49 protein-coding genes (2 of these 49 only partly in view) are annotated in these 57,307 nt (G+C 66.6%); 19 read left to right on the forward strand and 30 right to left on the reverse strand.

Annotated elements, in window-relative coordinates; all coding sequences use genetic code 11:
• Together xylB and M3I53_RS16945 are read left to right on the forward strand one after the other, a co-directional pair.
• On the forward strand, positions 1–664 hold the 3' end of the coding sequence (gene xylB / locus M3I53_RS16940) for a xylulokinase (protein WP_254317051.1). It extends 818 nt beyond the left edge of the window; 664 of the gene's 1,482 nt are visible here — the last part of the coding sequence; its start codon lies beyond the left edge, outside the window; the stop codon is at positions 662–664.
• A 43-nt stretch (positions 665–707) separates the two neighbouring features.
• Entirely contained in the window at positions 708–1,655 is a 948-nt protein-coding gene (locus M3I53_RS16945) for a sugar-binding transcriptional regulator (protein ID WP_254317052.1), read from the forward strand.
• Between the two features lie 108 nt (positions 1,656–1,763).
• Here M3I53_RS16945 and M3I53_RS16950 read toward each other — a convergent pair whose 3' ends face one another.
• From M3I53_RS16950 to M3I53_RS16975, 6 genes are all read right to left on the reverse strand, one after another.
• The gene (locus tag M3I53_RS16950; RefSeq protein ID WP_254317053.1) at positions 1,764–2,873 is read right to left on the reverse strand and encodes an ABC transporter ATP-binding protein; all 1,110 of its coding nucleotides are present in this window, start codon (positions 2,871–2,873) and stop codon (positions 1,764–1,766) included.
• A 59-nt stretch (positions 2,874–2,932) separates the two neighbouring features.
• A complete protein-coding gene (locus M3I53_RS16955) occupies positions 2,933–3,619 on the reverse strand; it encodes an HAD family phosphatase (RefSeq protein ID WP_254317054.1) in 687 nt (228 codons plus the stop codon).
• An 11-nt stretch (positions 3,620–3,630) separates the two neighbouring features.
• Complete coding sequence (locus M3I53_RS16960) at positions 3,631–4,440, reverse strand: carbohydrate ABC transporter permease (protein ID WP_370684262.1); 810 nt, start codon at positions 4,438–4,440, stop codon at positions 3,631–3,633.
• 56 nt (positions 4,441–4,496) lie between these two features.
• Positions 4,497–5,441 (reverse strand): carbohydrate ABC transporter permease, encoded by a 945-nt coding sequence (locus M3I53_RS16965; protein ID WP_375542542.1) that lies wholly within the window; start codon positions 5,439–5,441, stop codon positions 4,497–4,499.
• Positions 5,442–5,583: 142 nt separating this feature from the next.
• Positions 5,584–6,918 carry a sugar ABC transporter substrate-binding protein gene (locus M3I53_RS16970; RefSeq protein ID WP_254317056.1) on the reverse strand — a complete coding sequence of 445 codons (1,335 nt, stop codon included), beginning with the start codon at positions 6,916–6,918 and terminating at the stop codon, positions 5,584–5,586.
• 79 nt (positions 6,919–6,997) lie between these two features.
• Positions 6,998–7,801 carry an L-iditol 2-dehydrogenase gene (locus M3I53_RS16975; RefSeq protein ID WP_254317057.1) on the reverse strand — a complete coding sequence of 268 codons (804 nt, stop codon included), beginning with the start codon at positions 7,799–7,801 and terminating at the stop codon, positions 6,998–7,000.
• 328 nt (positions 7,802–8,129) lie between these two features.
• Between M3I53_RS16975 and M3I53_RS16980 the strand changes: the two genes are divergently transcribed.
• The 3 genes from M3I53_RS16980 to M3I53_RS16990 are packed head-to-tail and all read left to right on the forward strand — an operon-like array spanning position 8,130 to position 10,881.
• Positions 8,130–9,116 carry a metal ABC transporter solute-binding protein gene (locus M3I53_RS16980; protein ID WP_254317058.1) on the forward strand — a complete coding sequence of 329 codons (987 nt, stop codon included), beginning with the start codon at positions 8,130–8,132 and terminating at the stop codon, positions 9,114–9,116.
• Between the two features lie 24 nt (positions 9,117–9,140).
• On the forward strand, positions 9,141–10,106 hold the full coding sequence (locus M3I53_RS16985) for a metal ABC transporter ATP-binding protein (protein WP_254317059.1): 966 nt from the start codon (positions 9,141–9,143) through the stop codon (positions 10,104–10,106).
• Positions 10,099–10,881, forward strand: coding sequence for a metal ABC transporter permease (locus tag M3I53_RS16990; protein WP_254317060.1), 783 nt, complete (start codon positions 10,099–10,101; stop codon positions 10,879–10,881). Before M3I53_RS16985 ends, M3I53_RS16990 begins: the two co-directional genes overlap by 8 nt.
• A gap of 71 nt (positions 10,882–10,952) precedes the next feature.
• Here the strand turns inward: M3I53_RS16990 and M3I53_RS16995 are convergent, their stop codons facing one another.
• Together M3I53_RS16995 and M3I53_RS17000 are read right to left on the reverse strand one after the other, a co-directional pair.
• Positions 10,953–12,059 (reverse strand): S-(hydroxymethyl)glutathione dehydrogenase/class III alcohol dehydrogenase, encoded by a 1,107-nt coding sequence (locus M3I53_RS16995; RefSeq protein WP_254317061.1) that lies wholly within the window; start codon positions 12,057–12,059, stop codon positions 10,953–10,955.
• A gap of 40 nt (positions 12,060–12,099) precedes the next feature.
• Positions 12,100–13,578 carry a xylulokinase gene (locus M3I53_RS17000; RefSeq protein WP_254317062.1) on the reverse strand — a complete coding sequence of 493 codons (1,479 nt, stop codon included), beginning with the start codon at positions 13,576–13,578 and terminating at the stop codon, positions 12,100–12,102.
• Between the two features lie 598 nt (positions 13,579–14,176).
• Between M3I53_RS17000 and M3I53_RS17005 the strand changes: the two genes are divergently transcribed.
• Positions 14,177–15,631, forward strand: coding sequence for a nucleobase:cation symporter-2 family protein (locus M3I53_RS17005; protein WP_254317063.1), 1,455 nt, complete (start codon positions 14,177–14,179; stop codon positions 15,629–15,631).
• A 445-nt stretch (positions 15,632–16,076) separates the two neighbouring features.
• On the opposite strand, the gene M3I53_RS17010 is transcribed toward M3I53_RS17005, so the two are convergent.
• The 3 genes from M3I53_RS17010 to M3I53_RS17020 are packed head-to-tail and all read right to left on the reverse strand — an operon-like array spanning position 16,077 to position 22,170.
• Positions 16,077–17,621 carry an efflux transporter outer membrane subunit gene (locus M3I53_RS17010; RefSeq protein ID WP_254317064.1) on the reverse strand — a complete coding sequence of 515 codons (1,545 nt, stop codon included), beginning with the start codon at positions 17,619–17,621 and terminating at the stop codon, positions 16,077–16,079.
• Between the two features lies 1 nt (position 17,622).
• Positions 17,623–20,892, reverse strand: a complete 3,270-nt coding sequence (locus tag M3I53_RS17015) for an efflux RND transporter permease subunit (RefSeq protein WP_254317065.1) — start codon at positions 20,890–20,892, stop codon at positions 17,623–17,625.
• 15 nt (positions 20,893–20,907) lie between these two features.
• Positions 20,908–22,170, reverse strand: a complete 1,263-nt coding sequence (locus M3I53_RS17020; RefSeq protein WP_254317066.1) for an efflux RND transporter periplasmic adaptor subunit — start codon at positions 22,168–22,170, stop codon at positions 20,908–20,910.
• A gap of 434 nt (positions 22,171–22,604) precedes the next feature.
• On the opposite strand from M3I53_RS17020, the gene M3I53_RS17025 reads away from it, so the two are divergent.
• On the forward strand, positions 22,605–23,258 hold the full coding sequence (locus tag M3I53_RS17025; RefSeq protein WP_254317067.1) for a TetR family transcriptional regulator: 654 nt from the start codon (positions 22,605–22,607) through the stop codon (positions 23,256–23,258).
• A gap of 68 nt (positions 23,259–23,326) precedes the next feature.
• On the opposite strand, the gene M3I53_RS17030 is transcribed toward M3I53_RS17025, so the two are convergent.
• Positions 23,327–23,962, reverse strand: a complete 636-nt coding sequence (locus tag M3I53_RS17030; RefSeq protein ID WP_254317068.1) for a cysteine hydrolase family protein — start codon at positions 23,960–23,962, stop codon at positions 23,327–23,329.
• Between the two features lie 145 nt (positions 23,963–24,107).
• Here M3I53_RS17030 and M3I53_RS17035 point away from each other — a divergent pair, with 145 nt between their 5' ends.
• Entirely contained in the window at positions 24,108–25,094 is a 987-nt protein-coding gene (locus tag M3I53_RS17035; RefSeq protein WP_254317069.1) for a helix-turn-helix domain-containing protein, read from the forward strand.
• Positions 25,095–25,153: 59 nt separating this feature from the next.
• On the opposite strand, the gene M3I53_RS17040 is transcribed toward M3I53_RS17035, so the two are convergent.
• The 6 genes from M3I53_RS17040 to M3I53_RS17065 all read right to left on the reverse strand — a co-directional run bounded on the left by M3I53_RS17040 (position 25,154) and on the right by M3I53_RS17065 (position 31,008).
• Positions 25,154–25,903 carry a CoxG family protein gene (locus M3I53_RS17040; protein WP_254317070.1) on the reverse strand — a complete coding sequence of 250 codons (750 nt, stop codon included), beginning with the start codon at positions 25,901–25,903 and terminating at the stop codon, positions 25,154–25,156.
• Between the two features lie 21 nt (positions 25,904–25,924).
• Positions 25,925–26,290, reverse strand: a complete 366-nt coding sequence (locus tag M3I53_RS17045) for a DUF427 domain-containing protein (protein WP_069262841.1) — start codon at positions 26,288–26,290, stop codon at positions 25,925–25,927.
• A 322-nt stretch (positions 26,291–26,612) separates the two neighbouring features.
• The gene (locus M3I53_RS17050; RefSeq protein ID WP_254317071.1) at positions 26,613–27,119 is read right to left on the reverse strand and encodes a carboxypeptidase-like regulatory domain-containing protein; all 507 of its coding nucleotides are present in this window, start codon (positions 27,117–27,119) and stop codon (positions 26,613–26,615) included.
• Between the two features lie 196 nt (positions 27,120–27,315).
• On the reverse strand, positions 27,316–28,821 hold the full coding sequence (locus M3I53_RS17055) for a DegQ family serine endoprotease (RefSeq protein ID WP_254317072.1): 1,506 nt from the start codon (positions 28,819–28,821) through the stop codon (positions 27,316–27,318).
• Positions 28,822–28,957: 136 nt separating this feature from the next.
• Entirely contained in the window at positions 28,958–30,259 is a 1,302-nt protein-coding gene (locus M3I53_RS17060; protein ID WP_254317073.1) for an ATP-binding protein, read from the reverse strand.
• A gap of 86 nt (positions 30,260–30,345) precedes the next feature.
• A complete protein-coding gene (locus tag M3I53_RS17065) occupies positions 30,346–31,008 on the reverse strand; it encodes a response regulator (RefSeq protein ID WP_028205939.1) in 663 nt (220 codons plus the stop codon).
• A 419-nt stretch (positions 31,009–31,427) separates the two neighbouring features.
• On the opposite strand from M3I53_RS17065, the gene dacB reads away from it, so the two are divergent.
• From dacB to M3I53_RS17080, 3 genes are all read left to right on the forward strand, one after another.
• Positions 31,428–33,110: a D-alanyl-D-alanine carboxypeptidase/D-alanyl-D-alanine-endopeptidase gene (dacB, locus tag M3I53_RS17070; RefSeq protein WP_254317074.1), complete on the forward strand. Its 1,683-nt coding sequence runs from the start codon at positions 31,428–31,430 to the stop codon at positions 33,108–33,110.
• A gap of 342 nt (positions 33,111–33,452) precedes the next feature.
• Positions 33,453–34,427: a sterol desaturase family protein gene (locus tag M3I53_RS17075; RefSeq protein ID WP_254317075.1), complete on the forward strand. Its 975-nt coding sequence runs from the start codon at positions 33,453–33,455 to the stop codon at positions 34,425–34,427.
• A gap of 181 nt (positions 34,428–34,608) precedes the next feature.
• On the forward strand, positions 34,609–36,003 hold the full coding sequence (locus M3I53_RS17080) for an SGNH/GDSL hydrolase family protein (protein ID WP_254317076.1): 1,395 nt from the start codon (positions 34,609–34,611) through the stop codon (positions 36,001–36,003).
• 97 nt (positions 36,004–36,100) lie between these two features.
• On the opposite strand, the gene M3I53_RS17085 is transcribed toward M3I53_RS17080, so the two are convergent.
• From M3I53_RS17085 to M3I53_RS17115, 7 genes are all read right to left on the reverse strand, one after another.
• Positions 36,101–37,153, reverse strand: a complete 1,053-nt coding sequence (locus M3I53_RS17085) for an L-threonylcarbamoyladenylate synthase (protein ID WP_254317077.1) — start codon at positions 37,151–37,153, stop codon at positions 36,101–36,103.
• Positions 37,154–37,167: 14 nt separating this feature from the next.
• Positions 37,168–38,385, reverse strand: coding sequence for a 5-(carboxyamino)imidazole ribonucleotide synthase (locus M3I53_RS17090; RefSeq protein WP_254317078.1), 1,218 nt, complete (start codon positions 38,383–38,385; stop codon positions 37,168–37,170).
• A 56-nt stretch (positions 38,386–38,441) separates the two neighbouring features.
• Complete coding sequence (gene purE / locus M3I53_RS17095; protein ID WP_028205944.1) at positions 38,442–38,960, reverse strand: 5-(carboxyamino)imidazole ribonucleotide mutase; 519 nt, start codon at positions 38,958–38,960, stop codon at positions 38,442–38,444.
• Between the two features lie 26 nt (positions 38,961–38,986).
• The gene (locus tag M3I53_RS17100) at positions 38,987–39,877 is read right to left on the reverse strand and encodes a phosphoribosylaminoimidazolesuccinocarboxamide synthase (RefSeq protein WP_254317079.1); all 891 of its coding nucleotides are present in this window, start codon (positions 39,875–39,877) and stop codon (positions 38,987–38,989) included.
• Between the two features lie 225 nt (positions 39,878–40,102).
• Positions 40,103–41,167 (reverse strand): class II fructose-bisphosphate aldolase, encoded by a 1,065-nt coding sequence (fba, locus tag M3I53_RS17105; RefSeq protein ID WP_254317080.1) that lies wholly within the window; start codon positions 41,165–41,167, stop codon positions 40,103–40,105.
• 410 nt (positions 41,168–41,577) lie between these two features.
• Positions 41,578–43,014 (reverse strand): pyruvate kinase, encoded by a 1,437-nt coding sequence (gene pyk / locus M3I53_RS17110; protein ID WP_254317081.1) that lies wholly within the window; start codon positions 43,012–43,014, stop codon positions 41,578–41,580.
• Positions 43,015–43,443: 429 nt separating this feature from the next.
• A complete protein-coding gene (locus M3I53_RS17115) occupies positions 43,444–44,643 on the reverse strand; it encodes a phosphoglycerate kinase (RefSeq protein WP_254317082.1) in 1,200 nt (399 codons plus the stop codon).
• A gap of 497 nt (positions 44,644–45,140) precedes the next feature.
• On the opposite strand from M3I53_RS17115, the gene M3I53_RS17120 reads away from it, so the two are divergent.
• From M3I53_RS17120 to M3I53_RS17145, 6 genes are all read left to right on the forward strand, one after another.
• Complete coding sequence (locus tag M3I53_RS17120) at positions 45,141–46,064, forward strand: branched-chain amino acid transaminase (protein WP_133182812.1); 924 nt, start codon at positions 45,141–45,143, stop codon at positions 46,062–46,064.
• Positions 46,065–46,123: 59 nt separating this feature from the next.
• Positions 46,124–46,318 (forward strand): zinc-finger domain-containing protein, encoded by a 195-nt coding sequence (locus M3I53_RS17125; RefSeq protein ID WP_028205950.1) that lies wholly within the window; start codon positions 46,124–46,126, stop codon positions 46,316–46,318.
• Between the two features lie 208 nt (positions 46,319–46,526).
• Positions 46,527–47,552: a lipopolysaccharide heptosyltransferase II gene (waaF, locus tag M3I53_RS17130; protein ID WP_028205951.1), complete on the forward strand. Its 1,026-nt coding sequence runs from the start codon at positions 46,527–46,529 to the stop codon at positions 47,550–47,552.
• A gap of 303 nt (positions 47,553–47,855) precedes the next feature.
• Entirely contained in the window at positions 47,856–48,302 is a 447-nt protein-coding gene (locus M3I53_RS17135; RefSeq protein ID WP_254317083.1) for a nuclear transport factor 2 family protein, read from the forward strand.
• Between the two features lie 27 nt (positions 48,303–48,329).
• A complete protein-coding gene (locus tag M3I53_RS17140; protein ID WP_254317084.1) occupies positions 48,330–49,418 on the forward strand; it encodes a YheT family hydrolase in 1,089 nt (362 codons plus the stop codon).
• Positions 49,411–50,046 (forward strand): DUF2946 family protein, encoded by a 636-nt coding sequence (locus tag M3I53_RS17145; RefSeq protein ID WP_254317085.1) that lies wholly within the window; start codon positions 49,411–49,413, stop codon positions 50,044–50,046. Before M3I53_RS17140 ends, M3I53_RS17145 begins: the two co-directional genes overlap by 8 nt.
• An 8-nt stretch (positions 50,047–50,054) precedes the next feature.
• Here M3I53_RS17145 and M3I53_RS17150 read toward each other — a convergent pair whose 3' ends face one another.
• On the reverse strand, positions 50,055–51,869 hold the full coding sequence (locus M3I53_RS17150) for a M48 family metalloprotease (protein ID WP_254317086.1): 1,815 nt from the start codon (positions 51,867–51,869) through the stop codon (positions 50,055–50,057).
• A 179-nt stretch (positions 51,870–52,048) separates the two neighbouring features.
• Between M3I53_RS17150 and moaC the strand changes: the two genes are divergently transcribed.
• A complete protein-coding gene (gene moaC / locus M3I53_RS17155) occupies positions 52,049–52,528 on the forward strand; it encodes a cyclic pyranopterin monophosphate synthase MoaC (protein WP_254317087.1) in 480 nt (159 codons plus the stop codon).
• A gap of 4 nt (positions 52,529–52,532) precedes the next feature.
• The gene (locus M3I53_RS17160; RefSeq protein ID WP_254317088.1) at positions 52,533–52,883 is read left to right on the forward strand and encodes a nucleotide pyrophosphohydrolase; all 351 of its coding nucleotides are present in this window, start codon (positions 52,533–52,535) and stop codon (positions 52,881–52,883) included.
• Between the two features lie 53 nt (positions 52,884–52,936).
• Here the strand turns inward: M3I53_RS17160 and M3I53_RS17165 are convergent, their stop codons facing one another.
• From M3I53_RS17165 to sucD, 4 genes are all read right to left on the reverse strand, one after another.
• Positions 52,937–54,778 (reverse strand): Wzy polymerase domain-containing protein, encoded by a 1,842-nt coding sequence (locus tag M3I53_RS17165; protein WP_254317089.1) that lies wholly within the window; start codon positions 54,776–54,778, stop codon positions 52,937–52,939.
• Positions 54,779–54,921: 143 nt separating this feature from the next.
• Positions 54,922–55,536, reverse strand: coding sequence for a pilin (locus M3I53_RS17170; protein WP_302057709.1), 615 nt, complete (start codon positions 55,534–55,536; stop codon positions 54,922–54,924).
• Positions 55,537–55,663: 127 nt separating this feature from the next.
• A complete protein-coding gene (locus tag M3I53_RS17175; protein ID WP_254317090.1) occupies positions 55,664–56,386 on the reverse strand; it encodes a TerC family protein in 723 nt (240 codons plus the stop codon).
• 187 nt (positions 56,387–56,573) lie between these two features.
• Positions 56,574–57,307: the 3' portion of a succinate--CoA ligase subunit alpha gene (gene sucD / locus M3I53_RS17180; protein ID WP_069262862.1), read on the reverse strand. The gene runs 148 nt beyond the window's last position; the window shows 734 of its 882 coding nt (coding positions 149–882); the start codon falls outside the window, past its right edge — the gene reads right to left on this strand; it ends in the stop codon at positions 56,574–56,576.

Consider the following 57,307-nt stretch of genomic DNA (forward strand, 5'->3'; position numbering starts at 1 on the left):
GGCCTCCGCCGTGCACGCGTTCTGCCACGCGATTCCGGACCGCTGGCACCAGATGAGCGTCGTGCTTTCGGCGGCGAGTTGCCTGCGCTGGGTCTGCAAGCTCACGGGCACGAACGAGCCCACACTGCTCGCTGAAGTGGAGCAGATCAAAGCGCCAACCCTCGCCGAAGCCCCGCTCTTCCTGCCGTATCTCTCGGGCGAGCGCACGCCGCACAACGACCCGTATGCGCAGGGCGTGTTCTTCGGCATGACGCACGCGACCGACCGCGCGCTGCTCGGCTACGCCGTGCTCGAAGGCGTGACGCTCGCGCTCACCGACGGACTCGACGCGCTCGCGGCCGCCGGCACCGAAGTGGGCGCGCTGTCGATGCTGGGCGGCGGCGCGCGCAGCGGCTACTGGGCGCAGCTGGTTGCGGACGCATTCAACACGCCCACGCGCCAGCACGGCGGCGGCGAGACGGGCGCGGCGCTCGGCGCGGCGCGCCTTGGCTGGCTCGCGGCGGGCGGCAACGCGCGTGAGGTGCTGACCAAGCCGCCCGTGGTGGCCGAGTACACGCCGAATGCGGCGCGCCACGCGGCGCTGCGCGAGCGGCTCACTGCCTACCGCGCGCTGTACCGCCACGTGCGCCCGCTCTTCGAGCCCTCGCGCGAGCGCCTCGCGTAACGCGTGCAGTACACTTCGGCCCCGCATACCCCCGACTCCCATCGTGCCCAAGTCCACCGAAAAACTCGATCTCGCGACCCGCGCTGCCTGGCTCTACTACGTGGCCGGCAACACCCAGAACGAAATCGCCGAGAAGCTGCAGGTGTCGCGCCCGGTCGCGCAGCGCCTCGTCGCGTTCGCGGTCGAGAAGAACCTCATTCGTGTGCGCGTCGATCATCGTCTCGCCGACTGCCTCGCGCTCGCCGACGCGCTTTCGAAGCGCTACGGCCTTTCGGTCTGCGAAGTGGTGCCCGTGGACAATGACACGCCCGAGGAAGTCGACCGCAAGCTTGCCGTGGCGGGCGCACAGGTCATGGAGCGCTACCTGAGCGAAGAGCGGCCGATGGTGGTGGCCGTGAGCAGCGGACGCACTCTCAAGGCCGCCGTCGACCAGATCGCGCAGCTGGAGCGGCCCCAGCATCGGCTGGTTTCGATGGTGGGCGCGATCGCCCAGGACGGCTCGTCGAACCGCTACGACGTCGCGCTGCATATCTCCGAGAAGACGGGCGGCAAGCACTTTCTGCTGCCCGCGCCGCTCATCGCGGATAACGAGGCCGAGCGCGCGCAATGGTGCAATCACCGGCTCTATCGCATCGTCGAGTCGCTGTCGGCCGAAGCCGATGTCGCGTTCGTCGGCATCGGCAACATCGGCGAGCATTGCCCGCTGCACGAGGACGGCTTCATCACCTCCGACGAAGTGCGCGAACTGATGGGCCAGGGCGCCGTGGCCGAAATGCTCGGCCTGCCGATCGACGCCGCCGGCAAGCGCGTCGATTCGCCCACGGGCCGCCGCGTCACGAGCGTGTACCTCGATTCGCCGCCGCGCCGCCCCACCATCGGCTTCGCCGGCGGCGCGCGCAAGCGCGAAGCGGTGATCGCGGCGCTCCACGGCGGCTGGCTCTCCGGGCTCGTCACCGACGAGCTGTGCGCGCGCGCCGCAATCGAACGCTGACCAAAAAAACGCCCGCTCGAAGCGGGCTAACAAAGGCAACCTCAGGTACCTCGCCACACAGAACACCGCCTCACTCTGCGAGGCAGCGCGTCCGGCAAGCCAGTGAATTCACGCAGCCAGTTGCTGCGCGAAGCGACGCTCGAACGCCAGGCCGTTCGCGTCGAAGAGATGGCAATGGTCGGGCGTCGATCCCACCTTGAACGCCTCGCCGCGCTCGTGCCGCTCGAGCGGCGCAATGCGCGCGATCAGGCCATCGGGCGCGACCGCGCATTCGGCATAAAGGTAAGCGGCGTCGCCGAGCGACTCCACCGTCATCGCCTTCGCGCTCACGCCTTCCGCGCCCGTCATGATGTGCAGATGCTCGGGGCGGATGCCCACGGTCACCTTGTCTCCTTCGCGCGCGTTGCCCGGCTCGACGGCCACCTTCTGCGTATCGCCCGTTTCGTAGCGCACGACGATGCCGTCGCTGCCGATCTGCTGCACCGTGCCGTCGAGGAAATTCATCTTCGGCGAGCCGATGAAGCCCGCCACGAAGCGGTTCGCCGGCGCGTGGTACAGACGGTTCGGACTACCGACCTGTTCGACATTGCCCGCCGAGAGCACGACGATCTTGTCGGCGAGCGTCATCGCTTCGACCTGATCGTGCGTCACGTAGATCATCGTCGTCTTGAGTTCGTCGTGCAGGCGCGCAAATTCGAGGCGCATCTTCACGCGCAGCGCGGCGTCGAGGTTCGAGAGCGGTTCGTCGAACAGGAACACCTTCGGCTTGCGCGTGATCGCACGCCCGATCGCCACCCGCTGGCGCTGGCCGCCCGAGAGCTGCTTGGGCTTGCGGTCGAGCAGATGGTCGATGTGCAGGATCTTCGCGGCGTTCTTCACGGCCGCGTCGATTTCGGGCTTCTTCGCGCCCGCGAGCTTGAGGCCGAACGCCATGTTGTCGTACAGCGTCATGTGCGGATACAGCGCGTACGACTGGAACACCATCGCAATGCCGCGCTTGGCCGGCGGCACGTCGTTCATGCGCGTGCCGTCGATCATCAGGTCGCCGCCGCTGATGTCCTCCAGCCCCGCGATCATGCGCATGAGCGTGGTCTTGCCGCAGCCGCTCGGGCCCACGAACACGACGAACTCGCCGTCGCCGATGTCGAGGTTCACGTCGCGCAGCACTTCGTTGTCGTCGTAGCGCTTCAGTACGTCTCTCAGAATCACGCTTGCCATGATGTGTCTCCGTTTCTGCTTGAGTCTGCTTGAGTCTGCTTAAGTCTGCTTAAGCCGGTTCAGTCCGAACGCGTTCGCGCCTGGTTCATCCATTGCACAACCCGCGCGGGCAGCGTCGTCATGTCGTCGAAGATTTCGCCTGCACCCGCTTCGCGCAGCTCGTGCGCATGCGCGTCGCCGCCCACGTGGGTGCCCCCCACGAAGCCGAGCACCGTCATGCCAGCCGCGCGCGCCGCGCTCACGCCTGTCACGCTGTCCTCGACCACGAGGCACGCAGCGGGCGCGACGTCCATGCCCTGCGCCGCCGCGAGATAGACGTCGGGCGCGGGCTTCGGCCGGGCGACGATATCGGCGCAGTACACACGCGCGCCAAAGAAGCGATCGAGTCCGTTGCGCGCCAGCACCTCGCGCACCACAGCCGTGTAGCTGTTGCTCGCACAGGCCTTGGTGAGCGCCACGGCTTCCAGCGCCGCCACGACGCCCGGGAACAGCGGCGCCTCGCACGCTTCGGCCTCGGCCACGGTGCGGATCGCATCGACGTCGGCGGCGGTGAGGCTGCGCCCGAGCGCTTCGCCCGCGCCGCCCAGTACGCGCTCGATACGCTGGCCCAGCAGCGGCATGACGACGGGCGCCGCGTCGACGCCGGGCCAGCGCGCTTCGAGTTCGCGCACCAGCACGCGGGCCGCCACGGCTTCGCTGTCGATCAGCACGCCGTCGCAATCGCAGATCAGGACTTGAATGGACATCGCATTGGCCATTACTTGACAGCCCCGAAGGTAAGGCCGCGCACCAGTTGCTTCTGCGAAAGCCAGCCGACGATCAGCACCGGCGCGACTGCGAGCAGCGATGCCGCGGAGAGCTTCGCCCAGAACAGCCCCTCGGGGCTCGAGTACGACGCGATGAACACCGTCAGCGGCGCGGCGTTAGAGCTGGAGAGGTTGATGCTCCAGAACGCTTCGTTCCACGAAAGAATGATCAACAGCAACGCCGTGGACGCGAGCCCCGGCACGGCCATCGGCATGAGCAAATAGACGATTTCCTGCCAGGTGGCCGCGCCGTCCATGCGTCCGGCTTCGAGAATGTCTTTGGGAATCTCGTTGAAGTACGTGTACGCCATCCACACTGCGATCGGCAAGTTGATGAGCGTGTAGACGATCACCAGTCCGCTCACGGTGTCGAGCAGCCCCGAGTTCTTCCACAGCAGATAGATCGGCACGAGCACGCCCACCGAAGGCATCATCTTGGTGGAGAGCATCCACAGCAGAATTCCCTGGGTGCGCTTGTTCGGGAAGAACGCCATCGCATAGGCCGCGGGCACGGCAAGGATCAGGCAAACGATCGTCACGCCGGCCGAAATCATCACCGAATTCCACGCGAACGCGAAGTAGTTGCTGCGCGCGAACACCTCTCTGAAGCTGTCGAGCGTCGGCAGGAAGAATATCGTCGGGATATAGGCCTGCTGCTCGGTCTTGAACGCCGTGATCGTCATCCAGAAAATCGGGAAGAACAGCGCGATCGCGATCAGCCAGGCAAGCAGCCCCGGCAGCACGCGCCCGATGAACTGCATCGGCGACGAATGGTTGACCGCGTCGGGCGATTGCGCGGGCGTAGCGGTAATCTGGCTCATTTTTCGTACTCCCCTTTGAGGTTGCGCGCGAGCATGCGCACGAGGAAGAACGACACGATGTTCGCCAGCACGACGGCGAGAATGCCGCCAGCCGAAGCGATGCCCACGTCGAACTGCTGCAGGCCCATCGAGTAGATCAGGTAAGTGAGGTTGGTGGTCGCGTTGCCGGGACCGCCGCCCGTGGTCGTGTAGATCTCGGCGAAGATCGACAGCAGGAAGATGGTTTCCATCATCACGACAACGGCAATCGCGCGCCGCAGGTGCGGCAGCGTGATGTAGAAGAACAAGGCGATCGGGCCCGCGCCGTCGATCTTCGCGGCTTCCTTCTGCTCCTGGTCGAGCGACTGGATCGCCGTGAAGAGAATCAGGAATGCGAACGGCAGCCACTGCCACGCCACGATCATGATGACCGCGGTGAGCGGATAGACGGCGAACCAGTCGATCGGCGTCATGCCTATCGAGCGCATCGCGATGGCCACGAGGCCGTACACCGGATGCAGGATCATGTTCTTCCAGATCAGCGCGCTCACCGTCGGCATCACGAAGAACGGCGCGATCGCGAACAGGCGCGCGACGCCCTGACCGATGAACTTGCGGTCGAACAGCACCGCCATCAGCACGCCGCCGACCACGGTGATCACGAGCACCGCCACGATGAGCTCGATGGTGTGCACGATCGACGGCACGAACGAGGGATCGGTGGCGAGGAACTTGTAGTTGTCGAAGCCCGCGAATCCCTTGAGATCGGGGTTAAGCAGGTTGTATCGCGTGAACGAATACCAGATCGTCATCGCGAGCGGGATCGTCATCCACAGCAGCAGCACCGCCACGGACGGCGTCACGAGCCAGCGTGAGGCCGAGCGGCGCGATTCGACCTGCTGCGGTTTCTGTGGCGTGCGCGCTCGATTGAATATAGGCATGGGGAGATGGAGATGACGCATGAGGACCACCCTTCTCGGTTGCGCGCCTGCGGGACACGGCGCGGCATCGGCTGTCGCGAGGGTGCGCGCCGCGCCGGGCGGCCCGGCGCGCGCTCGCGCTACTACGCTGGCTGCCTGAACGGCGCAGCCTGACTGCTCGCAGTTACTTCTGATACCCGGCTTGCGCCACGGCACGGTTGGCAGCGGCGTTACCGGCGGTCAGCGCCTGATCGACGCTCATCTGTCCTGCCACGGCGCCCGCTACGCTCTGGCCCACGACCGTACCGAACGACTGGAACTCAGGAATCCCGACGAACTGGATACCCGTGTACGGCACCGGCTTCGCGGTCGGATGATTCGGATCGGCCGTCTGGATCGCCTTCAGCACGAACTCGGAGAACGGCGCGGCCTTCTTGTACTCGGGATTCTGATAGGTCGAAATCCGCGTACCCGACGGCACCGAAGCCCAGCCCTCGTCCTGCGCGACCATCTGGACGTATTCCTTCGACGTGGCCCATTCGATGAACTTCTTCGCGGCGTCCTGCGACTTCGACGACTTCGGCACGGCCAGCGCCCACGACCACAGCCAGTGCGCGCCATTGGGCGTGACTTCGGTCGGCGCGGCCGCGAAGCCGATCTTGTCGGCCACCTGCGACTGCTGCTTGTTGTAGAGAATGCCGGCCGCCACCGTCGCGTCGATCCACATCGCGCACTTGCCCGAGGACATCAGCGTGAGGTTTTCGTTGAAGCCGTTCGAGCTGGCTCCCGGGGGGCCGTCCTTCTTCAGCATGTCGACGTAGAAGTTCACCGCCTTCTTCCACTCGGGCGAGGTGAGCTGCGCCTGCCACTTCTCGTCGAACCAGCGGCCGCCGAAGGTGTTCGCGACCGTCGTCACGTACGCCATGTTCTCGCCCCAGCCGGCCTTGCCGCGCAGGCAGATGCCGTAGGTGCCGGCGGACTTGTCGGTGAGCTTGTCGGCGAAGTCCCTGATCTGGTCATAGGTCGGCTGCTCGGGCATCTTGAGGCCCTTCTTGTCGAACAGGTCCTTGCGGTAGTACGTCATCGAGCTTTCGACGTAGAACGGCAGCGCGTAAAGCGTGCCGTTGTACGAGAGGCCGTCGCGCGCGGTCTTCACCACGTCGTCGAGGTCGTAGCTCGCGGGCAGGTTCGTCATCGGCACGATCCAGCCGCGCTTGCCCCATTGCGGCGCCTCGTAGGTGCCGATCATCATCACGTCGAACTGGCCGCTGTTGGTCGTGATGTCGGTGGTCGCGCGCTGGCGCAGCACGTTTTCTTCGAGAATCACCCAGTTCAGCTTGATGCCCGGATTGGCCTTTTCGAAGGCCGGCGAGAGCTTCTTCAGCTCGATCATGTCCGGGTTGTTCAACATCGCGATCGTGACGGTCTGCGCGTGCGCGGCGCTCGCGGCGGCGACGAGTGCACCCACACTCACCGCTCGACTTATGCACTTCGCGGCGGTCTTCATTGCTGGCTTCATGACGTTGTCTCCTTGTTCGTTGCGTTATGTCTTGCTGCAGCCGGGCTGCTGTCGTGATGCGTTGGGCGAGGGTTGCGGTTCAGCTCATCCAGTTTCCGCCGTCGACGTTGAGGGTCTGCGCGGTGATGTAATCGGCGTCGGCGGACGCGAGAAAGAGCGCGGCGCCCGTGAGATCCTCGGGCAAGCCCATGCGCCCGAGCGGCACCGCCTCGCCGACGAGGCGCTTCTTCTCGCCGGGCGGACGATGCTCGTAGCGGGCGAAGAGCGCGTCGACCTGCTCCCACATGGGCGTGTCGACCACGCCCGGCGCGATGCCGTTCACATTGATGCGATGGGGCGCGAGCGCCAGCGCCGCCGACTGCGTGTAGCTCAGCACGGCGGCCTTGGTTGCGCAGTAGTGGGAGACGAGCGCTTCGCCGCGGCGGCCCGCCTGCGACGACATGTTGATGATCTTGCCGCCCTGGCCCTGCGCGACCATGCGGCGCGCCACGGCCTGCATGAGGAAGAACATGCCCTTCACGTTCACCGCGAAGAGGCGGTCGTACACGTCCCAGGATTCGTCGAGGAGCGGGCGCATGTCGAAGAGCGCCGCGTTGTTGAAGAGGATGTCGATGCGGCCGAAGCGTTCGACCGCGCTCTCCACGATGCGATCGATGTCCTCACGGCGCGTGACGTCGGCGGAGATCGCGAGCACGCGCTCGGGGAACGCGGCGGCCAGCGTTGGCGCGACGGACCCGGCGGGCTTCACGTCGACGAGCACGCAGCGCGCGCCTTCGTCCAGATAACGCTGCGCGACCGCCTCGCCAATGCCGCTCGCCGCGCCAGTCAGCACGGCTACCTTGTCCTGCAAACGTCCGCCCGCTGGGGTCGCGGTGTGTGCCACAGGTTGTCTCCAATTTCGTTCGTGCGGGGCGCGCCCGGCAGACACTCCAGAGGAGCAGCTGAGCGATCGCCCGACATGTGAGCATTTGCTCTGTCGTTGATCGAATGATCGGATACGAGTCGGAGACTGTCAAGGCGAACGAACGCGATTGGCCGAGATTTCGATGGTGCGACGCGCAAGCCTCGACTGGCTGCAGCCTGCCGGTCCGGCCCCCTGACCGGATGATGTGCTGACTCGCCAATCGAAGTGATACGTTATATCATCTCGCCTTCGCGACGCCGACGCGCCCGCGTCCGCTTTCAGGCTCCCTATAGACAAGGATAGAACCATGATCACGTTCAGCCGCGCCAACTGCGCGCCCCGGGTTGCCACCACAGGCGCGCGCGCTAGCATCACGCTTGCGCGCCTCGCGGGCGGGCTCGCTCTCGCGCTGGTCGGCGCGTTCGGCGGCGCGAGCGCAGCCGTGGCGGCGCAGGCTGGCAGCGCCGCGATTCCCGTTGTTGCGGCGGAAAACTTCTACGGCGACGTCGTCAAGCAGATCGGCGGCAATTACGTGGACGTGACGAGCATCCTGAGCAACCCCGACCAGGACCCGCACCTCTTCGAGGCCAGCCCGAAGACCGCCCGCGCGCTCCAGAATGCGCGCGTCGTGGTGTACAACGGCGCCGACTACGACCCGTGGATGACCAAGCTGCTCGGCGCCACCGGCAGCGCGGGCAAAAGCGGCGCGAACCGCACGACGATCGTCGCGGCGGACCTCGTCGGCAAGAAAGCGGGCGACAATCCGCACCTCTGGTACGACCCGAAGACCATGCCTGCCGTGGCGCGCGCCGTGAGCGCCGCGCTCGGCGCAGCGGACCCCGCGCACAAGAGCGTGTACGATGCCAACCTGGCAACGTTCCTCGCCTCGCTGCAGCCGGTCGACGCCAAGGTCGCGGCACTGCGCGCGCACTACCACGGGCAGCCCGTCACGGCCACGGAGCCGGTGTTCGGCTATATGTCGGATGCGATCGGCCTCGACATGCGCAACCTGCGCTTTCAGCTCGCGACGATGAACGACACCGAGGCGAGCGCCTCGGACATCGCCGCGTTCGAGCGCGACCTGCGTGAGCGCCGCGTGCGCGTGCTGATCTACAACAGCCAGGCGACCGAGGCGCTTACGCGGCGCATGCTGGCGCTGGCGAAGCAGTCGAAGGTGCCGTCCGTGAGCGTGACCGAGACGCAGCCGGCCGGCGTGAACTTCCAGCAATGGATGCTCGCGCAGCTCGACTCGCTCGACAAGGCGCTGGCAGCGGGAACAGCAGGGCAACACTAACCGTATTCAGCAAGGACAGACGTCATGACCGGGGCCGGCTCTTCGCCCACCGATATCGCTTCATCGCACAACGCACAGCACAACGGCGCGCACCGCGCGCGCACGCCCGTGCTCACGCTGGCGGGCGTGACGCTGACGCTCGGCGAACGCACGATCCTGCGCGACGCGAACTTCGCGATAAACCAGGGCGAATTCATCGGCGTGCTCGGGCCGAATGGCGCGGGCAAGACCACGCTCATGCGGGCGATTCTCGGCCTCGTGCCGGCCTCTCACGGCGCGATCCGCGTGCTGGGTGAGCCGGTCGCGCGCGGCAACGCGAAAATCGGCTATATGCCGCAAACGCGCACGGCGCTCGCGAGCCGGCGCGTGCGCGGCCGCGACTTCGTGGCGATGGCCGCCGACGGCCACCGCTGGGGCCTGCCGCGCGCCGACGCCGCCACGCGCGCCGAGGTTGCGCGCGTACTCGATCTCGTGGGTGCGACGGCACTGGCGGACCGCCCGCTTTCGGAGCTCTCGGGCGGCGAGCGCCAGCGCCTGCTGCTCGCGCAATGCCTGCTCGGCGACCCGAAGCTGCTGCTGCTCGACGAGCCGCTCATCAGCCTCGACCCGAACCACCAGCGCGGCGTGGTCGAACTCGTGCGCCGCGTGCAGCGCGAGCTCGGCATCGCGGTGCTGTTCTCCGCGCACGAGCTGAATCCGCTCCTGAACGCGCTCGACCGCGTGCTCTATCTCGGCAACGGCGTGGCCGCGCTCGGCAGCGTCGATGAAGTCATCACCGCGCCCGTGCTCTCACGCCTCTACGGCTCGCCGATCGAAGTGATGCGCATGAAGGGCCGCATCTTCGTGATGTCTGGCGACGTGGAAGTCGAAAAGCACGACCACGAGCATGAGCACGACCATGGCCACGACCACGGCGGCCATGGCCACGCGCATGGACACGCCCACGGCAACAACAACGACAACACGCACGGCCACACGCACGATGCTTGAATACGATTTCATGGTGAACGCCTTCGCGGCGTCGGGCATCGTCGCGGTGCTGGCCGGCGTGGTGGGCTATTTCCTCGTGATGCGCGGTCAGACCTTCGCGGGCCACGCGCTCTCGCACGTCGGTTTCACGGGCGCGACGGGCGCCGTGCTGCTCGGCGTCTCGCCGATGTGGGGCATGGTGGGCTTCACGCTCGCGGCCGGCGTTTCGATGGGCGCGCTCGGCGAAAAGCTCGCGGGCCGCGATGTCGCGATCGGCGTGATTCTTTCGCTCGCGCTCGGCTTCGGCCTCTTGTTTCTGCACTTCTTCACGTCGTATGCCACGCAGGTCACGGCGCTGCTGTTCGGCAACGTGCTGGGCGTGAATCGCGAGACGCTCGGCGTGCTGGCCGCCCTCGCCGTGGCGAGCCTCGCGGCGCTGGCCGCCATCATGCGGCCGCTGCTGTTCGCCTCGCTGCAGCCCGAACTCGCCGAAGCGAAGGGCGTGTCGCTGCGCGCGGTCTCGATGCTGTTCCTCGCCATCGCCGCGCTCGCGGTGGCCGCGTGCACGCAGATCGTCGGCGTGCTGCTCGTCTTTACGCTGATGGTCGGGCCGGCCGCCGCCGCGCAGAATCTCACCACGCGCCTGTCCACCGGCCTCGTGCTCGCCGCGCTGCTCGCGCTCATGCAGGCGTGGCTCGGCGTGACGCTCGCGTTCTACACCGACTGGCCCACCAGCTTCTGGATCACCGCGCTCGCCGCGCTCGTCTACGGCGCGAGTCTGATCGGGCGTCGCTAGAACGCTGTACGCGCCACGAAAAAGGCGTTGCTCCTCGCGGTGGCAACGCCTCTTTTGCTGTTACGGCTCGCTCAGTAAAGCACGACCGAGCGGATGGACTCGCCCTTTTTCATGAGGTCGAAGCCCTCGTTGATCTGGTCGAGCGCGAGCGTATGCGTGATCAGATCGTCGATGTTGATCTTGCCTTCCATGTACCAGTCGACGATCTTTGGCACGTCGGTGCGTCCGCGCGCGCCGCCGAACGCCGAGCCTTTCCATTGGCGGCCCGTGACGAGCTGAAACGGGCGTGTGCCGATCTCCTCGCCCGCCGCCGCCACGCCGATGATGAACGACTGGCCCCAGCCCTTGTGCGTGCATTCGAGTGCCTCGCGCATCACCTTCGTGTTGCCGATGCATTCGAACGAATAGTCGGCGCCGCCATCGGTCAGTTGTACGATGTAATCGACGATGTTCTCGACGTCGTTCGGATTGACGAAATGCGTCATGCCGAACTGCTTCGCGAGTTCGACACGCTTCGGGTTGATATCCACGCCGATGATCTTGTCGGCGCCCACCATCTTCGCGCCCTGGATCACGTTCAGGCCGATGCCGCCCAGGCCGAACACCGCCACGTTCGCGCCCGCCTCCATTTTCGCCGAGTACACCACGGCGCCCACGCCCGTCGTCACGCCGCAGCCGATATAGCAGACCTTGTCGAACGGCGCGTCCTCACGGATTTTCGCCACGGCAATTTCCGGCACGACGATGTAGTTCGAGAACGTCGACGTGCCCATGTAGTGATAGAGCGGCTTGCCGCTCAGCGAGAAGCGCGAGGTGGCGTCTGGCATGAGGCCCTTGCCTTGCGTCGCGCGAATGGCCTGACACAGGTTCGTTTTGCGCGAGAGACAGAATTTGCACTGGCGGCATTCGGGTGTGTAAAGCGGAATGACGTGATCGCCTTTCTTCACTGTGCCCACGCCCGGGCCGACATCGACCACGACGCCCGCGCCTTCATGGCCGAGGATCGCCGGAAAGATCCCTTCGGGGTCCGCGCCCGAGAGCGTGTAGTAATCGGTATGGCAAATGCCCGTCGCCTTCACCTCGATCAGCACCTCGCCGGCGCGCGGACCGTCCAGATCCACTTCCTCGATCGTCAGCGGGGTCCCGGCTTTCCATGCGACGGCGGCTTTCGTCTTCATCTTCGCTGCTCCTGTGTCTCGGTGATGTCGATACGCCTCATCACGATGCCGATGCAAACCAGGTTCGAACGCGGCCATACAGATCGATGAAGCGCGCATAGCGCTGTGCGAGCGCGGCGTCCTCGCGCGGCGATGCCACCTGCGTCGCGGCCGGCGCAAGCGCCGCGAGGTCGCTCATGCGCCAGTGCCCGCAGGCGATGCCGCCCAGCATCGCGGCGCCGCGCGCCGCTGCGTTCGGGCAGTCGATCGCGTAGAGGTCCGCGTCGAGCGCGTCGGCGAGCAACTGCCGCCAGCGCGCATCCACGGAGCCGCCGCCCGCGAGCTTGAGTGTCGGCACACTGCGCGCATCGCGCGTGCCTCCATCGGCGGCTTCACGGGTGCTGCGCACGGCATCGAGGCCGGCGCGCAACGCGAAGGCGACGCCCTCGAACGCCGCGCGCATGAGCGTGCCGCGCGAGTCGCCGAGCGTTGCGCCGAGCCAGCCGCCGCGCGCCGCCGGGTCGAGCCACGGCGAGCGCTCGCCGCTCAGGTAAGGCAGGAACGCGAGCGTCGCCGACGGCGGCACGGCGAACGCGTCCGCGTAGGCCGAAGCCCAGTCGTACGCCAGCCAGCCGCGCGCCGCTTCCAGCGCCACGCCCACGTTCTGCATGGCGGCCATGGTGTACCAGCCGCCCGTCGCCGAGCGATAGCGATGCAGCCCGCGCCGCGCGGGCGGCTCGCTGCGCGCGGTCACGACGATCTGGCCGCCCGTGCCGGTCGTGAGGAGCGCATCGCCTTCGCCGGCCAGGCCGCTGCCGAACGCGGCACAAGGCGTGTCGCCCGCGCCCGTCGCGAGCACGATGCCGGCGGGCAACCCGAGCGCCTGGGCGGCTTGCGCGCTCAGCGCGCCGCTCGCTTCATGCGACGCGGCCAGCGGCGCGAACCACCGCGGCGGCAGTCCCAGCCGCTCGATCAGCGCGAAGTCCCACGTGCCGTCGGGTGCGGCGAGCGCCGTCGCGCACGCGTCCGATGGATCGGCTTTGACTGCGCCACCCAGCGCCACGCGCAGCCAGTCTTTCGGCTGCAGCGCCCAGCGCGCGGCTTGGGCGAGTTGCGGCTCATGCTGCAGGATCCAGCGCAGCAGCGGACCCGCCATGCCGGGCGCCACGGGGTTGGGCTGCGGATGTTCGGGGTCGTCGGGCCACGCATCGAGCAGCGCGTGCGCGCGCGTGTCGGGCCAGAGCATCGCGGGGCGCAACGCGCGGCCCGCTGCGTCGGTGAGCACGACGCCATGCATCTGTCCGGAAAAGCCGATGCCGCGCACAGCGGCGCGCTCGCTCTCGGGCAGCCGCGCGCAGGCCGCGACGAGCGCGTCCCACCAGCGGTCCGCGGCGATCTCCGCCCAGCCGGGCTGCGGCGTTTCGAGCGCGTAGGCCACGCTCGCGGCGGCGCGCTCGACGCCGTCGCCATCGATGATGCCGAGCTTGAGTGAACCGGTGCCGAGGTCGATACCGAGAAAGCGCGTCTGCGATGGGCTCATGGGGAACGATGTGCGAGGTGGGTGAGGACGGGAAAAACGATCATACCGGCGAGAGGCGCGGCGCCGAATGCGCGTTAAGCGGGGGCTTCAACCCGTGCCGCGAACTCGCGCGCAACACAGCCGATTTCGACGCAAAAAACGCCCGTGCGCGGGTTAACCCGGCGCTCGTATGTGCGATGCAGATTGGCTCACATTCCGCATTCGAAATAGAGATCATAACGGCCCTGCCATATGTGACATGACCCGCTGGGCACCGCCGGTGTGGGCTCGACGCAGCCGCATACGCTTCGACGTGGCTCGGCGCCGGCACGCCCGCGCCGCCGCGCCGATCGCGCCCAGGCGCTCAACCGCCGCAAACAGGGCGCTTCCCGCCTTGCGCCGCCGCTCGCGCGGTCCGAACCGGCGTCCGGCGCTGCCGCGATGAAGCCGCCGCGCACGGCCCACGCGCGCCGATCCCACCCTTATCTCGCCGGGCAATCGATACGGGCGCATATCGTCGCCGGAAAGCACGGAATAGTCTCCAGTGGTCTTGTTGCATATTTTCTTACCGCATACCTTGGAGGCCATATCCTTAAACCAAGAGACGGAGACAGACGACATGCAAGCCAAGGGCATTGAGGACCAGGCCGCCCAGCGGTCTGGCCAGAAGCAGGTCCACCCCTGCGACGAGCGCCTGCCGTTTAGCCAGTTGCTGACACTCGGCATCCAGCACGTGCTCGTGATGTACGCAGGTGCGGTGGCCGTGCCGCTCATCGTCGGGGGCGCGATCGGGCTGCCGAAGGACCAGGTCGCCTTTCTCATCAGCGCCGACCTGTTCGCCTGCGGCATCGCCACGCTGATCCAGACGCTGGGCCTGTGGATCTTCGGCATCCGTCTGCCCGTGATCATGGGCTGCACGTTCGCCTCGGTGGGCCCGATGATCGCCATCGGCACCAATCCGTCGCTCGGCCTGCTCGACATCTTCGGCTCGACCATCGCGGCGGGCGCAATCGGCATCGTGATCGCGCCGATGATCGGCAAGCTGCTGCGCTTCTTCCCGCCTGTCGTGGTGGGCACCGTGATCGCAGTGATCGGCCTCTCGCTCATGGAAGTGGGCATCAACTGGGCCGCGGGCGGCGTGGGCAACCCCGACTACGGCAACCCCGTCTACCTCGGCCTCTCGTTGCTCGTGCTGATGCTGATCCTGCTCATCAACAAGTTCGGGCGCGGCTTCATCGCCAATATCTCGGTGCTGCTCGGCATTGTCGCGGGCTTCGCCATCGCGCTCGCGCTCGGTCGCGTGAACCTCGAAGGCATGGCTAGCGCCCCGTGGGTCGGCATCGTCATGCCGTTCCACTTCGGCATGCCGAAGTTCCATATCCTGCCGATCGCGACGATGGTGATCGTGATGTTCGTGACCTTCATCGAATCGACGGGCATGTTCCTCGCCGTGGGCGATATGGTCGCGCGCCCCGTCGATCAGGCCATGCTCGTGCGCGGCCTGCGCGTGGACGGTCTCGGCACGATGATCGGCGGCATCTTCAACTCGTTCCCGCACACGTCGTTCTCGCAGAACGTGGGCTTGATCGGCGTGACGGGCGTGAAGAGCCGCTATGTATGCGCGATGGGCGGCGTGATCCTCGTGCTGCTCGGCCTCTTCCCGAAGATGGCGCAGATGGTCGCCTCGGTGCCCGCCTTCGTACTGGGCGGCGCGGGCATCGTGATGTTCGGCATGGTGGCGGCGAACGGCATCAAGGTGCTCTCGCGCGTGGACTTCGTGAAGAACCAGCACAACCTCTTCATCGTGGCCGTGAGCGTGGGGTTCGGCCTCGTGCCGGTGGTGTCGCCGCACTTCTTCGCAAAGCTGCCGCCCGCGCTTTCGCCGCTGCTTCACAGCGGCATCCTGCTCGCTTCGGTTTCGGCGGTGGTGCTGAATCTGATCTTCAACGGCGCGAAGAGCGAAAAAGCCGCCGAGCGCGCCATCCGCCGCGCCGGTCACGATCTCGAAGGCCGTCCGAATGCGGATCAAGCGCCGGATGCGGGCCACGAAATGCCGCGCTCGGCCGCGCACTGAGTCGATCTCACTGGACGCATCGAACCGGGTTTGAACGTATTGAGTTGACGCGAGAGGTGCCCCGCTCGCAGGTGCCCATCCATACACAGGCGGGCGGGGTCTTTTGCTGGTTCGGCGCCATGGGAAACCATGGCGCTTTTTTTGACCCGCTTACCCAGCACAACCCCTGGCGGGCATGAAACGCAAAATTTCGGCAATGTTGATCAAGATCGCATAGTTTCAGCACATATCTCAATAAGTTCGCCCAACATGCTTCATAGTCGATATTCCGTCCGACACTCCGCCGGGACGACTTTGAACTGGATAAGAGGAAAACTTGATGACCGACCGCAACACTCGCCAACCGACGCAGGATGCGGATAGCCTTGAATAACGGAAGCAGCAAATAAAAAAACGCCACGGTCTCCCGTGGCGTTCTGGCTTCCGATTCCGAAACCGTAGCGCGTTATCCCGCCGTCGCCGCCGAAGCCGCCGCCGGCGCGCTGGCCGCACCGTAATCGGCCGGCGCATCGGGCTCGCGCGGCGTCTCGCCCGACTGCGCGATCCAGCCGCCGCCCAGCGCGCGATACAGATCGACGAGGTTGGTCAGGCGCGCGAGGCGCGCCGTGACGAGCGACTGCTGCGCCGAGTAGAGGCTGGTCTGCGCGGCGAGCACCGGCAGATAGCTGTCCACGCCGTTCTTGTAGCGCAGCTCCGAAAGCGTGAGCGAGCGCTGGTTCGCAAAGGTGCTGCGCTCGAGCGCGGCGATCTGCTCGTCGTAGGTGCCGCGCGCAGCCAGGCCGTCGGCCACTTCGCGGAACGCCGACTGGATCGACTTTTCGTAGTTGGCGATCTCGATGCGCTTCTCGACGTTCGCGAGTTGCAGGTTCGCGATGTTCGAGCCGCCTTCGAAGATCGGCAGCGTGATCTGCGGCACGAAACTCCACGCCGCCGTGCCGGCCTTGAAGAGCCCGCCGAGCGACAGGCTTTCGGTGCCGAACGCCGCCGTGAGCGAGATCTTCGGGAAGAACGCCGCACGCGCCGCGCCGATGTTGGCGTTTGCCGCAAGCAGCGTCTGCTCAGCCTGCATGATGTCCGGACGACGCGTGAGCAGATCCGAAGGCAAGCCTGCCGGAATGTCGTTGAGCAGCGCCTGGCCGTCGAGCGGCAGACCCTGCGGCATATCCGCCGGCAGCGGCTCGCCGATCAGCAGCACGAGCGCGTTTTCGGCCTGGGCGCGTGCCCGCAGTTGCGCCTGCATGTTGGCCTGCGCGTTCTCGACCACGGTTTGCGCCTGACGCAAATCGAGTTCGGTGCCGGTGCCCGTATCGAACTGCGCCTTCGCGATGTTGTACGAGTCCTGCGCCGTCTTGAGCGTTTCCTGCGTGACCTTGAGCAGGTCGTCGTCGGAGAGCATGGTCAGGTACTGATCCGCGACTTCCGAAACCAGCGTGATCTCGGCCGCCTTGCGCGCATACGCCGTCGAGAGGTACTGCGCCAACGCCTGGTCCTTCAGGCTGCGGATGCGCCCCCAAAAGTCCAGCTCCCACGACGCCTGCACGCCCACGTTGTAGACGCTGTAGGGGTTGCTCGGCGCGGTCTGGAACGCCTTTGGCACACGCGTGCGTGTGTCGGTGCCGGTGGCGTTGATCGCCGGGAACAGCTCGGCGCGCGTGATCTGATACTGCGCGCGCGCCGCCTCGACGTTGAGCACCGACACGCGCAGATCGCGGTTGTTCTTCAGCGCGATGTCGACGAGCTGCTGCAGGCGCGGATCGACGAAGAACTCGCGCCAGCCGATGTCGGTCGCCGCGGCGCCATTGGCGCTCGGGGCGGCCTGGCCGTTCTGACCGTTCTGGCCATTCGCGCCCGCAGCAACGGGCTGCGTGGCGTACACGCCGCCCTGCGGGAAGCTCTGCGACACCGGCGCTTCGGGCCGGTGGTACCACGGCTCCATCGTGCAACCCGCGAGAAGCGCGGCGGCCGCTGCAATTACGGATAATTTATGCATCTCAATGTCCTTCCTTGCCCGGGCCGTCGCCGTTGCTGCCGTCGTTGCCACCTTCGCCACCACGGTCGTTGCCACCCGTGCCACCACCATTCGCGCCATTGTCCTGGTCGTGGTCGTGCGCGTGGTGCTCTTCGTAGTGCTGGAGCGCGACGTCCGGGTCTTCCTTCTCGCCGGCGAACTTCGCGCGAATCACCACGAAGAACATCGGGATCATGAAGATCGCGAGGAACGTTGCCGTGATCATCCCGCCGATCACCCCCGTGCCGATCGCGTGTTGCGAAGCCGAACCGGCGCCGTTGCTGATCGCGAGCGGCAGCACGCCGAGAATGAACGCCATCGACGTCATCAGAATCGGCCGCAGACGCAGTCGAGAAGCTTCGAGCGCCGCCTCGATCGGTCCCATCTTTCCTTCGGCCTGCAGGTCGCGCGCGAACTCCACGATCAGAATCGCGTTCTTAGCCGACAGACCCACGGTGGTCAACAGACCCACCTGGAAGAACACGTCGTTCTCGAGGCCGCGCAAGGTCACCGCCAGCAGCGCGCCGAGCACGCCGAGCGGCACCACCATGATGACCGCGAACGGAATCGACCAGCTTTCATACAGCGCCGCGAGACACAGGAACACGACGAGGATCGAGATGCCGTACAGGATCGGCGCCTGCGAGCCCGACTGGCGCTCCTGATAAGAGAGCCCCGTCCATTCGTAGCCGATACCCGCGGGCAGCTTCGCCGCGATCTGCTCCATGGCCGTCATGGCCTGGCCGGTCGACTTGCCCTGCCCCGCCTGACCCTGGATTTCCAAAGCGGAAATGCCGTTGTAGCGTTCGAGCTTCGGCGAACCGAAGGTCCAGCGGCCTTTCGCGACCGAGCCGAACGGCGCCATCCCGCCCGCGCTGTTGCGCACATACCAGAGGTTCATGTCCTCCGGCGTCATGCGGAACGGTGCATCGGCCATCACGTACACCTTCTTGATACGGCCGTCCGTGTCGAGGAAGTTGTTCACGTACGCCGACGCCCACGCGATCGAGAAGGTCTGGTCGACCGCGGCCGCCGTCACACCGAGCGCCTCGGCCTTTTCCCGGTCGATGTCCACGGTGAACTGCGGCGTGTCGTTCAGGCCGTTCGGGCGCACGAGTGCGAGCGTCGGATCCTTCGCAGCCATGCCGAGCAGCATGTTGCGCGCTTCCATCAGCTTCTCGTGACCGAGACCTCCGCGGTCCTGCAATTCGAAGTCGAAGCCCGACGCGGTGCCGAGTTCAGGAATCGAAGGCGGATTGACCGGGAACACCATCGCGTCCTTGTAGCCCGCGTAGTGCATGAACATACGCCGCACCAGCGCCTGGACCTTCTGGTCCGCGTTCTGACGCTGCTTGTAGTCCTTCATCCGTACGAACACGAGACCCGAGTTCTGGCCACGGCCCGCGAAGCTGAAGCCGTTCACCGTGAACACCGACTCGACGATGCTGCCTTCGTCCTTGAGCAGCCAGTTCTGGATGTTGGCGAGCGTGCGTGCCGTCGTTTCCTGGGTCGAGCCCACGGGCGTCTGCACGATCACGAACATCGTGCCCTGGTCTTCATCGGGCAGGAACGACTTCGGCAGGCGCACGAACAGCAGGCCAACCGCGACGATCACCGCCAGATAGATGATGAGCCAGCGGCCCGAGCGCTTGATCACGTGGTGCACGCCGGAGTGGTACTTGTCGCGGCTCGTCTCGAACGTACGGTTGAACCACCCGAAGAAGCCCTTCTTCTCTTCGTGATGGCCCTTCGGAATCGGCTTGAGGATGGTCGCGCACAGCGCCGGCGTGAGAATCAGCGCGACGAGCACGGACAGCACCATCGCCGCCACGATCGTGAGCGAGAACTGCCGGTAGATGGCGCCGACCGAGCCGCCCGAGAACGCCACCGGCACGAACACCGCGGAAAGCACGAGCGCCACGCCAACGAGTGCGCCGGTAATCTGGCCCATCGCCTTGCGGGTGGCCTCCTTCGGCCCTAACCCCTCTTCCACCATCACCCGCTCGACGTTCTCCACGACCACGATCGCGTCGTCCACCAGCAGGCCAATGGCGAGCACGAGGCCGAACATCGACAGCGTGTTGATGGAGAAGCCCACCGCCGCCATCACCGCGAACGTGCCCAACAGCACCACCGGCACCGCGATCGTCGGAATCAACGTCGCGCGCAGATTCTGCAGGAACAGGTACATCACGAGGAACACCAGCACGATGCCTTCCAGCAACGTCTTGATCACTTCCTCGATCGACAGGCGCACGAACGGCGTCGTGTCATACGGGTACTTCACGACGAGACCGTGCGGGAAGTACTTCGAGAGGTCGTCGATCTTCTGGCGCACGAGCTTCGCGGTCTGCAGCGCGTTGGCGCCCGTCGCGAGCTGAATGCCCAGACCGGCCGTCGGCGCACCGTTGTACTTCGTGTCGAAGTTGTAGTTTTCGCCGCCCAGACCGATACGCGCCACGTCCTTCAAGCGCACCTGCGAGCCGTCCTGGTTCACCTTCAGCAGGATGTTGCCGAACTGCTCAGGCGTTTGCAGCAGCGTCGATTCGGTGATGGTCGCCTGGAACGCCTGCCCCGCCACCGCCGGCGTGCCGCCCAGCTGACCGCCCGCGATCTGCACGTTCTGCGCGGTGATCGCCGCCGTGACGTCGGTTGGCGTTAGCTGGAAGTTCGTGAGCTTGTTTGGATCGAGCCAGACGCGCATCGCGTACTGCGAGCCGAACAGCGTGACCGTACCCACGCCGTCGATACGGCTGATCGGGTCTTTCACGTTCGACGCCACGTAGTTCGCGAGGTCGTACTTGGTCATGCTGCCGTCTTCGGACACGAACGCGAGCACCAGCAGGAAGCTGCTGCTCGATTTCGTGACGCTGATACCGAGCTGCTGCACCACCTGCGGCAGGATCGGCGTGGCGAGCTGCAGCTTGTTCTGCACCTGCACCTGCGCGATGTCCGGGTTGGTTCCCGCCGCGAACGTCAGCGTAATCGTGGCCGTGCCCGAGTCATCGGAAGTCGACGAGATGTACAACAGGTGGTCGAGACCGCTCATCTGCTGCTCGATCACCTGCGTAACGGTGTTTTCCACCGTTTTGGCCGACGCGCCCGGATAGTTCGCGCTGATCTGGATGGAAGGCGGCGCGATGGTCGGATACTGCGCGACCGGCAGCGTGAACACCGACGCCACACCCGCCAGCATCAGGATGATGGCGATCACCCATGCAAAGATTGGGCGATCAATAAAGAACTTTGCCATGAAGCAGGCTCCCCGTTATTGCGCTGCGGAGGCGGCAGGTGCAGCCGAGGCAGCCTTCGGCCCCGATGCGGCGCTGGCGGCGTTCGCATAGCCGGAAGCCGTTGCCATGTCAGCCGAAGGCGCGCCCTGCGGCGGCGGCGGCGGCAGCTGCGCGGGAACCGGCTTGACCTGCGCACCCGGCTTGACCTTGTCGGTGCCCTGAACGATCACGCGGTCGCCGGCGTTCAGACCGCTCTGGACGACCCAGTCCTGACCCTGCGTGCCCGCCGTGGTGATCGGCGTCGGCACGACCTTGTTGTCCTGGTTGACGACGTACACCGAGGCCTGCCCCTTCTGGTCATGCTGCACGCCGACCTGCGGGACGAGGAACGCGTTGTTGTTGATGCCTTCTTCGATGCGCGCGCGCACGAACATGCCCGGCAGCAGCACGCGGTCGGCGTTCGGGAAAATCGCGCGAACCGTGACCGAGCCCGTGGTCTGGTCGACGGTGACGTCGGAGAACTGGAGCTTGCCCTTCTCGGAATAGGTGCGGCCGTCTTCGAGGACGAGCGAAACCTTCGCGGCGTTCGGGCCGTTGGTCTTCAGGCGACCTTCCTGGATCTCGCGGCGCAGCTTCAGCCCCTCGAGGCTCGACTGCGTCACGTCCACGTACATCGGATCGAGCTGCTGCACCGTCGACATCAGCGTGGCCGCGCTCGCCTGCACATAGGCGCCCGGCGTGACCTGCGAGATGCCGACCTGGCCCGAGACCGGCGAAACGACGTCGGTATAACCGAGATTGATCTGCGCGGTGTCGACTGCGGCCTTGCCGGCGGCGACGTCGGCTGCGGCCTGGCCCTGGGCGGAAACCGCGTTGTCGTAGTCCTGCTTGCTCACCGCGTTGGCCTGCACGAGCACCTTGTAGCGCGCAACCAGTGCGTTCTGCGTGACGAGGTTGGCCTGCGCCTTGGCGAGCGTGGCCTTGGCGTTGTTCAGCGCGGCGATATACGGCGCGGGGTCGATCTTGTAGAGCCGCTGGCCGGCCTTGACGAGCGCGCCTTCGGTGAATTCGCGGCGCAGCACGATGCCGTCCACCCGTGCGCGCACTTGCGCGACGAGATAGGCGCTGGTGCGGCCGGGAAGCTCGGAGACGACCGGCACGGCGGACGGCTGGACGGTGACGATACCCACTTCGGGGGTTTGCGGCGGCGGCGCCGACTGCTTTTGCCCGCAGGCTGCGAGCACGATGGCAGCCGTCGCGACACTGATTAGGCGGAATGGAACCCGTTCGACGCGCATGGAGCGACCTCTGTCTATAACTGACAATAAAAGCGTGCGGCGTCCTGCACGAGGAGGACGACCACGCACGCCAGCATCTGGCAAATACCTGACGGATAAGCCCGGTACTTCTTCTAGAAAGGCGCGTTCCGGTTCTGCATATCCGTCCGGGCGATACTGCCGCGCGCCGCCGCGAGAGGCGTCGCGCATTGGGGTTTCTACGACCACTTGGCCAAGGACGGATATTAACCGGACATCACCACTTGAGGCACCCAAGTGGTGGGGTGCTATTATAGATACATTCGCGAACGAATGTAAAAGGACGTTACGTAACGGTGGAGTAGTGCTTCAGGAGCGATCCGCGCGTTACCTCCATATTACATATCAATACATTACGGTTCGAACCCCGAATACCTTTCTTGACTAACCCCGCTCCAACGCACAGACATTACAAAATGGTCCGCCGAACGAAAGAGGAAGCGCTGGAGACGCGCAACCGGATCCTCGACGCCGCCGAACACGTCTTTTACGAAAAGGGCGTGTCGCGCACTTCGCTGGCCGACATCGCCCAGACCGCGGGCGTGACGCGCGGCGCGATTTACTGGCATTTCGAGAACAAGGGCGACCTGTTCACGGCCATGTTCGATCGCGTGGTGCTGCCGCTCGACGAGCTGAAGGTGGCGTCGACGGATCCCGGCGAGCCCGACCCGCTCGGGCGCATGCGCGACCTTTGCATTCTGTGTCTGCGCAATACGGCAACCGACGTGCGCCGCCGCCGCGTGTTCGAGATCCTGTTCCTGAAGTGCGAGTTCGTCGAGGAGATGGGCCCCGTGATGGCGCGCCATCAGACCGATATGCACGAGGGGCTGGCCAGTATCGAGCAGGGTTTGCGCAATGCGATGTCGAAAGGCCAGCTGCCCGCCGACCTCGACCCCAAGCGCGCTTCGCGCGTGCTTCATTCGTTCATCGGCGGCGCGCTGCGCGACATGGCGATCCTGCCGGACGTGTTCGACGTGGCGAGCAATGCCGAGCTGCACGTCGACGCGATGCTCGACGCGCTGCGCTTCAGCCCGTCGCTGCGCATGGGCGCGAGCGAGCGGGACACCTGACTGACGCGCGTGCGCATCCCGGATCGATCGAGGCGGCCCGCTGACGAGGCCGCCTTTTTCTTGACTGCTCAGGCCGGCACGCGGTTCGCGCGGGCCCGTTGATTCGACGCGTAGATGTTGTCGCGCGCGAGCGGCACGCATTTTTCGACGGCGGCAAGCCATGCATCCGTGCTCACGACCGCGGCAAAGCGCGTGTGCATCACCGCGCTGAACACGCGGTGAATCTCCTCGGCGCTAGCGGTTCCCGCCTCGTTCGCATACGGCACCGCACCGGTCGCATCGGCCAGAAACTCCACCGCAAGACCCGCGTGTGTCGCCTCGAACACCGTCGAGGCGTCGCAGTTGTGCGTCATATAGCCCACCACCGTGAGCGTGTCGATGCCGCGCCCGGCCAGCCACGCTTTGAGATCGGTGCCCGCGAAGGCGCTCGGCAGCGCTTTTTCGACGTAGTGATCGCGCTCGCGCGAGGCCACGACCGGATGCAGTTCGGCGCCCACGCTGCCGCGCGCGAACAGCGGCGAGTCCGCCGGGGCGAAGTTCTGCACCACCACGACGGGCACGCCGGCCGCGCGCGCGGCGTCGATCGCGCGGCCGATATTGGCGAGTGACGTCTCGATGGGTGGATATTCGATCGGCAGATCGCCGCTGACATATTCGTTCTGCACGTCGATGACGACGAGCGCCCGGCGCGGATTCGCGGACATGGCCATGCCTCCTGGGGTTGAAAGGAACCGACCGGTCCGAAGACGCGAAGTCGATGGCGGGATTGTGGCGCCGCGCGCGCCCACGCGACAGTGGCCCGGATGACAACTTTCGCTAGAATCGGGCCATTCCTCTTCGGGACTCGTCATGGCCACTGCTACCCATCAGGCTCCGTCACCGGCCCCGTTGCGCGTCGCCGTGATCGCCTTCGACCGCATCAGCCCGTTCCATCTCTCGGTGCCTTGCGTCGTTTTCGGCGAAGACCGCAGCGAAGGCGGCGTGCCGCCGTTCGAACTCACCGTCTGCGCGGCGGAGCCCGGCACGCTCACCACCACGGCAGGCTTCACGATCGGCGCGCCGCAGGGCCTCGAAGGGCTGCGCGGCGCGCACGTGATCGTCGTGCCGAGCTGGCGCGATACCCACGAGGCGCCGCCCACCGCGCTTTGCGACGCGTTGCGCGACGCGCACGCAAGCGGCGCGATCCTCGTCGGGCTATGTCTCGGCGCCTACGTGCTCGCGCACGCGGGCCTGCTCGACGGCCGCCCGGGCACCACGCACTGGGCCGCCGCCGACGACTTCGCGCAGCGCTTCCCGGCCGTGCGCTTCGATCCGGGTGTGCTCTACATCGACAACGGCGACCTTCTGACCTCGGCGGGCACCGCGGCGGGACTCGACTGCTGCCTGCATCTCATGCGGCGCCTGTGCGGCTCGGGCGCCGCGAACTACGTGGCGCGGCGGCTCGTCGTGCCGCCGCATCGCCAGGGCAACCAGGCCCAGTACGTGCAGCAGCCGCTCGCGGCGGCCGGGCGCGGCGAGCGGCTGCCGGGTCTGCTCGAGTGGATTCGCGCCCACCTCGACGCGCCCCACACGCTCGACTCGCTCGCGCAGCGCGCCCTGATGAGCCGGCGCACCTTCACGCGCCAGTTCCGTTCGACGACGGGAACGACGGTGAGCGCGTGGCTTCTCGGCGAGCGCCTCGCCCGCGCACAGCAGTTGCTCGAAAGCACCGAACAGCCGATCGACGCGATCGCCCAGCGCGCGGGCTTCGGCTCGGCCGCGTCGCTGCGTCAGCATTTCGTGGAGGCGTTCAGGATTTCGCCGTCGGCGTGGCGGCGGGAGTTTCGGGGGGCGTGAACGGTTCTTTGAGCGGTTCGGCGACCGGCGCACCTTCCGCGCGCCGCCCGTTGCCGAATTCAGGTCGCGGTAAACCAGCGGGCCGCATACAGCAGCAACGCGACGAAAAAGATCATCGCGGCCCACGCCCAATACGGCATGGCGTGCGGCGGCGGTTCGTGATTCAGCGTGCTTGCCGCGCGGCCCGAAAGCGTGCCGCCCGCATGGTGCTGCGGCAGGATATGCGCGCGCCGGGCCAGACCGGCGAGGTTGATCGGCCGCAGGAACACATGCTGCCGGCGCGGCTGCTCGCCCGCTACGCGGTTAGGCGCCTGGCCGTGCTTGACCGCAACCACGGCGCAAAACTCCGTGAAGAAGTCGTCGGCAAGCTCGTGCAGGGCGTTCTCGATCTGGCGCGGCGGCAACTCGGAAAGCGGTCCCGTGAGCGTGGCCCACACCGAGTAGTCGATTCGCGTGCTCACATCCGCGCCGACACCCGGCTCCCGCGCCGTGGCGCGCTCTTCGGGGCGCAGCGCCACATCGATCTGGCCGCGCAGCGAGCCGATGCCGTCCGCGCGGGCGCGAAAGCTCAGCACGCGTCGTGGCGTGAGCGGCACCTGCGCCGTGTCACTGGCAATATGGGCACGCACCTCGTAGCGCGCGCGCAGCGGCCCGAGCGGCACCGTGAGCGTGATCGCGTATTCGCCGGGGCCGAGCCGCCTGAACGACTCGCAATGCTCCATGCTCGCGCGCACGAGCGCTACGTCCTGCAGCGCCGCCCACACGGCGGCCGGTTCGAGCGGAATTCTCAACGCATCGTTCAGTTCCATGGCGCTCCCCACCGGGCCCTTTCAGGAGGTCTGGTCGATCCGGTCCACGCGAGTCGCGTAGAAAGCCAGATACCCCTTGATGCCGCTTGCGTCATCGAGCGGCGCTTCGTAGCTCCAGGCGGCGTCGTCGACGCGCCCGTCTTCGGTACGCAAATGGAAATACGTCGCCTCGCCCTTGAACGGGCAATGCGAGGTCTGTCCGGAGCGTTCGAGCCGCGCCATGTTCACGTCGGCGCGCGGAAAGTAGAAGACGTCGGGATAGCCGGTTTCGCAAAGGGTGACGGCGTGCAGCGTATCGGCGATGGTGATGCCGCCATGAATCACGCGCACGCGGTGACGGTTCGCGACGAGTTCGATGCGATGGTCCGCATCCGGTTCGACCGCCATGTTCGGCTCCCCTGTTGGTAGGCGGCGCCTGCGGCGCCCTGCCCTCGCCGGGCGGCTGGCCGCACCGGTTCGCGTGGCCCGCCGCCAGGAAGGCGCGTGCCGTGCAATGCCACGGGATGGCCGCTTGCCAGTAGCTTTTTGCCGCGCCGATCAACGCAATCGACGGCGACCGACGGCCACACGCGAACTCGCTCACGAACCGCCTGAGCGATCGCGGCCTCCCCTCGGCTTCATTATCGGCCAAACTCGTCCTGGCTGTGCGAATCTTATGCGCGGCGCGCGTGCGGGAGCGCCCCAACGCGGCCGGGCCCGGCCAGGCGGCTTACCAGATGAATGCCGCCCGCGCGCTGCCGTTCGAGCCCACCGTCACGGCGCTCGTCTTGTCGACCCCCGCATGCCTCACATGCACGCTATAGCGGCCCGGACGCACCCTGACGAGCATATAGGGCCCGCGGGACGTCGTATCGAGCACGCTCGCGCCGTGCGAGTCGGTGATCTGCACATGCACATCAGCGACGTACTCGCCGCTGCGCTGCGTAAAGCGCAATGCAAGCGGCCACTCCCGCTCCGCGCCGAGCAGCGCCTTGGATTCGTCGAGGCCCACGCCGCCGGAGACGAACGACACGTCGCCCTGCTGCTGGACCTGCGGCATGCCGCCGCCATTGGTGTTGCCGGCGCTCGTGGTGTCGGTGGTCGTGCCGCCGACCGTGCCCGAGGCATCGGCCTGCTGTGCCGCCGCGCCGCCCGCGTAGCCAAAAGCAAGCGTGGCCGCGAGAATCGCCGCGTAAGCGGTCGTATGGACGGGGCGCGAGTTGCGCAAGCTCTTCATCGATCGCTCCTTTCAGGTGGTCCGATGTAATGCATCCGCAAGGCGCGTGCCCGAGCCGCGCGCAGAAGGGTTTTGTGCTCCGAAAAAAAACGCTGCCGCCGAGGCCAAAGGCCACGGCGGCAGCGCGGGTACAACGTCATGAAACCTGCTCTCGCCGCGAATCCGGCGCACGGAGCCGGATTCGCGACAGCAGGGATCAGCCGAGATCGACGGGCACGAAAATCTGTGCGTCGTCTCGCTGGATCAGGAGTGCAATGCTGTTGCCAGCCTTCGAAACCATTTGCTTGAGCTGATCGGCGCTCGTCACGGGGCGACCGTTCACGGCGAGAATCACGTCGCCGGGCTGGACACCCGCGTTTTCGGCCGCGCCACCCGACTGCTCGACGAGCAGACCGTGGTCGAGCGAGCCGTTGTTCTTCTCTTCCGGCGTGAGCGGGCGCACCGCGACGCCGAGGCGCCCTTGCATCTGCGCCTGCGGTGCGTCGTTCGAAGCCACCTTCGCGTCACCGAGCGTGCCGATGGTTGCGCTGAGGTCCTTCGTGCTCTTGTCACGCCACACCTGAACATCGGCCTTCGTGCCCGGCTTCATGCCCGCGATGAGCGAAGGCAGAGCGGATGAATCGTCCACGGCCTGGCCGTTCACGGACAGGATCACGTCGCCGGGCTTCAGGCCTGCCTTCGCGGCCGGACCGCTCGCGTCCACCGAGCTCACCAGCGCGCCGCGCGGCTTGTCCATGCCGAACGAGTTGGCGAGCGTCTGGTTCATCGACTGGACCGCGACGCCGAGACGCCCGCGGCTCACATGACCGGTCTTGACGAGTTCGTCCTTGACCTTGATCGCCTCATTGATCGGGATTGCGAACGAAAGACCCTGGAAGCCGCCCGTCTGCGAATAGATCATCGAGTTGATGCCGATGACTTCGCCCTGCAGATTGAACAGCGGGCCGCCCGAATTGCCGGGGTTGACCGGCACGTCGGTCTGGATGAACGGCGTGTAGTTTTCGTCCGGCAGCGAACGCGACTTCGCGCTGATGATGCCCGAGGTCACCGTGTTGTCGAAGCCGTACGGCGAGCCGATCGCCACCACCCACTGGCCGACCTTGCTTTGACGCGGGTCGCCGATCTTCACGGTCGGCAGATCCTTCGCGTCGATCTTGAGCACGGCGACGTCCGACTGCTTGTCCGCACCCACGACCTTCGCCTTGTATTCGCGCTTGTCGGTGAGCTTCACCGTCACGACGTTGGCGCCGTCCACGACGTGCGCGTTCGTGAGAATGTAGCCGTCCGGGCTGACGATGAAGCCCGAGCCGAGGCTCGCGCTAGGCTGGTCCGCCTGCGGACCATTGTCGCCGCCGCCCATGCCGGGCGCGCCGCCATAGAAGTGCTTGAAGAACTGGTAGAACGGATCGCTCGGATCGATCGGCAGTTGCTGCGAGCCGCTGCCGCCGCTGCGCAGCGCCGTCTGCTTCACGACGTGCTTGGCGCTGATGTTGACCACCGCGGGCCCGTAGGTTTCCACGAGACCCGAGAAGTCGGGAATGCCAGTCTTGGCTGCCGCTTCGGCGGGCATCATCGCCGCGGCCTGGGCCGGCGAGATGACCTGCGGAGCAGGCAGATCACGGTGCCCGGCTACGTAGCCCGCCGACAATGCGACGACCACGGCGGCTGCCACGGCACTGCGGGAAAGCACTTTTGTATTCATTGCGGACTCCTTGCGCGGGGTACTCATCACGACGTAACGAAGAGTAAGCCGTGTCGCTTAAAGGAGTCTTAAGTACGCGGAAATCGCAATAATCGCGCAAACGCCCGCGCCGCGGGCATTTGCGGGCGGTCCGGATTCAGAACCGCACGTCCACGAGCAGGCCGCCGGCGGGCGAATCGCCGAGCGTGATGGTCGCGTCGTGCTGATCCGCGATTCGTCGCACGATAGCGAGTCCGAGGCCCGTGCCGGCGATGTCGGTGCGCGCGCGATTCGCGCCGGCGCCCACGCGATAAAAGCGATCGAACACGCGTGCACGCTCCTCTTCCGGAATGCCCGGCCCGCTGTCCGCGATGCGCACGCGCGGATGCCCGTCGACGACAGCGAGGCTCACGTCCACGCGGCCGCCCGCGGGCGTGTATTTGGTCGCGTTGTCGAGCAGGTTGTTGAGCATCACGCGCAATGCATCGGCGTCGCCGTGCACGCTCGCCGCCGCGCTTTCCTCGATGCCGAGATCGACGCCGCGCTGCTGCGCGAGCGGCGCATAGTTGAGCACGCAATCATCGAGCAGCGCATGCAGATCGACGTTTTGCGCACGCGCATGACCGTCGGGTTCGGAACGCGCGAGGGCGAGCAGCTGCTCGGCGAGACGCGTGGCGCGCGTCACGCCCGCCTGCAGATCGACGAGCGCTTCGCGGCGCGTTTCGTCATCCCTTGCGCGCGCAACGAGTTGCGCCTGGATCTGCACGGCCGCCAGCGGCGTACGCAACTCATGCGCGGCGTCGGCGACGAACGCCTTCTGCGTGTCGATGGCCTGCGCGAGGCGTTCGAGCAGCGCATTCAACGCATGCACGAGCGGCGTGACTTCGCGCGGCAGACGCTCTTCGGGCAGCGGGTCGAGCGCTTCGGGATGACGCGTGTCGAGCGCGCGCGCGACGCGCGAGAGCGGCCTGAGCCCGCGCCCCACCATGATCCAGACGGCGATGCCGAGAAACGGCAGCACCACGATGAGCGGCCAGAGGGTGCGCAACGCGACGTTCGCGGCGAGCCGGTTGCGCACGGAAACGGGCTGCGCGAGCTGCACGACGTTGTCGCCGACGATCGCGCCATACACGCGCCAGTCGCCGCGATCGGTGCGCTCCGTGGAAAAGCCGAGTTCCGCACGCGGCGCGAGCGGCGCACGCGGATGCGAGTAGTACATGAGTACGCCGTTGCGATTCCAGATCTGCAGCACGATGCCTTCGTCGCCCGTGTCGCGCGAACTGAGGATCTCGTTGAATGGCTCGGAGGGCAGCGCCTCGGCGATTTCCTGCAGCTGATAGTCGAACAGCTCGTTGGCTTCGGCGAGCGCCTGGCGATAGATCAGCCAGCCCGCGAGCCCGACGCCCGCGACGACGATCGCGAGCAGCCAGAACAGCAGTTGTCGTCGGATGGAACTCATCGGCTAAAGGGGGCTCCCTGTCGATCCGGAGGTAGCGCTTCGGCGCTGACTCGGGTCCCATGCATGGCAGCGCTCGATGACCTGCTTCATGCGTCTTTGGCGATCATGTAGCCGAGACCGCGCACGTTGCGGATCAGGTCGGCCCCGAGCTTCTTGCGCAGCGCGTGAATATAGACCTCGACGGTATTGCTGCCGATCTCCTCGCCCCAGCCGTACATCTTCTCTTCGAGCTGGGTCTTCGAGAGCACCGCGCCCGGCCGCGCGAGCAGCGCCTCGAGCAGCGCGAATTCGCGCGCCGAGAGCGCAACGGGCGAACCGTCCTGAGTGACCTGGTGCGAAGCCGGATCGAGCGTGATCGAGCCGTGACGGATGGTCGAATCGCTGCGGCCCGCCTGGCGGCGGATCAGCGCGCGCATGCGTGCGCCCAGTTCGTCGAGATCGAAGGGCTTGATGAGGTAGTCGTCCGCGCCGGCGTCGAGACCCTTCACGCGGTCGGCGACGGCGTCGCGCGCGGTGAGGATCAGGACGGGCAGCGCCGCGCCGCGCGCGCGCAGCGTGCGCAGCACGTCGAGACCGTCGCGCCGCGGCAGCCCGAGATCGAGCAGCATGAGGTCGTAAGAATCCGCGCTCGCGGCCGAGAGGGCGGCGTCGCCGTCTTCGACCCAGTCGACCGCGAAGCCTTCGCCGCGTAGCGCCTTGCGCACGCCTTCGGCGATCATGCGGTCGTCTTCGACTAGCAGTATGCGCATCGTAATGTTGGCCGGGCGGCGCCGCTGGCGCCGCGCTGCAGGAGTGGATGAGGATGCGAGCATTCTAGCGCCTGAACAGGGGCGCCGCGCCGCTGCGGCACGCAGCCGGTCGCGATGCAATGGCGCGCGTGATGGGCAGTGTTTGAATCACGCCACGCAATGTGCAGCGTTTTCTCGCCGGCAATGCGCGCACGCGGCGCGAGGTCTTTACAATGTGCGCTTTTGCGGCGCTCCACTCGTGATTCGGCCGCGATGCGCGCGTGCAGGCTTGTACAGTACCTTCAGCGAGCGCATCGCGCGCACACCACGAATCGCACGCCGCCCCAATTTTCGCGCCCGCGCGCAGCACCGGAGAGTCCTCCTTTCCGTGCGCCGCGCCCGGCCCTGGCACCGCCCCTGCACTCGCCCGAACGCTTTTCATGCCGCCCGCTTCGCTGTCCCGCCTACGCTCCTTGTTCAGACTGCCTGCCTCGCACACCGACCGCACGCATCGCACCGCCGCCACTGCGCGCCTGCCTCGACCGCTCGCCTTCGCACTCGCCTGCGCCACGCTCGCCGCGGGCTTCGCCGCCGCGCCGGCCGCCTATGCGCAGCCCGAAGGCGCGCGCATTCCCACGGTCAACGTGACCACCGTGCTGCCGCCCACCGTCATGGCGGGCCTCGAGCGCGCACACGTGCCGCTCTCGTCGGTCAGCGTGGTGATCGAAAAGGTCGGCGACCGCCAGCCCAGCGTCGCCGTGAATGCCGGCCAGCCGATGATGCCCGCCTCGACGATGAAGCTCGTCACGACGTGGAGCGGCCTCGCGATGCTCGGTCCCGACTATCGCTGGAAAACGAGCGCCTATACCGACGGCGAAGTCGATGCGAGCGGCACGCTGCACGGCAACCTCTATATCAAGGGCACGGGCGACCCGAAGCTCGTGCCCGAAGAGCTGATCGACCTCGTGCAGAAGATTCGCGCGGCGGGCGTCGCGCGCATCGACGGCGCACTCGTGCTCGACAAGAGCGATTTCGATCCGTCCACGCGCGACCTGCCCTCGTTCGACGGCGACGACAGCGCGCCCTACAACGTCGGCCCCGATCCGCTGATGTACGCGTTCAAGTCGGTCTCGTTCACGTTCTCGCCCTCTCGCGAGGGGGTGTCGATCGATGTGGTGCCACCCGTTGCGCAGTGGCAGATCGACAACCAGATCCGCGAGCGCGCCGGCGCGTGCGGCGGCATGCTGCCGAGCCCGCAGGTTTCACCGGGCGGCAACGGCGTCGTCACCGCGAGCTTCGCGGGCAGCTATGCCATGCGCTGCGGCGAGCGCACGCTCAACATGGCCGCGCCCGTGGACCACAGCACGTTCTTCGCGGACGGCTTCCTCGCCCTCTGGCAGCAAACGGGCGGCAGCCTCTTCGCCACGCCGGCCGGCGCGGTGCGCGAAGGCGTCGTGCCGCCGCGCGCGCGTCTGCTCGCCGTGCACCAGAGCCCGCCGCTCTCGGACGTCGTGCACGACATCAACAAGTTCAGCAACAACGTGATGGCGCGCAATCTGTTCCTCACGCTCGGCGCCGTCGAGGGCAGGCCGCCTGCGACCACGGCCAAGGCCGCCACGGCCGTCAATGCGTACCTGCGGCGCAGCGGCCTGAACATGCCCGAACTCGTGCTCGACAACGGCTGCGGCCTTTCGCGCGAAGAGCACATCAGCGCGCTCTCGCTCGCGAACCTGCTGCAGAACGCGAACGCGAGCCCGGTCGCGCAGGTGTTCATCGACTCGCTGCCGATCGTCGGCGTGGACGGCACGATGCGCCACCGCCTCACCAACGCGGGCGTGGAAGGCAACGCGCATATCAAGACGGGCACGCTGCGCGACGTGCGCGCCATCGCCGGTTACGTGGCGGCCGAGAACGGCGAGAGCTGGATCGTGGTGAGCCTCATCAACGATCCGCGCGCCGAATCGGCACGCGCCGCGCATGACGCGTTGCTAGAGTGGGTCTACAAGGGCATGCCCGAAGAAAAGCCCGTGTATGTCGAGCCGCATCCGAGGCGCGCGACGAAAGAGTCGAAGGTCGCGAAGGCCACGCACAAGGCTCCGGCCAGGCGACGCGGCGCGCATTGACCACGCATTGACCACGCATTGACCACGCGCTGATTGCACACGGCGAGCACGCTGTGTACACGCCGGGCGGGCGCCGCGGACCTGTCCCCGTGCGCCTCACCCGAGCCCGCCGCCGCGCGCCGGGCTCGAATCTTTCCTCTAGCAAAGCGCCGCCCGCCCTGGGCGCGAGGCGTGTACCCTGACGGGCAAAGGCCGAAGGCGCGTCATAAAAATCTGTCACGCGCGCCCGCCAATCGAGCCGCGCGCCCGTGAGAACGCGCCCCAACGCGGCCGAAAAGACATGAGACTACAACCGCCGCGCTGCCCGCCAGCGCCGCCCACGGGACAAGGAGGACGACGTTCGTGCAGTTCGATGCGCAATGGCTGCTGCTCGCCCTCGCCCCCGTGTTTCTCGCCTGCATCGGCTGGGAAGCGTGGCATCTCTCCCGCACGCGGCCGCGCCCTGCCTCGAACGCTCCTCTCGACAGCGCCCGCTACGCCTGGCCCGATACGCTGTGCAACGCCGCGCTCGCGCTCATGCACCAGGGCGCCGACAAGCTTGCGTGGCTCGTCGCCGTGCCCGTCTATGCCTATGTCTACCGGCACTGCCGGCTCGTTTCGTGGCAGCCGGGGCTCGTCGCGTGGTTCGCACTCTTTATCGCGCAGGACCTGCTCTACTACGTCTTTCACCGCGCGAGCCATCGCGTGCGCTGGCTCTGGGCTGCACACGTCGTCCACCATTCGTCGGAGCGCCTGAACCTTTCCACGGCGTTTCGCCAGAGCCTCATGTATCCGGTGGCGGGCATGTGGCTGTTCTGGATTCCGCTCGCCATGCTCGGCTTCACGCCGGAGCAGATCGTCGCGATCGTGCTCGTCAATCTCGCATTCCAGTTCTTCGTGCACACCCAGGCCGTAGGCAAGCTCGGCTGGCTCGGATACGTGTTCAATACGCCGTCGATGCATCGCGTCCATCACGCGCGCAATGCGCGCTATATCGATCGCAATTACGCCGGCGTGCTCGCGGTCTGGGACCGCCTGTTCGGCAGCTATGTCGAGGAAGACGCGCACGACGCGCCCGACTACGGCATCGTCAAGCCGCTTGCGTCATGCAATCCGCTCCGGGCGACGTTTCACGAATGGCTCGCGATGGCGCGGGACTTCGCGCGCATGCCCGACTGGCGCTCGCGTCTCGCCGCGCTGTTCGCCCCGCCCGATTGGTGCGAGCGCCACGACGCACTGGGCCTCGCATCGGTGACGGCGCCGGCGACACCCGCGGGAACGCGCTACGGCGTGCCGGAAAACAACACCGAGGGTGAGTTCGGGTCGCGCAACAGGTGAGAGATTGCGTAGTCTGTCGGCCTTGGCCCTGACCCTGGGGCAGCAGCACACAGGGGCTGCATGCAAGGCCGGCGATCGAAAAAAACATCGACAACGGGGCAGCCGCTCGTGCCACGAGCACCCGTTGCATGAGTAGGCAGGCATGGCATCAAAGGCCACACACAGAGGAGATGAAGTGAATATGAAGCATCAAGGACCGAGACACCGTAAGCTGTTGCGCGCCACCCAGATCGCTGCCGCGAGCGCCGCCTTTGCGCTGCTCGCCGCCTGCGGCGGCGGCAGCGGGGGGAACAACAACGCGAGCACGCCGCCGCCGTCGGGCGTCAGCATGCAGGTGGTGGCGTTCGGCACGAGCCTGTCCGACGCAGGCACGTATTCGGAGCAGATTCTGCCGGGCTTCGGCGGCGGCCGCTTCACGACCAACCCGGGCGAGGTCTGGGCGCAGCATGTGTCCGAGTACTTCGGCAACACGCTTTCGCCGGCCTTCGAAGGCGGCTTCGGTCTGCCGCTCACGGCCACGGGCGGGCTCGACTACGCGCAAGGCGGCGCGCTCGTGACGGGCGGCGGCGTGGCGAATACCAGCGCCGTGATCGCCGCCGCGAGCGAGCAGCCGGTCACGTGGCAGCTCCAGCAGTATCTGGCGCAGCACGGCAGCTTCAATGCGAATCAGCTCGTGCTCGTGGAAGGTGGCGCGAATGAAATCCTGAATCTGCTGGACGTGCCCACTAACGGCAGCCCCACGGGTTTGGCGTTGTTCGGCGCGGCGCTCGCGGCCACTCCGTTTTCGACGCTCGTCAACGATCCCGCGACGCAGCAGAGCACGGTTGTGAGCCTGATGCAGTCGGGCTTCACCCAGGCGCAGGCAACAGCCTTGGTGCCCGCCGCCATCGCGCTCGGTATCGTCACGAACCCGAACTACGCCTCCAGCTTCGCCTCGATCGCCCCGGTCCTCACAGCAGCGGGCACGCTGGGCGCGCTCGTCCATGCGGATATCGTCCCGGGCAATCCGAAGATCGCGGTCGTCACGGTGCCCGACATCGGCAAGACGCCGGCGGCGCTGAAGGCTGATGCCGCCATCGGCGCAACGCCCGGCTCCGCGAGTTCGGCTGACCAGGCGCTCTCGCTCATTTCGGCGATGTATAACCTGACGCTGATCAAGGCGACCGCAGCCGACGTGCAGGCGAAGAAGGTCGTGCTGGTCGATACGTTCTCGTGGCTCGACCAGTCGATCGCGAACGCGGCAAGCCTCGGCTTCACCGTGACGAACACGGATACGGCCTGTAACCTCACGGCCATGACGAACAGCGCGACCAACTATGCGCTCGCCAATCCGCAAGCAACGCTCGGGTTGAACCCGGCCACGACGCCGCAAGCCACCATCAACGCGTACGCCGCGGCCTACGGCCAGAACTTCGGCAGCTCGCTGTTCTGCTCGCCGCAAACGCTGACGACGGCCAACGCGCCCACGACCTACATGTTCGCGGATCTCGTGCACCCGACCACGGCGCTGCATTCGCAGTTCGCGACGTACGTCGAAACGCAGCTGGCTGCTGCGGGCATCGGCAAGGCGCCCTGATAAGCGTCGCTTGCACCGGGTTTTCAGGTGCAAGAAAAAACACCCCACGGACCGTCAGGCTCGTGGGGTGTTTTTCATTGAACGCGAAAGAAGGTGCTCAGCCCTGCTGCTGCGCCTCGAACGCCGCCGCCGCCCGGCCCAACCGGTCATTGACGGCGATCCACTCGATCGTCTCCGGCAGCTTCTCGATGAGAATGCGCGAGACGTTCGCGCGATCGAGCGCGCGCAGCAAGCCATACAGCTCTCGCGCATATTCCTGCGGCTCTTCCGGCGCAGCGACGAAGTGCACGCCCTGGGCCTGCGCCCAAACGCCCGCGCGCGAGACGCGCGCCACCAGCGCCACCGTTTCGCCCGCATCGCGCGCCGCCGCAAGCAGCGGCTCCAGCGCGTCGAACGGCAGCAGCGCGAGCGGCGTGCGCGGCGCGTAGTGCGCCTTGAGCGTGCCCGAGGCGCGCGGCGCCGTGGCGTCCGAGCCGTCGGGCAAGCGGGGCGCCTCGCCCAGCACGCGAGCGATGTCGTGCGGCGTCACGCGACCGGGCCGCAGCAACGCGGGAAACCCGCGCGAGAGATCGAGAATCGTCGATTCGATGCCCACGTCGCATGCGCCGCCGTCGAGCACATGCACCGCCGCGCCGAATTCGTCGCGCACGTGCTGCGCCGTGGTCGGGCTCACGTGGCCGAAGCGGTTCGCCGACGGCGCCGCCACGCCGCCATGGCCGCCGCGCCGCGCGGAAAACGCCGCCAGCAACTGCTGAGCGACCGGATGCGACGGGCAGCGCAGCCCCACCGAATCCTGGCCGCCGCTCACGGCGTCAGGAATGCGTTCGTGGCGTTTGACGATCAGCGTGAGCGGGCCGGGCCAAAACGCGTCGACGAGCTTTTGCGCCGCCTCGGGCCACTGAGCGGCCCAGTATTGCGGGTCGCCGCCGGGCGGCAAGTGCACGATCACCGGATGGTTCGCCGGCCGCCCTTTGGCCGCGTAAATGCGCGCGACTGCCTCGGGGCTCGCCGCATCGCCGCCCAGACCGTAGACGGTCTCGGTCGGGAACGCGATCAGTTCGCCCGCATCGAGCAGCGCGGCGGCGTGCTCGATGTCGGCATCGGTCAGAGGTGGCGTGCCATGGTGCGGCGCGTTCTGCTGGTCGGACATGATGCGGCCCAACCTCAGCTCGTGGCGATGTGCAGCAGGCGCGCGCAGTCGCGGGCGGCCGTGCGCGCTTCGTCGAGCGTCGGCGCGGTGAAGTTCACGTGGCCCATCTTGCGGCCCGGACGCGCTTCTTCCTTGCCGTACAGATGCAGGCGCGCAGCGGGCATCGCGGCCACCTCGTCCCAAGGCGGCGTCACAGGCGCGGCGCCCTTCTGGGGCTTCGCCTCGCCTACGGCGCAGGGGAACCACACGTCGCCGAGAATGTTCAGCATCACGGCCGGCGAGTGCTGGCGCGTGTCGCCGAGCGGCATGGCCGTCATGGCGCGCACCTGCTGCTCGAACTGGCTCGTGGCGCACGCATCGGTCGTGTAGTGGCCCGAGTTGTGCGGACGCGGCGCCATTTCGTTGGCGACGAGCGAGCCGTCTTCGAGGATGAAGAATTCCACGCACAGCACGCCCACATATCCGAGCTTCGCCGCGATCTGGATCGCGGCCTGCTGGGCGTGCTGCACGAGCGCCGGGCTTGCGTCCGGCGCGGGCACGATAGTGTGCGAGAGCACGCCGCTGCGGTGCGTGTTCTGCGCGAGCGGATAAACCACGGCCTGACCGTTCGTGCCGCGCGCGATCAACGCGCTCACCTCGAACTTCAGCGGCAGGCGCTTTTCCAGCACGCACGGCACGCCGCCGAGCGACGCATGCGCCTCGCGCACTTCCTCGGCGTTGGAGACGCGAACCTGGCCTTTGCCGTCGTAGCCCATGCGCGCGGTCTTGAGAATGCCCGGCAGCACGGCGGCGAGCGCCTTGTCGTCGATGCCGGCGAGCGCCTGCGACGACTCGATCACCACGTGCGGCGCGACTGGCACGCCGGCCGCCGCGATAAAGCGCTTCTCGGCGATGCGGTCCTGCGCCACCGCCACGCAGCGTCCGGCCGGGCTCACGAAGGTCGACTTCGCGAGCGTGTCGAGGCTCGCCGCGGGCACGTTCTCGAATTCGGTCGAGATGGCCGCGCACAGGCGCGCGAGTTCGGTGAGCGCCGCTTCGTCGTCGTACGCGGCGCAGATGTGGCGGTCGGCCACCGTGCCCGCGGGGCTCGTCGCGTCGGGATCGAGCACGGCGACGCGATAGCCCATCGCCTGCGCGGCAAAGCAGAACATGCGGCCGAGCTGGCCGCCACCCACCATGCCCAGCCAGGCGCCGGGCAGGATCGGTGAAACCGGTGAATTGTCAGGAGTCATCTTCGTGGTCGGCCGCGGGATGGCCGCGGCGCGTGGGGACGATCAAAGCGGGACGATCAAAGCGGAGGCAGCACCATGGCATGCGCCGCTTCGTTCTGGCGCACGCGGAAAGCCGCGAGCTTGTTCGCGTATTCGGTGTTGGTCACGCTCAGGATCGAGACGGCGAAAAGCGCCGCATTGGCCGCGCCCGCCTCGCCGATGGCGAAGGTCGCGACCGGCACGCCCTTGGGCATCTGCACGATCGAGTGGAGCGAATCCACGCCCTTCAGATACTTGCTGACCGCCGGCACGCCCAGCACGGGCACCGTGGTCTTGGCCGCCAGCATGCCCGGCAGGTGCGCCGCGCCGCCTGCGCCGGCGATGATCGCGCGCAGGCCGCGCTCGCGCGCCTTTTCCGCGTACTCGAACATTTCGTCGGGCATGCGGTGCGCCGAGACCACCTTGGCCTCGTACGCGACGCCGAACTCCTGCAGGATCGCGACCGCGTGCTTCATCGTGTCCCAGTCGGAGCTGGAGCCCATCAACACGCCGACGAGCGGCGCCGCATGCTGGTGAGCCGTCTGAACTTCGCTCATTGTGCTTCCTTTTTCCCTCTTCTCGCTTATGCGAGCTCTTGACCCGTAAGACGCTCGAGCGCCTCCTGATACTTCGCCGACGTCCTGGCGATCACTTCGTCGGGCAGCTTAGGCGCCGGCGGCTCCTTCTTCCAGTCCTGGGTTTCGAGCCAGTCGCGCACGAACTGCTTGTCGAACGACGGGGGGTTCGAGCCTACCTGATACTGGTCGGCCGGCCAGAAGCGCGACGAGTCGGCGGTGAGCGCCTCGTCCATCAGATACAGCTGGCCGTGGTTGTCGAGACCGAATTCGAACTTCGTGTCGGCGATGATGATGCCGCGCGTCGCCGCGTAGTCGGCGGCTTCCTTGTACAGCTTGATCGAAATTTCCTTGATGGTGCGCGACAGCTCGGTGCCGATGCGGCGCTCCATCTCGTCGTACGTGATGTTCTCGTCGTGGTGGCCCAATTCGGCCTTGGCCGCCGGCGTGAAGATCGGCTCGGGCAGCTTTTGGGCGTTCTGCAGGCCCGGCGGCAGTTCGACGCCGCACACGGCGCCCGTTGCCTGATAGTCCTTCCAGCCGCTGCCGGCCAGATAACCGCGCACCACGGCTTCCACGAGGATCGGCTCGAGGCGCTTGACCACGACGGCGCGGCCCTTGACCTGCTCGACTTCGTCGGCGGCCACGACCGTTTCAGGCGCGACGCCCGTGAGGTGGTTCGGCACGACGTGCTTGAGCTTTTCGAACCAGAAGTCGGCCATCTGGTTGAGCACCTCGCCCTTGCGCGGAATCGGCTCGCCCATGATGACGTCGAACGCCGACAGACGGTCGGTGGTGACGATCAGCAGCTGGTCGTTGCCCACGGCATAGTTGTCGCGGACCTTGCCGCGGCCGAGAAGCGGCAGCGAGCGGAGCGTGGATTCGTAGAGGGTAGACATCGTCGTGATTCGCTAAAAGGACAATCGAAACGGAGGCGGGTTCGGTCCGGAATCGCGGTTGCAACCGCGCCAGTAAACCGTAAAACCGAAGGTAATGCGAGGGTAAACCAAAAACCGGCAAATTTCCCGGAAAAGCCCATCGCCGTTCCCCCAAAACAGGCGGAAACGGCGATGTTTTACTACTTCAGGCGCAGCCGACGAGGCGCGCCTGACGCAGAAGCCCGCTTAGCGAACGATCTGCGCGAATTCGCCCGACTTGTACTTTTCGGCGATCTTGTCGAGCGAGACCGGCTTGATCTTGCCGGCCTGGCCTTCCGAGCCGAACGCGAGGAAGCGGTCCACGCACACCTTCTTCGCGGCTTCGCGAGCCGGCTTCAGGTAGTCGCGCGGGTCGAACTTCGACGGGGTTTCATACATATAGCGACGGATCGCGCCCGTGATCGCCAGACGCAGGTCGGTGTCGATGTTGATCTTGCGCACGCCGTGACGGATGCCTTCCTGAATCTCTTCGACCGGCACGCCGTACGTTTCCTTCATGTCGCCGCCGAATTCGCGGATCTCGGCCAGCAGTTCCTGCGGCACCGACGACGAACCGTGCATCACGAGGTGCGTGTTCGGAATGCGCGCGTGGATTTCCTTGATGCGCTGGATCGACAGAATGTCGCCCGTGGGCTTCTTGGAGAACTTGTACGCGCCGTGCGAGGTGCCGATGGCGATGGCCAGCGCGTCGCACTGCGTGAGCTTCACGAAGTCGGCGGCCTGCTCCGGGTCCGTCAGCAGCTGCTCGCGCGTCATGGTGCCTTCGGCGCCGTGGCCGTCTTCCTTGTCGCCCTTCATCGTTTCCAGCGACCCGAGCACGCCCAGTTCCGCTTCGACCGTGACGCCAATCGAGTGCGCCATTTCGACGACCTTGCGCGAGACTTCGACGTTGTACTCATAGGATGCGACCGTCTTGCCGTCGGCTTCGAGCGAACCGTCCATCATCACGCTGGTGAAACCGCTGCGGATCGCGGCCATGCAGACCGCCGGCGACTGGCCGTGGTCCTGGTGCATCACGACCGGAATATGCGGATACGACTCGACCGCGGCTTCGATCAGGTGGCGCAGGAAGGGCTCACCCGCGTACTTACGCGCGCCGGCCGATGCCTGCATGATCACCGGCGAACCGACCTGGTTCGCGGCTTCCATGATCGCCTGGACCTGTTCCAGGTTGTTCACGTTGAACGCCGGCAGGGCATAACCGTGTTCAGCCGCGTGGTCGAGCAGTTGACGCATTGATACGAGAGGCATTGTTGCTACTCCTTTGATTTGAAACGAAATGCTTCTGCCGCCGACTGTCTTGCGCAGCCGGTCGAGGGCGGCCTGGCAGCCGCCGCCCGCGTGACCTGCCGCGGGCTCGATAGGGTGATTTTATCGCGAAGCGCGTCCGTTCCCGGCGCCAGGCACGTAACTGGCATGAAATTGGCGTATCGGAGCGTCAAAACCGCGAGAAGGTGCAAAAAGAGTTGACAGCCCGCGCGCCGTTTCTATGGCGTACGGGCTGCAATTGCGGGGAAAAGGCGTCTAAATGGCACCGATCTGGCGCCGGTCTGATACCAGTGCGATACCAGCTGGCAACCTCGGGCGACGATCGCATTTATTTTCGGGAGTCGCGAAAATAAAGCGAAAAAAATCGCCGCCGCGAGGTTACGGCGACGAACTTACAGCACGTCGCCCACGCGCACGATCTTCAGCGTGTTCGTGCCGCCCGGCTGCCCCATCGGCTCGCCCACGGTCAGCACGACCATGTCGCCGTGCGACGCGTAGCCCTTGCTCACCACCACCTCGATGGCCTGCTGCAGCGCCGTGTCGCGGTCGCTGCTCGTGTCGAGGTGCAGCGGCGTGACATTGCGGTAGAGCGACATGGCACGCTCGCTGCCCGCGCGCGGCGTGAGCGCGAAGATCGGCACATGGGTCCAGTGACGCGACATCCAGAGTGCGGTCGAGCCCGACTCCGTGAGCGCGACGATCGCCTTTGCGCCCAGGTGGTAGGCCGTGAACAGCGCGCCCATGGCGATCGACTGGTCGATGCGCGTGAAGGTGCGGTCGAGGAAGTCCTTGTCCAGCTCGGATTGCTCCGACTTTTCCGCTTCCAGACAAATCGCCGCCATGGCCTCGATGGTCTGCACAGGGTACTTGCCCGCCGCCGATTCGGCCGAGAGCATCACCGCGTCCGTGCCGTCGAGCACCGCGTTGGCGACGTCCGAGACTTCGGCGCGCGTGGGCACCGGAGCGTGAATCATCGACTCCATCATCTGCGTGGCCGTGATGACGAGCTTGTTCGAGTCGCGCGCCATGCGGATCATACGCTTTTGCAGCGCCGGCACGGCCGCATTGCCCACTTCCACGGCCAGGTCGCCGCGCGCGACCATGATGCCGTCCGACGAATCGAGAATTTCCTGCAGCGCCGGAATCGCTTCGGCGCGCTCGATCTTCGCGATCATCTTCGGCTTGATGCCGTACGGTGCGCCCGCGATGTTCGCGAGCTGGCGGGCCATTTCCATGTCGGTGGCGTTCTTCGGGAACGACACGGCGACGAAGTCCGCGCCCAGCGACATGGCCGTGCGGATGTCTTCCATGTCCTTCGCGGTGAGCGCGGGCGCCGTCAGGCCGCCGCCCTGCCGGTTGATGCCCTTGTTGTTCGACAGGTCGCCGCCCACGCGCACGACCGTATGAATCTCGCTGCCGATCACGCGCGAAACGTCGAGCACGATCAGGCCGTCGTTGAGCAACAGGATGTCGCCCGGCTTCAGGTCGCGCGGCAGGTCCTTGTAGTCGAGACCGACGCGCTCGTCATTGCCGAGCTCGCATTCGGCGTCGAGGATAAAGGGATGGCCCGGCTCGAGCGTCGTCTTGCCATTCTCGAATTTGCCGACGCGAATCTTCGGGCCTTGCAGGTCCGCCATGATCGCAACTTCGCGGCCAGCCTGGCGGGCGCAGTCCCGCACCATTTCAGCACGCTGACGGTGGTCGTCGGCGGTGCCGTGCGAAAAGTTGAGGCGCACCACGTCCAGTCCTGCGCGGATCATTTTCAGCAGGATGTCCGGCGTGCTGGAAGCCGGACCGATGGTGGCGACAATCTTGGTGGCGCGATGCATGAGTCTCCTCGTCTGGATAGGATCGCTGGGAAAACCGTTGCTGCGAGAAGTGCTGGCCGGTTGCACCGCGGGTGCGGATGCGCCGGAACGCGCACCGGGTGTACCCGGCGTCGCTTTCTTGGAGGACGCCGCGGAGCTCACATGAGCCGCTGCGGCGCTATCTACCTGCGTAGTCGTATTCGGTGCGGGCGCGGCTGGGCGCCCTGTCGGATTCTGTGCGGCTGTCGATTCAGCAGTCGACTGCGTCGCCGCAATGTCCTTTTCGGCAGCGGCGGCGGGGATCGCGTCGGCCCCCGCTTGCTCCGTCTCTGCCTGGGGCGCTGTGCGCCCCTTCTGTTTTGCTGCGGCCCCGGCTGCGCTGCGCGACTTCTGTGCGCCTGCACGAGGAAGTTTGCTCATGGCCTTCCCGGCCGGGGCTCGCGGCGCCACTTAGCCAGCCGCCCGCGTTTCGAGCACCTCGACCGCCGGCAGCTTCTTGCCTTCGAGGAACTCGAGGAAGGCGCCGCCGCCGGTGGAGATGTAACTGACCTTGTCGGCAATGTTGTACTTCGCGATGGCTGCGAGCGTGTCGCCGCCGCCGGCGATCGAGAACGCGCCCGAACTGGCGATCGCATCCGCGAGCGTCTTCGTGCCGTTGCCGAACTGGTCGAACTCGAACACGCCGACCGGGCCGTTCCACACGATCGTGCCGGCCTGCGCGAGCTGCGCCGCGAGCGCGTTGGCGGTGACGGGACCGATGTCGAGGATCATGTCGTCGTCGGCCACGTCGGCTACGTTCTTCGTCTCGGCCTTGGCCGTCGGCGAGAATTCTTTCGCGGTCACGACGTCGGTCGGGATCGGCACCGAGGCGCCGCGCGCGCGCGCCGCGTCGATGATGGCCTTCGCATCGCCCACCAGATCGGCTTCGGCAAGCGACTTGCCGATCTTCAGACCCGCGGCCAGCATGAACGTGTTGGCAATGCCGCCGCCGACGATCAGCTGGTCGACCTTCTCGGCCAGCGACTTGAGGATGGTGAGCTTGGTCGAGACCTTGGAGCCCGCCACGATCGCAACCAGCGGGCGCTTGGGTGCGCCGAGCGCCTTGCCGAGCGCGTCGAGTTCGGCCGACAGCAGGGGACCCGCGCAGGCGACGCTCGCATACTTCGCGATGCCGTAGGTCGTGGCTTCGGCGCGGTGGGCGGTGCCGAACGCGTCGTTCACGTAGATATCGCAGAGCTTCGCCATCTTTTGCGCAAGCTCGTCCGAGTTCTTCTTCTCGCCCTTGTTGACGCGGCAGTTTTCGAGCAGCACCACGTTGCCCGGCTCGACGTTCACGCCGTTTTCAACCCAGTTCGCAACCAGCGGCACGTCGCGGCCGAGCAGTTCGGCCAGACGCTTCGCGACCGGCGCGAGGGAGTCTTCGGGCTTGAATTCGCCTTCGGTCGGGCGGCCCAGGTGCGAGGTGACCATCACGGCCGCGCCGGCGTCGAGTGCGGCCTTGATGGCCGGCACGGAGGCGCGCACGCGGGTGTCTTCGGTGATGTTGCCGTGGTCGTCCTGCGGCACGTTCAGGTCGGCGCGGATGAATACGCGCTTGCCCTTCAATTTGCCTTCGGAGATCAGATCGGAAAGACGCAGAACCTTGTTCATGGGCATGTCATCTTGATGGTGGGAAGGCGGTGGCAAGGCGATGCGGCGCCGCAGGCCTTAGTCTGGCGCGGCAAGACGTGCGGGGCGGCACGGCGCGGGGATCCGGTCTTGAACGCTGTCTCGGGTCGCGGCTCCGGGTCGCTGCTCGTCGCTGGCACGAGCCGGCATCGAATTGCGAGATCGGTATTTTAGCTGATAGCCAGGAGGATCAGAGACGTGTCCAGGCGAATCTCCCGTATTTGGGCAGACGCTGTTCGCTGGGCGGGCGTTAGCGCGATTTGCTGCGCCGCAGCATGCGCGGCGCCCGAAAAAATTCGCCGGGGAATAACGCGAAGCGACCCTAAAATCGCCCGAAAACCCCGCCCCAAGCGCCCGCGGGCGCGCTGGCGGGCGTCAAATGACGCTAAAATAATGGTCTTTGCCAACCGCAGCCACGCGGCGCGCGGCGAAGCCCACCGTATAAGCTCGCTCTTTACTGCACTTGTCTGGAGAATCGTATGTCAATGGCCGACCGCGACGGCAAGATCTGGATGGACGGCAAGCTGATTGATTGGCGCGACGCCAACATTCACGTGCTGACCCACACGCTGCACTACGGCATGGGTGTTTTCGAAGGCGTACGCGCCTACCAGACCGCCGACGGCAGCACCGCCATCTTCCGCCTCGCCGAGCACACCAAGCGACTGCTCAACTCGGCCAAGATTTTCCAGATGGACGTACCGTTCGACGCGAAGACGCTCGCCGACGCGCAGCTCGAAGTCGTGCGGGCGAACAAGCTCGAGTCGTGCTACATCCGCCCGATCATCTGGGTCGGCTCCGAAAAGCTCGGCGTTTCGGCCAAGGGCAACACCATTCATGTGGCTATCGCCGCATGGCCGTGGGGCGCCTATCTCGGCGAAGACGGCCTCGCCAGGGGCATCCGCGTGAAGACGTCGTCGTTCACGCGCCATCACGTGAACGTGTCGATGGTGCGCGCCAAGGCTTCGGGCTGGTACGTGAACTCGATCCTCGCCAACCAGGAAGCCACCGCCGACGGCTACGACGAAGCGCTCCTGCTCGACGTGGACGGCTATGTCTCGGAAGGCTCGGGCGAGAACTTCTTCCTCGTGAACAATGGCAAGCTGTACACGCCGGACCTCTCATCGTGCCTCGACGGCATCACGCGCGACACGGTCATCACGCTCGCGCGCGACATGGGAATTCCCGTGATCGAAAAGCGCATCACGCGTGACGAGGTGTACACCTGCGACGAAGCGTTCTTCACGGGCACCGCCGCCGAAGTCACGCCGATCCGCGAGCTCGACAATCGCACCATCGGCAGCGGCTCGCGCGGCCCGGTCACGGAGAAGCTGCAATCGGCCTTCTTCGACGTGGTTTCGGGCAAGAACGACAAGTACGCGCACTGGCTCGCGAAGGTCTAAGACAAAAAGGTCCGGGCGAACTTTGCCCGGCCCCCAAAGCTACACAGAGAATCGTCCTCATGAGCGAAATTAAGGAAATGCCGCTGGTCGAACTTTCGGCCAAGGATCTGCCTGCTTACTGCCCGAATCCGTCGATGCCGCGCTGGAGCAACCACCCGCGCGTGTTCCTCGACGTGACGCACGGCGAAGCGAAGTGCCCGTACTGCAGCACGCGTTACAAGCTGCGCGCGGGCGAGGTCGTCCACGGCCACTGACGCGTTTCGCCTCACTCGCGGCGCGCCGTCGTTGCATGCGGCGGCGCGTTTTACGTGCTGCCGCCGCCCGTTCACCGGCGCGCGGCTTCTCGCCATTTTCCCAACCGTGTTTCGCGCGCGGCCCAATCCGCCCCCATGCCGGCCCGAGCCGGCGCGAGGCGGGTAAGCCTCACGTGCAACCTTTACCCTCTCCGGACCCTGACTCCCGATGCGCCGCGCGCTGGTAATCGCACCGAACTGGATCGGTGACGCACTGATGGCGCAGCCGCTTTTTTCGCGGCTCGTGAAACTCCACCCGCGCATTCAGATCGATGCGCTCGCGCCAACCTGGGTTGCGCCCGTGCTAGAGCGCATGCCCGAGATTCGCGACGTCTACGCCACCGACCTCGGCCACGGCAAGCTGCAGCTGCTGCGCCGCTGGCAACTGGCGGGCGACTTGCGCGCCGAGCGCTATGACGCCGCCTACGTGCTGCCCAATTCGCTCAAGTCCGCGCTGATCCCGTGGCTCGCCAATATCGGGCTGCGCATCGGCTACACGGGCGAGAACCGCTACGGCCTCTTGAACGTGCGCCATGCGAATCCACCGAAGGACGAGCGAGCGCCAATGGTCGGGCACTACGCCGCGCTCGCCTACGCACCCGGCGCGAGCGTGCCCGACGACCTGCCGATGCCGCGCCTCGAGTCGGACCCGAACGAGGCGTCGCGCGTGTCGGCGCGCTTCAATCTCGATACGCGCGTGCCGCTGCTCGTGTTCTGCCCCGGCGCCGAGTACGGCCCGGCCAAGCGCTGGCCGCCCGAGCATTTCGCGGCGCTCGCGAAGATGGTGGGCCAGTCGTTCCCGTACACGCAGATCGTCGCGCTCGGCTCGCCGAAGGACGCACCGCTCGCCCAGGCCATTGCCGATCGCGCGCCGAACGTGCGCAACCTGTGCGGGCAGACCGCGCTCGGCGAAGCGTGCGCGCTGATCTCGCGCGCGAACGCCGTGGTGACCAACGATTCGGGACTGATGCACGTGGCCGCCGCGCTGCGCCGCCCGCTCGTCGCGCTTTACGGTTCGACGGATCCGCGCCACACGCCGCCCTTGTCCGAGCTTGCAAAGGTACAATGGCTCCATCTCGAATGTAGTCCCTGTTTTGCGCGCGAGTGTCCGCTCGGGCATCTGAACTGCCTGCGCGAACTGAGTCCGGAGCAGGTTTTCGGCGATCTGCGCGGCATGCTGCTCGGGCAGCGATAAGCAAGAGGCATCGCCAGCAGCGTTGGGCGGCTATGTGCCGCCCGCCACGCTGAAAACATCGCGCACACAAATGGATGTGCGCCACGCAACGGACGCCACGTGTGTTGCGCGCGCCCAATAGAGGCATCGAGGCGCGGGAGGGACCAAAGCGCCGCATCGGAGGACGTCACAGGCCTGTCTCGCGAAAGCGGCATGCTCGCGGCAAACGCGCGGCACGGGAGTGACAGCCGCGCAGCGACGCAACCGATCAATCGCCAACCCGCGCCCAGGCAGACGCCACCGAGCGCACAAGACCAACGAGCCATGCCACGTTTTGCCCACATCTTCGAAGCCGCCGCGGACACCCTCAACGCGTACTACCAGGCCGTCGCGGAAGTCAACATCGACAGCTTGATGGGTCTGTGGATCGATGAAGAGTTCGTGAGCTGCATCACGGCGGAAGGCGCGCATCTGCATGGCCTGCCGAGCATCCGCACCGGCCTCGCTGCGCAGCTCGAAGCGGCGCCGGTGTCGATCGAGCCGCTCGACATCCGCGTGTACGACAGCCTCGGCACCGTGGTCTATGCGATCGTGGAAGCGCACCGCCCGGTCGATCCCAGCGCGATTCCCATCATGGTCTTCACGACCTACGTGATGGTTCACGAGCGCGGCGAGTGGCGCATTGCGCACATTCACGCGAGCCGCATGCCCGACGACGCAGCTACCCAGTTCTCGGCCCGATTGCGCCACGGCCAGGGCGCGCTGCACTGACATAAGGGCGCAAAGCAGGGGGCAGTGATGAGTACGACCGACGACACCAGCAGGCCCGGCGAGGCAGCCCGCGTCGCGGCCGCGCTCGATGCCCAGACCGCCCTGCTCGGCCCCCACTACGACACCGACTACCGCGCGCCGTTCTGGTTGCCCGGTGCGCACATCCAGACCATCGTACCGGCGCTGTTCTCGCGCCTGCCCGCGCCCGCCTACCGGCGCGAGCGCTGGGACACGCCGGATGGCGACTTCATTGAAGTGGACTGGCTGGACGGCAAGCATGCCACGGCGGATTCACGCAACGCCCCCAACGTACGTAATGCCCCGCTTTTCGTCCTGTTCCACGGCCTCGAAGGCGGCTCGAGCTCACACTACGCGCGCGCGCTCGCTGCCGCCGCGCAGGCGCACGGCTGGCATGCGGCGATCCCCCACTTTCGCAGCTGCAGCGGTCCGCTGAACCTGCTGCCGCGCTTCTACCATCTCGCCGATTCCGCCGAAGTCGACTGGGTGCTGCGCCGCTTCGCCGCCCGCCACGCGGGACCGCTCGTTGTCGCGGGCGTGTCGCTTGGCGGCAACGTGCTGCTGCACTGGCTCGCCCAGCGTCGCGAAGACGCCGCGATCGTCGCGGCCGCCGCCGCGATCTCCACGCCGCTCGATGTGCATGCAGGCAGCGAGATGCTGACGCAGGGCTTCGGCATGATCTACACGCGCAGCTTCCTGAAGACGCTGAAGGTGAAGGCGCTCCAGAAACTCGAGCAGTACCCCGGCCTGTTCGACGCGCAAGCGGTGCTCGCCAGCCGCACGATGTACGAATTCGACAATGTCGTGACCGCGCCGCTCCACGGTTTTCGCGATACCCACGACTACTACACCCAGGCGACGATCCGCCCGATGCTCGGCGAAATTGCCGTCCCCACGCTCATTCTGAACGCACGCAACGATCCGTTCCTGCCGGGCCGCGCGCTGCCCGCGCGCCACGAAGTGAGCGCCGCGGTCGAGCTCGATCAGCCCGCGCACGGCGGCCACGTCGGCTTCATGACGGGACCGTTCCCCGGCCGTAGCGACTGGCTTTCGCAGCGCGTGTTCGCTTATCTCTCGTCTTTCGTCTCTCATGGATGACATCGTCAAACAGGCGCTCGCGCGCTGGCCCAACGTCCCGCATTGCACGGGCTGGCTGCTCCTCGACGCACGCGGCAACTGGCGCATGCGCGACGAGGCCGCCCAGGCGCAGAACGCACCCGGCACGGCGATCCGCCACGAAGCGCTGCTCGGCTTCATCAACCGCAATTACGAGCGCGATGAACAGGGCCAGTGGTACTTCCAGAACGGACCGCAGCGCGTGTACGTCGAACTCGAATACACGCCGTGGATCGTGCGTCTCGCCGCGGGTCATGAGGGCGATGACGCGCTGACGCTCACCGACCAGGGCGGTCAAGCGTTCGAGCCCGTGGCCGCCTACCTCGACGAAGCGGGCAGCGTGATCTTTGCCGATGCGGGCAGGCCGCCGCGCGCGGCGCTGCTGCACGACCACGACCTCGATCTCTTCACCGACCACGCGACGCTCGCGGACGACGCCCAGAGCGGCACGTTCCACTGGCGCGCCGGCGCCGCGCTACCGCTGCAGCCGATCGAGCGCGCCGACGTGAGCGCGCGCTTTGCCTTCGTGACGAGTCCCGCGCGCGCCGAGCGCGAAGCGCAGGCCGCGCAGCACGGCGCGAGCGGCACGCCGCCTGCCTCCGAGGACTGAGCGCCGGCTCAGCCGCGGCCCTCGTCCTTCTCGTCCTGGCGCTCCTGCTGGTAGCGCGCCTCGAAGTCGTGCAGGCGCGCTTCGATCGTCGACAGATCGTAGTAGCCCACCGCTTTCATGTCGCGCGCCTCCTTGAGTTGACGGATGGCCGAGGGCCAGGCGCCGTCGAGCGCCAGCTTCTCCGCCATCGCCCGATGCTGGGTCAGCGCGTCGCCGAGTCCTGCGCTCGCCTGCGCCAGATAGAGCCACCATGCGTCCTGCTGCGGTTCAGCCTCGGTTTCGCCGCGCGCGAGCGTCTGCGCCTCCTTGAAGCGGCGCGCCGAGATCAGCGCCTGCAGCAGCGCATCGGTGGCCGCGTGGGAGCCCGGCCACGCCTTGTGCGCGGCCTCGGCCAGCCGCACGGCATCGTCGGTGCGGCCCGCGCGGCGCGTGATATCGACGGCGAGCACGTCGAGACTCGGCGAGTTGCGCGTCTTGCTGCCGTCCGCGGCCTCGAACTGCGCGAACGCCGCGCGCGAGTTCGCAAGCGACGCCGCGGCGTCGTCGTAGCGCTCCAGCAGCATCTGCGCGTAGGCAATGCCATACCAGTTCGCGGCAACGTTGAGCGCCGTGCGGTCCTCGAGTTCCGAGCGCAGACGCGAGACCTCGTCGATGTACTCGTTGCGCGTGCGGTCCTGAAGCACACGCACGCGAGCCCGCACGAAACCGTACTCGGACGCCTGGCGCGGCTGACGGTAAGGGGCGCGGCGCGCGCGGTCCTGCATGTCGGCGATGCGCTCGCCGGTGAGCGGGTGCGTGCGCGCGTAGGCCGGCACACCCGTGTCTTCCATCGAATCGCGCTCGAGCCGCTCGAAAAACGCCACCATGCCCCACGGGTCGTAACCCGCCGCCGAGAGCAACTGGAAGCCCACGCGATCGGCCTCGTGCTCCGCGGCGCGCGAGAAACGCAACTGGCTGTCCACGGCATACGCCTGGCTGCCGAGCGCAATTCCGGCGCCGAGATCGCCGCTGTGCGCGAGCACGCCCGCGAGAATGCCGAACAGCACGCCGGCCAGCGCGGCCAGACCCGTGCGCTCGCTCTGCGAAAGCATACGTGCGATGTGCCGCTGCAAGACGTGGCCCATTTCGTGACCGAGCACGGAAGCGAGTTCGGATTCCGTTTGCGTGACGACGATGAGCCCCGAGTTCACCCCGATGAAGCCGCCCGGCAGCGAGAACGCATTGATCTGGCCGTCGCGGATCGCGAACAGATCGAAGTCGGGCCGATACCCGCCGATGAACTGCGCGCTGGCGGCCGCGCCGAGGCGCGCGGCCACCGCATTGAGGTAGTCGCGCACGAGCCAGTCGCCGATATAGTCGGGGTCGCGGCGAATCTCGCGCATCACGCGCTCGCCGATACGGCGCTCGGCCTGCGGCGTGAGCGCGCCGCCCGAACCGTCGCCGAGGTCGGGCAGTTGCGGCACCCAGGCGGGGGCGCGCACGCCGGTATTGCCGCTCGAAGAGGAGGAAGCTGAGCCTGCCGGGCCCTGGGCCGAAAAGCGGCTCTGCGCGCCGCCGTAGGTGCCGAACACGCCCTGCGCGATCGAGGCGGGGACTACGGGGTCCGCTTCGACGTCGAACGGGCCGCTGACAAGTGCGGGCGCCGCACTGGCCGCATTGGCCGCATTCGGTGCAGGTCCGGAGGGGGCCGGGGCGGGCTGCACGGCTGTCGGCGGGGCCGCGCCGAACTTGAGCGCGGCGGCATTCGACGCCTGCGCGTACGCTGGCGGCGAAACCGCGAGCGACGCGCACAACCATGCAGCAAGCAGCCGTTTCAGACGCATTGATGACAGGATCGGGGAATGCGGAACAGTGGCGGCGGCGCGCCCGCTGAGAACGGCAGCGCGCTTGCGCCAACCGATCGATTGTAGCCCGCCTTACAACTCTTGCGGCGCGGCAAGACGCGTAGAAAGCGCGGCGTGCCGCACTGTTAAGATAGGTACCCCTCAAGGAAGAACCCACCATGCCTGAACTCACGCATTTTGACGCCGCCGGAGACGCTCATATGGTCGATGTCGGCGGCAAGGCACAGACGAAGCGCATCGCGCTCGCGCGCGGCACGATCCGCATGTTGCCGGAAACCTTCGCGCTGGTCCGCGACGGCCACGCGAAAAAAGGTGACGTGATCGGCGTTGCGCGCATCGCCGCGATCCAGGGGGCGAAGCGCACTTCGGATCTGATTCCGCTGTGCCACCCGCTCGCCATCACGCGCGTGAAAGTGGACTTCGCGCTCGATGAAGCGCTGCCCGGCGTTCACTGCACGGCGCAGGTGGAAACGCTCGGCCGCACGGGCGTGGAGATGGAAGCGCTGACCGCCGTGCAGGTCGGACTGCTGACCGTCTACGACATGTGCAAGGCCGTGGACCGCGGCATGACGATTACCGATGTGCGCGTGCTGGAAAAGCACGGCGGGAAGTCGGGTGACTGGGTGGCGGAGCGGTGACGCCATGACGCTCGACGAACTGCTCGCGCAGGTTCTGGCCTTCCGTGACGAGCGCGACTGGGAGCAGTTTCACACGTTGCGCAACCTGATCGTCTCCACCAGCATCGAGGCTGGCGAGCTGCTGGAAACGATCCAGTGGAAGACCGATGCTCAGATCGACGCACAGCTCGCCGATCCCGCGCAACTCACGCATCTCAGGCACGAATGCGCGGATGTGTTCATCTACCTCTTGCTGGTCGCGCATACCGCCGGAATCGATCTGGTCGAGGCGGCAGCGGAAAAGCTCAAGCTGAACGCGCAGCGCTACCCCGTGGAGAAGGCGAAAGGCAGCGCTGCGAAATACTCCGAGCTTTGATTGCCGGAACGGCGGCACTTGCTCGTCGCCGCTTCACGCACGGGCGGTGAGACTCAATCGTCCGAATCGTCCTCGTCGTCCTGTTCGACCGACTTCGCCGGCGTCCCGTATTTCTTGACGAGTTGCGCCTTGAAGTCCGCGAGCGTGGGCTGCTCGTCGAGCAGGCCGTAGAGCGAAGCGAGTTGCGTCTGCCAGTCGTGCAGCTCCGTGGCGAAAATGTGCAGGCGCTCCACCGTATCGAATGCACCCGCCGTATCGCCGTCCAGCGCCTGCAAAACCGCGTAGCGTCGCAGCACCGTCTCGCCGGGCAGCAGCGCAATGGCGCGCTGGTGCGCGTAAAGCTTGCTCGGCAGGCTCGCGGCGCTCATCGGCAACAGCGTAGCCATGCCGTAGTCGCCCCACGCGCCGAACAGGCGCGAAGGATCGTCGCCGTAGTCGCGCGCCGGGTGCTGTCCGTAATACAGCACCTCGGCGCGGTTGTAGTCGCGCAGCACCGGGTACAGCGCCGCGACGCCGCCGAACACGACCACCGCATACACGCCGAGCGAGACGCGCGACGGCACGACGCGCAGCGGCTTCGTCTCCAGCAGACCGAAAACGAACATCGCCGGCAGCAGGAAAAACATGTACTGCTGCGGATATTCGACGAGTGCGTGCATGACGAGCACGCCGATCAGCATGAAGCCAAACACGCGCTCGGCGGTGTGCGGCGCGCGCAACCCGCGCACCAACCACGCGACGAGCCCGATCACGACGATGGCAAGACCGACGATGCCGGTCTTCGCGAGCAGATCGAGGAAAATATCGTGTGCGTTGTTGGCGATCTCGACGCCGCCCAGCGAGCGCACCAGTTCGAACTGATGCATCGGGAAATCGCCCCAGCCGACGCCGAGCACCGGATGCGACTTGAACATTGTCCAGCCATAGCGCCACAGCGCGAGACGCGGCGCAATCTGGCTGGCGTCCTTCATGCGCTCGGCAGCCGACTGCGCAAGGTCCAGGCCGTAGTGGACGTTGGCCCAGCGCGCGAATGCATTCATACCGAAGAAGATCAGCACGAGCACGACGGGGATGACCCAGGCGCGCACGCCGGCGGCCTTGCGGCCCGAGCCCGCCGCCGATCCGAGGCCTTGCGAGAGCGCCCCGCGTCCCTCATCGGCTTCGCTGCGGCAGCCCGTGAGCGCGATCCACAGACCCGCGACGAAAATCACGCCCATCTGCAGCCACGGCCCGCGCGACACGGTAAGCGCGAGGCCACCCGAATAGATCGCGGTCAGCACGCCCCAGAGCAGGATGTTCAGACGCCGCGTGAGTACCAGGTACATCGCACCCGCCATCGCGAAGGCGATATAGGTGGCCAGGTGATTGGCCTGCGCCATGTTGCCGAACGGCCGCCGCTCGACGGTAATGTTGTACGCCACCACGAGCGGCGTGACCTTGGTCTCCAGGTGAAAGAGCTGGATCACCTGGGTGAACACGGCGAAGAGACCGCCGAACTGCAGCGCGAACGCCCCCCACACGAGCGCGGAGCGCATGAGGCGCGCGCGCGTGATGGTGTAGCCCGCGTGCGTCACGAGGAACGCGGCGAGCAGATAACCCGCGCCGAGCCAGTTCATCGAAGGTTCGGCGAGCGGCAGTGCGAACGTCTGCACGATCAGCAGCAGACCGAAGAAAAGCGGCACGAGCGCGACCGTGGGCGACGCGAATTCCTCGCCCGTGCGCGCCGGACGAACGAGCAGCAACGTCGCGGCGCCCATCAGCACATAAAGTGTCAGTGCAACGAATTCTGCGTAGAAAGTCGGTATCGGATAGGTGTGGTTGACGACCGCATAGGGCAGCGTCAACGCGAGGGCCAGCAAGACGAACGTAAGGTAACGCGCAAAATTGGAAGGCATGGTTGGGCGGGGGCGTTCAGCAACGGGGCACTATACAAAACTTTTCCCCCGCTGTGCGGGTGCGGCCGCTTGGGTCGCTCGGCGTGCGTTGCGCGCATGCACTCGAAAGCGCCCACTGTTGCCCCCACACCTGCGTGCAAACCTTATGCGCGGCAATCCGGCGGCGCGAGATTGCCCGCCAGCGTTGCGGCGTCCACCGGCGCTGGGCCCGCGCCGGGCGCGCCCAGCGACGAAGCCGCCTTGCCCGCTGCGAAGCACTCCCACGTGAGCGTGCCGCCCTGCACGCTGCCCTGCGCGAGCGCGACGCGCGCGGTGGGCGCATCGGCATTGTCGGGCACCGACGGCACGAGCACGATGGTGTTGCTGCCCTCGGGCGCCACGCGCGAGGTGAAAGCAACCGTGATCTGACCGGTCGTATCGTCGATATGCAGCGACTGCACGTTGCGGGTGGCCGGTGGCACCGTGTAGGCCGCGCCGAACGCGTTGCCGCTCGCCGCGTTCTCCGCCACGGCGAGGCGCGCGGAGGCCGCGAGCGAGAGGCCCTCGCCCACGCGGCTGCGGGCGAGGTAATCCTGGTACGCCGGAATGGCGTAGGCGGCGATCACACCGACGATCGCGAGCACGATCATCAGTTCGATCAGCGTGAAGCCGCGCGCGGTCCAGCGCGCGGCAATGCTGGCGAGGCGCGAAAGTCTGGCTGCAAAATACGCGCGGCCGCTGCGCGGCGGCGGGTTCACGGGAAGGGCGGATACGGTCATCGTCAGGGCTCCTGAAACAAGAAACGCCTGCCCACAGTCGTGAACAGGCGTCTTGATCGTATCGGCGGCCCGCTTTACGCAGCAGTCGGCCAGATGGCCCAGGCGCTATGGCACAGCCACTGCGCGCTCAGTGCGACTGCGGTCCCCGCGTAGCGCTGCGCCGCGCGTTGCGGCGCCTGAGCCACAATCCGAGCCCGACGACGAACACGGCCCCCGCCACGCTCATGCCATATTCGGCCACGGGCGTATCGAGCAGCGGCCAGCGGTCGCCCGCGGGGTCGTTGATGATGAGCCCGCCCGCGATCCAGCCGAGCAGCGCAGCGCCGAGCGTCACGATGACCGGGTAGCGGTCGAGCAGCTTGAGCACGAGCTGGCTGCCCCACACGATGAGCGGAATGCTCACCATCAGCCCGAAGATCACGAGCGCGATGCGATGGCGCGGGTCGGCCGCTTCGGCAGCGCCCGCAATCGCGACTACGTTGTCGAGGCTCATCACCGCGTCGGCAACGACGATCGTCTTGATCGCGCCCATCAGCTTCTCGGCAGGCTTCACGTTGGCGTGCTCGAGTTGACTGGGCGCGAGCAGCCGAACGCCGATCCACAGCAGCAGCAGGCCGCCCGTGAATTTGAGGAACGGCACGTTGAGCAGCACCACGGCGAAGGCGATCAGCACCACGCGCAGCGCGATCGCACCGGCGGTGCCCCACAGAATGCCGCGCATGCGCTGCTGCGAAGGCAGGTCGCGGCAGGCGAGCGCGATCACCACGGCGTTGTCGCCGCCGAGCAGGATGTCGATGACGATGATCTGGATGACAGCGCCCCAGTGGAGCGACGCGAAAAACTCGAGCATGGAGACGAAGACTCAGCCGTGACTCAGGATGGGCGGCTCAGACGGCGAGCCAAATAAAAAAGCGAGGAGGCCATGACTGGCTCCCTCGCTCTTTGTTCGGAAACCTCGTGAAAGGATTCCGCAAGCATATCAAAAAACGCTGACCGCCCGCGCATACATGATGCACGAGCGGCGGCGCATCTCGAATTTACAGCATCGCCTTCAGCAGACGACCCATTTCCGACGGGTTGCGCGTAACCTTGATGCCGCACGCGTCCATGATTTCCAGCTTCGCGTCGGCCGTATCCGCACCGCCCGAGATCAGCGCGCCGGCGTGGCCCATGCGCTTGCCCGGAGGCGCCGTGACGCCTGCGATGAAGCCAACCACCGGCTTCTTCATGTTGTCCTTGATCCACTCGGCGGCGTTCGCTTCGTCCGGACCGCCGATTTCGCCGATCATGATCACGGCGTCCGTATCCGGATCGTCGTTGAACATCTTCATGACGTCGATGTGCTTCAGACCGTTGATCGGGTCGCCGCCGATGCCGACTGCCGACGACTGGCCGAGGCCGATCGCGGTCAGCTGGGCAACCGCTTCATACGTCAGCGTGCCCGAACGCGACACGACGCCGATGCGGCCCTTGCGGTGGATGTGGCCCGGCATGATGCCGATCTTCAGCTCGTCCGGCGTGATCGTGCCGGGGCAGTTCGGGCCGAGGAGCAGCGTCTTGCGGCCTTCGCGGCGCATACGGTCCTTGACTTCGATCATGTCGCGGACGGGAATGCCTTCCGTGATACAGATCGCGAGATCGAGGTCGGCCTCGACGGCTTCCCAGATCGCAGCAGCAGCGCCTGCCGGCGGCACGTAGATGACCGAAACGGTCGCGCCGGTGGCGTCCTTTGCTTCACGCACGTTCGCGTAGATAGGAATGCCTTCGAAAT

Source organism: Paraburkholderia sp. CNPSo 3272, from assembly GCF_024206495.1.
Classification (GTDB): Bacteria; Pseudomonadota; Gammaproteobacteria; order Burkholderiales; family Burkholderiaceae; genus Paraburkholderia.

Coding starts and splice junctions, on each gene's coding strand:
- M3I53_RS16950 (WP_254317053.1), bottom strand. CDS start 2,873: ATGGCAAGCGTGATTCTGAGAGACGTACTGAAGCGCTACGACGACAAC.
- M3I53_RS16955 (WP_254317054.1), bottom strand. CDS start 3,619: ATGTCCATTCAAGTCCTGATCTGCGATTGCGACGGCGTGCTGATCGAC.
- M3I53_RS16960 (WP_370684262.1), bottom strand. CDS start 4,440: ATGCAGTTCATCGGGCGCGTGCTGCCGGGGCTGCTTGCCTGGCTGATC.
- M3I53_RS16965 (WP_375542542.1), bottom strand. CDS start 5,441: ATGCGTCATCTCCATCTCCCCATGCCTATATTCAATCGAGCGCGCACG.
- M3I53_RS16970 (WP_254317056.1), bottom strand. CDS start 6,918: ATGAAGCCAGCAATGAAGACCGCCGCGAAGTGCATAAGTCGAGCGGTG.
- M3I53_RS16980 (WP_254317058.1), top strand. CDS start 8,130: ATGATCACGTTCAGCCGCGCCAACTGCGCGCCCCGGGTTGCCACCACA.
- M3I53_RS16985 (WP_254317059.1), top strand. CDS start 9,141: ATGACCGGGGCCGGCTCTTCGCCCACCGATATCGCTTCATCGCACAAC.
- M3I53_RS16990 (WP_254317060.1), top strand. CDS start 10,099: ATGCTTGAATACGATTTCATGGTGAACGCCTTCGCGGCGTCGGGCATC.
- M3I53_RS16995 (WP_254317061.1), bottom strand. CDS start 12,059: ATGAAGACGAAAGCCGCCGTCGCATGGAAAGCCGGGACCCCGCTGACG.
- M3I53_RS17000 (WP_254317062.1), bottom strand. CDS start 13,578: ATGAGCCCATCGCAGACGCGCTTTCTCGGTATCGACCTCGGCACCGGT.
- M3I53_RS17005 (WP_254317063.1), top strand. CDS start 14,177: ATGCAAGCCAAGGGCATTGAGGACCAGGCCGCCCAGCGGTCTGGCCAG.
- M3I53_RS17010 (WP_254317064.1), bottom strand. CDS start 17,621: ATGCATAAATTATCCGTAATTGCAGCGGCCGCCGCGCTTCTCGCGGGT.
- M3I53_RS17015 (WP_254317065.1), bottom strand. CDS start 20,892: ATGGCAAAGTTCTTTATTGATCGCCCAATCTTTGCATGGGTGATCGCC.
- M3I53_RS17020 (WP_254317066.1), bottom strand. CDS start 22,170: ATGCGCGTCGAACGGGTTCCATTCCGCCTAATCAGTGTCGCGACGGCT.
- M3I53_RS17025 (WP_254317067.1), top strand. CDS start 22,605: ATGGTCCGCCGAACGAAAGAGGAAGCGCTGGAGACGCGCAACCGGATC.
- M3I53_RS17030 (WP_254317068.1), bottom strand. CDS start 23,962: ATGTCCGCGAATCCGCGCCGGGCGCTCGTCGTCATCGACGTGCAGAAC.
- M3I53_RS17035 (WP_254317069.1), top strand. CDS start 24,108: ATGGCCACTGCTACCCATCAGGCTCCGTCACCGGCCCCGTTGCGCGTC.
- M3I53_RS17040 (WP_254317070.1), bottom strand. CDS start 25,903: ATGGAACTGAACGATGCGTTGAGAATTCCGCTCGAACCGGCCGCCGTG.
- M3I53_RS17045 (WP_069262841.1), bottom strand. CDS start 26,290: ATGGCGGTCGAACCGGATGCGGACCATCGCATCGAACTCGTCGCGAAC.
- M3I53_RS17050 (WP_254317071.1), bottom strand. CDS start 27,119: ATGAAGAGCTTGCGCAACTCGCGCCCCGTCCATACGACCGCTTACGCG.
- M3I53_RS17055 (WP_254317072.1), bottom strand. CDS start 28,821: ATGAATACAAAAGTGCTTTCCCGCAGTGCCGTGGCAGCCGCCGTGGTC.
- M3I53_RS17060 (WP_254317073.1), bottom strand. CDS start 30,259: ATGAGTTCCATCCGACGACAACTGCTGTTCTGGCTGCTCGCGATCGTC.
- M3I53_RS17065 (WP_028205939.1), bottom strand. CDS start 31,008: ATGCGCATACTGCTAGTCGAAGACGACCGCATGATCGCCGAAGGCGTG.
- dacB (WP_254317074.1), top strand. CDS start 31,428: ATGCCGCCCGCTTCGCTGTCCCGCCTACGCTCCTTGTTCAGACTGCCT.
- M3I53_RS17080 (WP_254317076.1), top strand. CDS start 34,609: ATGAAGCATCAAGGACCGAGACACCGTAAGCTGTTGCGCGCCACCCAG.
- M3I53_RS17085 (WP_254317077.1), bottom strand. CDS start 37,153: ATGTCCGACCAGCAGAACGCGCCGCACCATGGCACGCCACCTCTGACC.
- M3I53_RS17090 (WP_254317078.1), bottom strand. CDS start 38,385: ATGACTCCTGACAATTCACCGGTTTCACCGATCCTGCCCGGCGCCTGG.
- purE (WP_028205944.1), bottom strand. CDS start 38,960: ATGAGCGAAGTTCAGACGGCTCACCAGCATGCGGCGCCGCTCGTCGGC.
- M3I53_RS17100 (WP_254317079.1), bottom strand. CDS start 39,877: ATGTCTACCCTCTACGAATCCACGCTCCGCTCGCTGCCGCTTCTCGGC.
- fba (WP_254317080.1), bottom strand. CDS start 41,167: ATGCCTCTCGTATCAATGCGTCAACTGCTCGACCACGCGGCTGAACAC.
- pyk (WP_254317081.1), bottom strand. CDS start 43,014: ATGCATCGCGCCACCAAGATTGTCGCCACCATCGGTCCGGCTTCCAGC.
- M3I53_RS17115 (WP_254317082.1), bottom strand. CDS start 44,643: ATGAACAAGGTTCTGCGTCTTTCCGATCTGATCTCCGAAGGCAAATTG.
- M3I53_RS17120 (WP_133182812.1), top strand. CDS start 45,141: ATGTCAATGGCCGACCGCGACGGCAAGATCTGGATGGACGGCAAGCTG.
- M3I53_RS17125 (WP_028205950.1), top strand. CDS start 46,124: ATGAGCGAAATTAAGGAAATGCCGCTGGTCGAACTTTCGGCCAAGGAT.
- waaF (WP_028205951.1), top strand. CDS start 46,527: ATGCGCCGCGCGCTGGTAATCGCACCGAACTGGATCGGTGACGCACTG.
- M3I53_RS17135 (WP_254317083.1), top strand. CDS start 47,856: ATGCCACGTTTTGCCCACATCTTCGAAGCCGCCGCGGACACCCTCAAC.
- M3I53_RS17140 (WP_254317084.1), top strand. CDS start 48,330: ATGAGTACGACCGACGACACCAGCAGGCCCGGCGAGGCAGCCCGCGTC.
- M3I53_RS17145 (WP_254317085.1), top strand. CDS start 49,411: ATGGATGACATCGTCAAACAGGCGCTCGCGCGCTGGCCCAACGTCCCG.
- M3I53_RS17150 (WP_254317086.1), bottom strand. CDS start 51,869: ATGCGTCTGAAACGGCTGCTTGCTGCATGGTTGTGCGCGTCGCTCGCG.
- moaC (WP_254317087.1), top strand. CDS start 52,049: ATGCCTGAACTCACGCATTTTGACGCCGCCGGAGACGCTCATATGGTC.
- M3I53_RS17160 (WP_254317088.1), top strand. CDS start 52,533: ATGACGCTCGACGAACTGCTCGCGCAGGTTCTGGCCTTCCGTGACGAG.
- M3I53_RS17165 (WP_254317089.1), bottom strand. CDS start 54,778: ATGCCTTCCAATTTTGCGCGTTACCTTACGTTCGTCTTGCTGGCCCTC.
- M3I53_RS17170 (WP_302057709.1), bottom strand. CDS start 55,536: ATGACCGTATCCGCCCTTCCCGTGAACCCGCCGCCGCGCAGCGGCCGC.
- M3I53_RS17175 (WP_254317090.1), bottom strand. CDS start 56,386: ATGCTCGAGTTTTTCGCGTCGCTCCACTGGGGCGCTGTCATCCAGATC.